This is a genomic window from Nonomuraea sp. NPDC052634 (assembly GCF_040678535.1).
Classification (GTDB): domain Bacteria; phylum Actinomycetota; class Actinomycetes; order Streptosporangiales; family Streptosporangiaceae; genus Nonomuraea; species Nonomuraea fastidiosa.
The window spans coordinates 471,468-526,041 of sequence record NZ_JBFATY010000005.1 but is presented as its reverse complement, the minus strand read 5'-3'; the positions used below and the strand labels follow the sequence as shown (position 1 = coordinate 526,041).

At 70.0% G+C, this 54,574-nt stretch carries 56 protein-coding genes, 2 tRNA genes, 1 other RNA gene and 1 pseudogene (1 of these 60 running past the window's edge); 36 read left to right on the top strand and 24 right to left on the bottom strand.

The genetic code is table 11. The features are described 5' to 3' along the window. A protein-coding gene (gene idi / locus AB0K67_RS24950) for an isopentenyl-diphosphate Delta-isomerase (protein ID WP_364064575.1) crosses the window boundary here: on the top strand, nucleotides 1–540 show its 3' portion. Its footprint begins 45 nt before the window's first position; 540 of the gene's 585 nt are visible here — the last part of the coding sequence; its start codon lies off the left edge, out of view; the stop codon is at nucleotides 538–540. 125 nt (nucleotides 541–665) lie between these two features. On the opposite strand, the gene AB0K67_RS24945 is transcribed toward idi, so the two are convergent. Both AB0K67_RS24945 and AB0K67_RS24940 read right to left on the bottom strand, forming a co-directional pair. Then, nucleotides 666–1,745, bottom strand: coding sequence for an inositol-3-phosphate synthase (locus tag AB0K67_RS24945; protein WP_364064572.1), 1,080 nt, complete (start codon nucleotides 1,743–1,745; stop codon nucleotides 666–668). A gap of 13 nt (nucleotides 1,746–1,758) precedes the next feature. Next, nucleotides 1,759–2,349 carry a PadR family transcriptional regulator gene (locus tag AB0K67_RS24940; protein ID WP_364064570.1) on the bottom strand — a complete coding sequence of 197 codons (591 nt, stop codon included), beginning with the start codon at nucleotides 2,347–2,349 and terminating at the stop codon, nucleotides 1,759–1,761. Between the two features lie 132 nt (nucleotides 2,350–2,481). Here AB0K67_RS24940 and AB0K67_RS24935 point away from each other — a divergent pair, with 132 nt between their 5' ends. The 4 genes from AB0K67_RS24935 (at nucleotide 2,482) to AB0K67_RS24920 (ending at nucleotide 8,141) form a co-directional block, all read left to right on the top strand. Further along, nucleotides 2,482–2,868 (top strand): DUF5318 family protein, encoded by a 387-nt coding sequence (locus tag AB0K67_RS24935; protein WP_364064568.1) that lies wholly within the window; start codon nucleotides 2,482–2,484, stop codon nucleotides 2,866–2,868. A 232-nt stretch (nucleotides 2,869–3,100) separates the two neighbouring features. Further along, on the top strand, nucleotides 3,101–5,743 hold the full coding sequence (locus AB0K67_RS24930; RefSeq protein WP_364064566.1) for a transglycosylase domain-containing protein: 2,643 nt from the start codon (nucleotides 3,101–3,103) through the stop codon (nucleotides 5,741–5,743). A gap of 8 nt (nucleotides 5,744–5,751) precedes the next feature. Then, nucleotides 5,752–7,080, top strand: coding sequence for a glycosyltransferase 87 family protein (locus AB0K67_RS24925; protein ID WP_364064563.1), 1,329 nt, complete (start codon nucleotides 5,752–5,754; stop codon nucleotides 7,078–7,080). Further along, entirely contained in the window at nucleotides 7,077–8,141 is a 1,065-nt protein-coding gene (locus tag AB0K67_RS24920; RefSeq protein ID WP_364064561.1) for a mannosyltransferase family protein, read from the top strand. Before AB0K67_RS24925 ends, AB0K67_RS24920 begins: the two co-directional genes overlap by 4 nt. 90 nt (nucleotides 8,142–8,231) lie before the next feature. Here AB0K67_RS24920 and AB0K67_RS24915 read toward each other — a convergent pair whose 3' ends face one another. Next, the gene (locus AB0K67_RS24915) at nucleotides 8,232–8,975 is read right to left on the bottom strand and encodes a deoxyribonuclease IV (protein WP_364064559.1); all 744 of its coding nucleotides are present in this window, start codon (nucleotides 8,973–8,975) and stop codon (nucleotides 8,232–8,234) included. 94 nt (nucleotides 8,976–9,069) lie between these two features. Between AB0K67_RS24915 and AB0K67_RS24910 the strand changes: the two genes are divergently transcribed. Continuing rightward, on the top strand, nucleotides 9,070–9,246 hold the full coding sequence (locus AB0K67_RS24910) for a hypothetical protein (protein ID WP_364064556.1): 177 nt from the start codon (nucleotides 9,070–9,072) through the stop codon (nucleotides 9,244–9,246). A gap of 101 nt (nucleotides 9,247–9,347) precedes the next feature. On the opposite strand, the gene AB0K67_RS24905 is transcribed toward AB0K67_RS24910, so the two are convergent. Continuing rightward, complete coding sequence (locus AB0K67_RS24905; protein WP_364064554.1) at nucleotides 9,348–9,665, bottom strand: hypothetical protein; 318 nt, start codon at nucleotides 9,663–9,665, stop codon at nucleotides 9,348–9,350. Nucleotides 9,666–9,856: 191 nt separating this feature from the next. Here AB0K67_RS24905 and rpsF point away from each other — a divergent pair, with 191 nt between their 5' ends. The 7 genes from rpsF to AB0K67_RS24870 all read left to right on the top strand — a co-directional run bounded on the left by rpsF (nucleotide 9,857) and on the right by AB0K67_RS24870 (nucleotide 14,431). Then, the gene (gene rpsF / locus AB0K67_RS24900; protein ID WP_364064552.1) at nucleotides 9,857–10,147 is read left to right on the top strand and encodes a 30S ribosomal protein S6; all 291 of its coding nucleotides are present in this window, start codon (nucleotides 9,857–9,859) and stop codon (nucleotides 10,145–10,147) included. Nucleotides 10,148–10,226: 79 nt separating this feature from the next. After that, on the top strand, nucleotides 10,227–10,766 hold the full coding sequence (locus AB0K67_RS24895) for a single-stranded DNA-binding protein (RefSeq protein WP_364064549.1): 540 nt from the start codon (nucleotides 10,227–10,229) through the stop codon (nucleotides 10,764–10,766). Between the two features lie 62 nt (nucleotides 10,767–10,828). Then, nucleotides 10,829–11,065, top strand: a complete 237-nt coding sequence (gene rpsR, locus AB0K67_RS24890) for a 30S ribosomal protein S18 (RefSeq protein WP_020543048.1) — start codon at nucleotides 10,829–10,831, stop codon at nucleotides 11,063–11,065. Nucleotides 11,066–11,080: 15 nt separating this feature from the next. Further along, nucleotides 11,081–11,527, top strand: coding sequence for a 50S ribosomal protein L9 (rplI, locus tag AB0K67_RS24885; RefSeq protein ID WP_364064547.1), 447 nt, complete (start codon nucleotides 11,081–11,083; stop codon nucleotides 11,525–11,527). Between the two features lie 467 nt (nucleotides 11,528–11,994). Beyond that, nucleotides 11,995–12,855: an ABC transporter substrate-binding protein gene (locus AB0K67_RS24880; RefSeq protein ID WP_364064544.1), complete on the top strand. Its 861-nt coding sequence runs from the start codon at nucleotides 11,995–11,997 to the stop codon at nucleotides 12,853–12,855. After that, nucleotides 12,852–13,691: an amino acid ABC transporter permease gene (locus AB0K67_RS24875; protein ID WP_364064541.1), complete on the top strand. Its 840-nt coding sequence runs from the start codon at nucleotides 12,852–12,854 to the stop codon at nucleotides 13,689–13,691. Before AB0K67_RS24880 ends, AB0K67_RS24875 begins: the two co-directional genes overlap by 4 nt. Then, nucleotides 13,688–14,431, top strand: a complete 744-nt coding sequence (locus AB0K67_RS24870) for an amino acid ABC transporter ATP-binding protein (RefSeq protein ID WP_364064538.1) — start codon at nucleotides 13,688–13,690, stop codon at nucleotides 14,429–14,431. Before AB0K67_RS24875 ends, AB0K67_RS24870 begins: the two co-directional genes overlap by 4 nt. Here the strand turns inward: AB0K67_RS24870 and AB0K67_RS24865 are convergent. Both AB0K67_RS24865 and AB0K67_RS24860 read right to left on the bottom strand, forming a co-directional pair. Then, on the bottom strand, nucleotides 14,428–15,906 hold the full coding sequence (locus AB0K67_RS24865; protein WP_364064535.1) for an amino acid permease: 1,479 nt from the start codon (nucleotides 15,904–15,906) through the stop codon (nucleotides 14,428–14,430). The genes AB0K67_RS24870 and AB0K67_RS24865 overlap by 4 nt on opposite strands. 67 nt (nucleotides 15,907–15,973) lie before the next feature. Then, on the bottom strand, nucleotides 15,974–17,275 hold the full coding sequence (locus AB0K67_RS24860) for an MATE family efflux transporter (RefSeq protein ID WP_364064532.1): 1,302 nt from the start codon (nucleotides 17,273–17,275) through the stop codon (nucleotides 15,974–15,976). 283 nt (nucleotides 17,276–17,558) lie between these two features. Between AB0K67_RS24860 and dnaB the strand changes: the two genes are divergently transcribed. Both dnaB and AB0K67_RS24850 read left to right on the top strand, forming a co-directional pair. After that, nucleotides 17,559–19,844, top strand: coding sequence for a replicative DNA helicase (dnaB, locus tag AB0K67_RS24855; protein WP_364064529.1), 2,286 nt, complete (start codon nucleotides 17,559–17,561; stop codon nucleotides 19,842–19,844). A 152-nt stretch (nucleotides 19,845–19,996) separates the two neighbouring features. Continuing rightward, nucleotides 19,997–20,446, top strand: a complete 450-nt coding sequence (locus AB0K67_RS24850) for a universal stress protein (RefSeq protein ID WP_364064526.1) — start codon at nucleotides 19,997–19,999, stop codon at nucleotides 20,444–20,446. A gap of 13 nt (nucleotides 20,447–20,459) precedes the next feature. On the opposite strand, the gene soxR is transcribed toward AB0K67_RS24850, so the two are convergent. Next, a complete protein-coding gene (soxR, locus tag AB0K67_RS24845; RefSeq protein ID WP_364064523.1) occupies nucleotides 20,460–20,960 on the bottom strand; it encodes a redox-sensitive transcriptional activator SoxR in 501 nt (166 codons plus the stop codon). Nucleotides 20,961–21,012: 52 nt separating this feature from the next. On the opposite strand from soxR, the pseudogene AB0K67_RS24840 reads away from it, so the two are divergent. Continuing rightward, nucleotides 21,013–21,852: pseudogene (locus AB0K67_RS24840) on the top strand (SMP-30/gluconolactonase/LRE family protein); the annotation flags it as partial. Between the two features lie 116 nt (nucleotides 21,853–21,968). On the opposite strand, the gene AB0K67_RS24835 reads toward AB0K67_RS24840, so the two are convergent. Together AB0K67_RS24835 and AB0K67_RS24830 are read right to left on the bottom strand one after the other, a co-directional pair. Further along, the gene (locus AB0K67_RS24835; protein WP_364064520.1) at nucleotides 21,969–22,697 is read right to left on the bottom strand and encodes an ABC transporter permease; all 729 of its coding nucleotides are present in this window, start codon (nucleotides 22,695–22,697) and stop codon (nucleotides 21,969–21,971) included. Next, nucleotides 22,694–23,599 (bottom strand): ABC transporter ATP-binding protein, encoded by a 906-nt coding sequence (locus tag AB0K67_RS24830; RefSeq protein WP_364064518.1) that lies wholly within the window; start codon nucleotides 23,597–23,599, stop codon nucleotides 22,694–22,696. The genes AB0K67_RS24835 and AB0K67_RS24830 overlap by 4 nt, the downstream gene beginning before the upstream one ends. Before the next feature lie 109 nt (nucleotides 23,600–23,708). On the opposite strand from AB0K67_RS24830, the gene AB0K67_RS24825 reads away from it, so the two are divergent. The 3 genes from AB0K67_RS24825 (at nucleotide 23,709) to dnaN (ending at nucleotide 27,307) form a co-directional block, all read left to right on the top strand. After that, complete coding sequence (locus AB0K67_RS24825; protein WP_364064515.1) at nucleotides 23,709–25,136, top strand: histidine kinase; 1,428 nt, start codon at nucleotides 23,709–23,711, stop codon at nucleotides 25,134–25,136. Continuing rightward, nucleotides 25,133–25,783 (top strand): response regulator transcription factor, encoded by a 651-nt coding sequence (locus AB0K67_RS24820; protein WP_364064512.1) that lies wholly within the window; start codon nucleotides 25,133–25,135, stop codon nucleotides 25,781–25,783. The genes AB0K67_RS24825 and AB0K67_RS24820 overlap by 4 nt, the downstream gene beginning before the upstream one ends. Before the next feature lie 423 nt (nucleotides 25,784–26,206). Further along, nucleotides 26,207–27,307: a DNA polymerase III subunit beta gene (dnaN, locus tag AB0K67_RS24815; RefSeq protein WP_364064509.1), complete on the top strand. Its 1,101-nt coding sequence runs from the start codon at nucleotides 26,207–26,209 to the stop codon at nucleotides 27,305–27,307. Here the strand turns inward: dnaN and AB0K67_RS24810 are convergent. The 7 genes from AB0K67_RS24810 to upp form a co-directional block, all read right to left on the bottom strand. Further along, complete coding sequence (locus AB0K67_RS24810) at nucleotides 27,285–27,782, bottom strand: MarR family winged helix-turn-helix transcriptional regulator (RefSeq protein ID WP_364064506.1); 498 nt, start codon at nucleotides 27,780–27,782, stop codon at nucleotides 27,285–27,287. The genes dnaN and AB0K67_RS24810 overlap by 23 nt on opposite strands. Before the next feature lie 39 nt (nucleotides 27,783–27,821). Continuing rightward, complete coding sequence (locus tag AB0K67_RS24805) at nucleotides 27,822–28,508, bottom strand: FadR/GntR family transcriptional regulator (protein ID WP_364064503.1); 687 nt, start codon at nucleotides 28,506–28,508, stop codon at nucleotides 27,822–27,824. Between the two features lie 100 nt (nucleotides 28,509–28,608). Continuing rightward, entirely contained in the window at nucleotides 28,609–29,952 is a 1,344-nt protein-coding gene (locus tag AB0K67_RS24800; RefSeq protein ID WP_364064501.1) for a helix-turn-helix transcriptional regulator, read from the bottom strand. Nucleotides 29,953–30,047: 95 nt separating this feature from the next. After that, entirely contained in the window at nucleotides 30,048–30,581 is a 534-nt protein-coding gene (locus AB0K67_RS24795) for a PH domain-containing protein (RefSeq protein WP_364064499.1), read from the bottom strand. Next, entirely contained in the window at nucleotides 30,578–30,736 is a 159-nt protein-coding gene (locus AB0K67_RS24790) for a hypothetical protein (protein ID WP_355417480.1), read from the bottom strand. Before AB0K67_RS24790 ends, AB0K67_RS24795 begins: the two co-directional genes overlap by 4 nt. A 97-nt stretch (nucleotides 30,737–30,833) precedes the next feature. Then, a complete protein-coding gene (locus AB0K67_RS24785) occupies nucleotides 30,834–31,058 on the bottom strand; it encodes a hypothetical protein (protein ID WP_364064496.1) in 225 nt (74 codons plus the stop codon). Nucleotides 31,059–31,406: 348 nt separating this feature from the next. Further along, nucleotides 31,407–32,045 (bottom strand): uracil phosphoribosyltransferase, encoded by a 639-nt coding sequence (gene upp / locus AB0K67_RS24780; RefSeq protein WP_364064493.1) that lies wholly within the window; start codon nucleotides 32,043–32,045, stop codon nucleotides 31,407–31,409. A gap of 544 nt (nucleotides 32,046–32,589) precedes the next feature. On the opposite strand from upp, the gene AB0K67_RS24775 reads away from it, so the two are divergent. The 4 genes from AB0K67_RS24775 (at nucleotide 32,590) to AB0K67_RS24760 (ending at nucleotide 34,145) form a co-directional block, all read left to right on the top strand. Then, nucleotides 32,590–33,099, top strand: a complete 510-nt coding sequence (locus AB0K67_RS24775) for a tRNA adenosine deaminase-associated protein (RefSeq protein WP_364064491.1) — start codon at nucleotides 32,590–32,592, stop codon at nucleotides 33,097–33,099. Between the two features lie 17 nt (nucleotides 33,100–33,116). Continuing rightward, on the top strand, nucleotides 33,117–33,593 hold the full coding sequence (locus tag AB0K67_RS24770; protein ID WP_364064488.1) for a tRNA adenosine deaminase-associated protein: 477 nt from the start codon (nucleotides 33,117–33,119) through the stop codon (nucleotides 33,591–33,593). Nucleotides 33,594–33,607: 14 nt separating this feature from the next. Then, the gene (gene tadA, locus AB0K67_RS24765; RefSeq protein WP_364064486.1) at nucleotides 33,608–34,045 is read left to right on the top strand and encodes a tRNA adenosine(34) deaminase TadA; all 438 of its coding nucleotides are present in this window, start codon (nucleotides 33,608–33,610) and stop codon (nucleotides 34,043–34,045) included. Between the two features lie 10 nt (nucleotides 34,046–34,055). Continuing rightward, nucleotides 34,056–34,145: transfer RNA gene (locus AB0K67_RS24760), tRNA-Ser, on the top strand. Nucleotides 34,146–34,371: 226 nt separating this feature from the next. On the opposite strand, the gene AB0K67_RS24755 is transcribed toward AB0K67_RS24760, so the two are convergent. From AB0K67_RS24755 to AB0K67_RS24745, 3 genes are all read right to left on the bottom strand, one after another. Further along, a complete protein-coding gene (locus AB0K67_RS24755; RefSeq protein WP_364064483.1) occupies nucleotides 34,372–34,668 on the bottom strand; it encodes a type II toxin-antitoxin system VapB family antitoxin in 297 nt (98 codons plus the stop codon). A 48-nt stretch (nucleotides 34,669–34,716) separates the two neighbouring features. Beyond that, on the bottom strand, nucleotides 34,717–35,559 hold the full coding sequence (locus tag AB0K67_RS24750; protein ID WP_364064480.1) for a neutral zinc metallopeptidase: 843 nt from the start codon (nucleotides 35,557–35,559) through the stop codon (nucleotides 34,717–34,719). Nucleotides 35,560–35,633: 74 nt separating this feature from the next. Further along, complete coding sequence (locus tag AB0K67_RS24745) at nucleotides 35,634–36,578, bottom strand: neutral zinc metallopeptidase (protein ID WP_364064478.1); 945 nt, start codon at nucleotides 36,576–36,578, stop codon at nucleotides 35,634–35,636. 98 nt (nucleotides 36,579–36,676) lie between these two features. Between AB0K67_RS24745 and AB0K67_RS24740 the strand changes: the two genes are divergently transcribed. Next, nucleotides 36,677–37,318: a LysE family translocator gene (locus AB0K67_RS24740; protein ID WP_364064475.1), complete on the top strand. Its 642-nt coding sequence runs from the start codon at nucleotides 36,677–36,679 to the stop codon at nucleotides 37,316–37,318. An 85-nt stretch (nucleotides 37,319–37,403) separates the two neighbouring features. Here AB0K67_RS24740 and AB0K67_RS24735 read toward each other — a convergent pair whose 3' ends face one another. Further along, a complete protein-coding gene (locus tag AB0K67_RS24735) occupies nucleotides 37,404–37,874 on the bottom strand; it encodes an HIT family protein (protein WP_364064472.1) in 471 nt (156 codons plus the stop codon). 373 nt (nucleotides 37,875–38,247) lie between these two features. On the opposite strand from AB0K67_RS24735, the gene AB0K67_RS24730 reads away from it, so the two are divergent. Further along, the gene (locus AB0K67_RS24730; protein WP_364064469.1) at nucleotides 38,248–38,676 is read left to right on the top strand and encodes a DUF6463 family protein; all 429 of its coding nucleotides are present in this window, start codon (nucleotides 38,248–38,250) and stop codon (nucleotides 38,674–38,676) included. A gap of 165 nt (nucleotides 38,677–38,841) precedes the next feature. Here AB0K67_RS24730 and AB0K67_RS24725 read toward each other — a convergent pair. Beyond that, nucleotides 38,842–38,929, bottom strand: a tRNA-Ser gene (locus tag AB0K67_RS24725). A 104-nt stretch (nucleotides 38,930–39,033) separates the two neighbouring features. Here AB0K67_RS24725 and ffs point away from each other — a divergent pair. Continuing rightward, nucleotides 39,034–39,129, top strand: an RNA gene (gene ffs, locus AB0K67_RS24720) — signal recognition particle sRNA small type. 31 nt (nucleotides 39,130–39,160) lie between these two features. Then, a complete protein-coding gene (locus tag AB0K67_RS24715; RefSeq protein WP_364064467.1) occupies nucleotides 39,161–41,791 on the top strand; it encodes a DNA polymerase III subunit gamma and tau in 2,631 nt (876 codons plus the stop codon). Between the two features lie 379 nt (nucleotides 41,792–42,170). On the opposite strand, the gene AB0K67_RS24710 is transcribed toward AB0K67_RS24715, so the two are convergent. Continuing rightward, the gene (locus tag AB0K67_RS24710; RefSeq protein ID WP_364064465.1) at nucleotides 42,171–43,610 is read right to left on the bottom strand and encodes a GAF domain-containing protein; all 1,440 of its coding nucleotides are present in this window, start codon (nucleotides 43,608–43,610) and stop codon (nucleotides 42,171–42,173) included. Between the two features lie 517 nt (nucleotides 43,611–44,127). Between AB0K67_RS24710 and AB0K67_RS24705 the strand changes: the two genes are divergently transcribed. The 5 genes from AB0K67_RS24705 to AB0K67_RS24685 all read left to right on the top strand — a co-directional run bounded on the left by AB0K67_RS24705 (nucleotide 44,128) and on the right by AB0K67_RS24685 (nucleotide 48,023). Then, nucleotides 44,128–44,478, top strand: a complete 351-nt coding sequence (locus AB0K67_RS24705) for a YbaB/EbfC family nucleoid-associated protein (protein ID WP_364064462.1) — start codon at nucleotides 44,128–44,130, stop codon at nucleotides 44,476–44,478. 2 nt (nucleotides 44,479–44,480) lie between these two features. Continuing rightward, nucleotides 44,481–45,080, top strand: a complete 600-nt coding sequence (recR, locus tag AB0K67_RS24700) for a recombination mediator RecR (protein ID WP_101787599.1) — start codon at nucleotides 44,481–44,483, stop codon at nucleotides 45,078–45,080. Further along, the gene (locus AB0K67_RS24695) at nucleotides 45,073–45,603 is read left to right on the top strand and encodes a DUF5063 domain-containing protein (protein WP_364064459.1); all 531 of its coding nucleotides are present in this window, start codon (nucleotides 45,073–45,075) and stop codon (nucleotides 45,601–45,603) included. The genes recR and AB0K67_RS24695 overlap by 8 nt, the downstream gene beginning before the upstream one ends. Nucleotides 45,604–45,687: 84 nt before the next feature. Then, nucleotides 45,688–46,962 carry an aspartate kinase gene (locus AB0K67_RS24690; protein WP_364064456.1) on the top strand — a complete coding sequence of 425 codons (1,275 nt, stop codon included), beginning with the start codon at nucleotides 45,688–45,690 and terminating at the stop codon, nucleotides 46,960–46,962. After that, on the top strand, nucleotides 46,959–48,023 hold the full coding sequence (locus AB0K67_RS24685; protein ID WP_364064453.1) for an aspartate-semialdehyde dehydrogenase: 1,065 nt from the start codon (nucleotides 46,959–46,961) through the stop codon (nucleotides 48,021–48,023). The genes AB0K67_RS24690 and AB0K67_RS24685 overlap by 4 nt, the downstream gene beginning before the upstream one ends. Nucleotides 48,024–48,273: 250 nt before the next feature. Here the strand turns inward: AB0K67_RS24685 and AB0K67_RS24680 are convergent, their stop codons facing one another. Further along, nucleotides 48,274–49,254: a hypothetical protein gene (locus AB0K67_RS24680; RefSeq protein ID WP_364064450.1), complete on the bottom strand. Its 981-nt coding sequence runs from the start codon at nucleotides 49,252–49,254 to the stop codon at nucleotides 48,274–48,276. A 174-nt stretch (nucleotides 49,255–49,428) separates the two neighbouring features. Here AB0K67_RS24680 and AB0K67_RS24675 point away from each other — a divergent pair, with 174 nt between their 5' ends. The 4 genes from AB0K67_RS24675 to AB0K67_RS24660 all read left to right on the top strand — a co-directional run bounded on the left by AB0K67_RS24675 (nucleotide 49,429) and on the right by AB0K67_RS24660 (nucleotide 52,988). Next, a complete protein-coding gene (locus AB0K67_RS24675) occupies nucleotides 49,429–50,097 on the top strand; it encodes a TetR family transcriptional regulator (protein ID WP_364064447.1) in 669 nt (222 codons plus the stop codon). Between the two features lie 56 nt (nucleotides 50,098–50,153). Continuing rightward, entirely contained in the window at nucleotides 50,154–51,110 is a 957-nt protein-coding gene (locus AB0K67_RS24670) for an LLM class F420-dependent oxidoreductase (protein ID WP_364064444.1), read from the top strand. A 4-nt stretch (nucleotides 51,111–51,114) separates the two neighbouring features. Next, nucleotides 51,115–52,533, top strand: a complete 1,419-nt coding sequence (locus tag AB0K67_RS24665; RefSeq protein ID WP_364064441.1) for an amidase — start codon at nucleotides 51,115–51,117, stop codon at nucleotides 52,531–52,533. 74 nt (nucleotides 52,534–52,607) lie between these two features. Next, nucleotides 52,608–52,988: a YkvA family protein gene (locus AB0K67_RS24660; protein ID WP_364064438.1), complete on the top strand. Its 381-nt coding sequence runs from the start codon at nucleotides 52,608–52,610 to the stop codon at nucleotides 52,986–52,988. A gap of 17 nt (nucleotides 52,989–53,005) precedes the next feature. Here AB0K67_RS24660 and AB0K67_RS24655 read toward each other — a convergent pair whose 3' ends face one another. Then, nucleotides 53,006–54,202: an amidohydrolase family protein gene (locus AB0K67_RS24655; protein WP_364064435.1), complete on the bottom strand. Its 1,197-nt coding sequence runs from the start codon at nucleotides 54,200–54,202 to the stop codon at nucleotides 53,006–53,008. Between the last annotated feature and the right edge of the window lie 372 nt (nucleotides 54,203–54,574).

The following is a 54,574-nucleotide window of genomic DNA, read 5'->3' as shown; positions in this document are numbered from 1 at the left end:
GCGCTGGGCACCGCGCCCAAGTCGTCGGTGCACGGCCGCGAGACCCCCCTGCATCTTGCCTTCTCCAGCTACGTCTTCGACTCGGACGGCCGGGTGCTGCTCACCAGGAGGGCCGATCACAAGCTGACCTGGCCCAGCGTCTGGACCAACAGCTGCTGCGGCCATCCCCTGCCGGGCGAGCCGCTCGACCGCGCGGTGGTGCGCCGGCTGTCGTACGAGCTGGGCCTGGTCGTCGAGAGCGCAGACCTCATGCTGCCCTCCTTCTCCTACCGGGCGGTGATGGCCAACGGCATCGTCGAGCACGAGCTCTGCCCGGTCTACCGGGTCACGGTCGACGCGCCCGTCACGCCGAACCCCGACGAGGTGGGGGAGACGTGCTGGATGCCGTGGAAGGAGTTCGCCGAGGGCGCCCAGAACGGCCTGCTGGCGATCTCGCCGTGGTGCAGGGAGCAGGTGCCGCTGCTGGTGGAGCTGGGCGCCGACCCGCTCGCCTGGCAGCCGGCCAGCCCTGAGGGCCTGCCGCCCGCCGCCAGGGGCTGAGCACGCGGCAGTCAAGCCGATCGGGCCTGAATGCCCGGGTGGCGCCGCGGGCCGGGGCCGTACATGGAGCGGCGCCGCGCCCCTCGATGTGAGGGGTCACGGCGCCGTCGGGAGCGTGTGACGGGTCAGCGCTCGACCTCGCCCCTGATGAACTTCTCGACGTACTCGCGGGCCTCGTCGTCGGAGTACTGCTGCGGCGGCGACTTCATGAAGTAGGAGGACGCCGACAGGATCGGACCGCCGATGCCCCGGTCGAGGGCGATCTTGGCGGCGCGCACGGCGTCGATGATGATGCCGGCGGAGTTCGGGGAGTCCCAGACCTCCAGCTTGTACTCCAGGTTGAGCGGCGTGTCGCCGAAGGAGCGGCCCTCCAGACGGACGTAGGCCCACTTGCGGTCGTCCAGCCACGGCACGTGGTCGGACGGGCCGATGTGGACGTCGGCCTTGGCCATCTCGTGCGGGATCTGCGAGGTGACCGACTGCGTCTTGGAGATCTTCTTCGACTGGAGGCGGGTGCGCTCCAGCATGTTCATGAAGTCCATGTTGCCGCCGAAGTTGAGCTGGTACGTGCGCAGCAGCTCGACCCCGCGGTCCTCGAAGAGCTTGGCCAGCACGCGGTGCGTGATGGTGGCGCCGACCTGCGACTTGATGTCGTCGCCGACGATCGGCACGCCCGCCTCGGTGAACTTCTCCGCCCACTCGGGGTCGGAGGCGATGAAGACCGGCAGCGCGTTGACGAAGGCCACCCCGGCGTCGATGGCGCACTGCGCGTAGAAGCGGTCGGCCTCCTCGGAGCCCACCGGCAGGTACGACACCAGCACGTCGACCTTGTTGTCGCGCAACACCTGGACCACGTCCACCGGGACCTCGTCGGACTCCTCGATGATCTCGCGGTAGTACTCGCCAAGGCCGTCGAAGGTGTGACCGCGCTGCACGGTGACCCCGGTCGGGGGCACGTCACAGATCTTGATCGTGTTGTTCTCGCTCGCGACGATCGCCTCGGACAGGTCGCGGCCGACCTTCTTGGCGTCCACGTCGAACGCGGCGACGAACTCGATGTCACCCACGTGGTAGTCGCCGAACTTCACGTGCATCAGGCCCGGGACTCGCGTGCCCGGATCCGCGTCCTTGTAGTAGTGAACGCCCTGGACCAGTGACGACGCGCAGTTGCCGACGCCGACAATGGCCACGCGAACCGAACCCATCGCACTCGCTCCCTTACTCATCAGTTGACGTGGTATCTCTCTCGGGCCCGCCTTCCGACGAGGCCCGACGCTCAGTTGCGATCAGCTCGTTCAGCCAGCGCACCTCGCGCTCGACGGACTCGAGTCCGTGGCGTTGCAGCTCGAGCGTGTAGCTGTCGAGTCGCTCCCTGGTGCGTGCCAGCGCGGTGCGCACCGCGTCGAGTCGCTCCAAAAGACGGCTGCGACGGCCTTCGAGAATGCGCAGGCGCACCTCGGCCTCCGTGTGCCGGAAGAACGCGAAGTGCACGCCGAAGCTCTCGTCCTCCCAGGCGGACGGCCCGGCTTGGGTGAGCAGCTCCTGCAGCCGTTCCTTGCCCTCGGCCGTCAGCTTGTAGACGATCTTCGATCTGCCGCCGACGATCGTGGAAGGAGCCGGCTGCTCCTCGGCGATGAGGCCCTGAGCGAGAAGCGATCGCAGACAGGGGTACAGCGACCCGTAGGAGAACGCACGGAACATCCCCAGCAGGGCGTTGAGCCGTTTGCGCAGCTCGTAGCCGTGGAGCGGCGTCTCGTGCAGCGACCCGAGCACGGCCAGTTCCAGCACCCTGCCCTGTCCGCTGGCCACTGGAACCGCCCCCTCTCGCGTCGATGTATCGAGCCGATACATCACGAGGATACGTCGCGGCGCTATATCGCGGCAATCGGCGAATCGCCAAGTCGTTGGGATCAAGCTCGGAAACGCCGTAGTGTGGCGCTCATGCGGTCGCAGAGAGGGGTGGTGGATTACGGCCTGGCGAAAAGGGCGGTGGTCCGCTCCCTTCGCGCCGGCCGGTCGTCGCGCCGCGACGTCTGTGACGCGCAGCCCTACCTCCTTCGCGCCGCCCGCCACTTCGGCGAGCCGACCGAACGCCCCTGCCCGGTCTGCGAGAGCAGGAACGTCACCGAGGTGACCTTCGTCTATGGCGATGCGCTCGGACGGCATGCCGGTCAGGCAAAGGTCGCGGCAGAACTCGCCGCAATGGCCCATGATTACGATGAGTTCCGGGCGTACGTTGTCGAGGTCTGCCAAGGTTGTTCCTGGAATCACCTGACGGTTTCGTACGTCCTCGGGAACGGACCGCCTGACCTCGTCGATCAAGCGTGAAACCCGAGGGCGGCGAGCAGCCTCACGCCCGACCGCCGTTTTGTTCCGAACAAGGTTGCGAGGACGTGTGAGTAACAGCATGAATGAGGGGACGGCACGCCCGGGAAGGCGCCGTCGCTCCAGCTCATCCCGTTCTGTGCCCCCGGGTTCTCCTCCGCAAACCGGCGAGCCGGGTTGGAGTGCTGCGCAGCAGCCGCGTCGTCCTGAAGCCGCCTATGAGCAGACCGGCGCCATGGCCGCGCCGTCGTTCGACGACGACCCTCCGCCACCCAGACGGGCGAGGGCCGATTACGCCCGTGAGCGTGGTGAGCGCCCCCAGCGGGGCGGATATGAACGGCGTGGCGACTATGCGCACGCGCGCGGCGACGAACGGCGTGGCGACTACGCGCACGCGCGCGGCGACGAACGGCGCGGCGACTACGCGCACGCGCGCGGCGACTTCGCGCAGGAGCGCGGCGACCGGCCGCCGGCGCGTTCCCGCGCCCGCCACGACACGCGCGCGGCGAGCCACGAGGAGACGATCGTCAGCGACGGCCCCCGGCGCTCGCGCCGCCGCGGCTCCTCCGGCCCGCCGTCGGAGCCGCCCGAGCCGCCGGTCAAAAGAGGCGGCGGCGGTCGCGGCGGCTGGCGCAGGTTCCTGCCGAGCTGGAAGATGGTCGTGGCCGGCGTCGTGGTGCTCGCGGCCGGCGTCTTCGGCATGATCATGGTGGCGTACGCCAACACGCCCGTGCCCGACGAGGCTCAGGCCCAGGCGATCGCCGAGCAGAGCACCATCTACTACCGCGACGGCAAGAGGCCGATCGCCACGCTCGGCTTCAAGCGTGAGAGCGTCCCGATCACCGAGATGGCCGACACCGTCAAGGACGCCGCCATCGCGATCGAGAACAAGACGTTCTGGGAAGACTCCGGCATCTCCATCACCGGCATGATCCGCTCGCTGTGGAGCACGGTCAGCGGCCAGCAGCTCCAGGGCGCCTCGACGATCACCCAGCAGATGGCCCGTAACTACTACGACGGCCTCAGCCAGGAAGTGTCGATCAAGCGTAAGGTCATGGAGATCATGGTCGCGGTCAAGCTCGACGAGGAGCTGACCAAGGAACAGATCCTCCAGAACTACCTCAACACCATCAACTTCGGCCGCGCCTACGGCGTCGAGGCCGCCGCGAAGGCGTACTTCCCCGGCAAGAACGTCCACGCCAAGAACCTCACCCCCGAGCAGGGCGCCTACCTCGCCGCGCGCATCCAGCGGCCGAGCTGGGACCACGACGCGCCCGCGCTCAAGGCGCGCTGGAAGACCGTCATCCAGTACATGGCGGAGCAGTGGCCCGAGAAGTACGGGAACCTGCCGAAGACCGCGAAGTTCCCCAAGACCCGGGCGAAGGTGTCCGACAACGAGATGGGCGGGCTCAGGGGCTACATGGTCGAGCAGGTGCTGAAGGAGCTCGAGGGCCGCGGCCTGACCCGCGACAAGGTCAGGAGCGGTGGCTTCAAGATCATCTCCACCTTCGACAGAAAGCTCATGCTGCATGCGAAGACCGCGGTCAAGGAGACGATGAAGGCCTACAACATGTCCACGGAGTTCCACGCCGGCCTGGCCGCGGTGAACCCGAAGAACGGACGCGTGCTGGCCTTCTACGGTGGCGACGACTTCGTCACCGACCCGTGGAACGAGCCCTTCCAGTCGACCAAGCAGGCCGCGTCGGCGTTCAAGCCGTACGTGCTGGCGGCCTGGCTGCAGGCGGGCTACTCGCTCAAGAGCTACGTGCCGGGCAACGAGACGGTGCCCAAGGAACTGCCGGGCCAGCAAGTGGGCGGCTTCAGGAACAGCCACAACGTGGGCACCGCCGTCGATGTGATCAAGGCCACGGCGCAGTCGGTGAACACGGCGTACGTGTCGATGGCCTACGCGCTGCCCAACAAGCTCGACGACGTCAAGAACCTCGTCAAGGAAGCCGGCTTCAACGAAAAGCGCATGGATCAGGACGTCGAGGAGCACCAGTACCAGTTCGCCATCGGCAGCGCTCTGGTGACGCCGGTGGAGCAGGCGGCCGGCTACTCCATCTTCGCCAACGGCGGCAAGTACACCCCCTACCACGTGGTGCAGCAGGTCAAGGACCGCGACGGCAAGGTCGTCTACCCTGAGATGGCCCCGAGCAAGCGGGTCATCGACGAGGACGTCGCCGCGGACGCGACGGTCGCCATGCAGGAGGTGCTCAAGTCCGGCACCGCCGCCGGCAAGGGCCTCGGCGCCCGCCCGGCGGCCGGCAAGACCGGCACCAACAACGACGAGAAGGAAGCCTGGTTCGTCGGCTACACGCCGCAGATCTCCACGGCGGTCGGCTTCTACCGCGAGCAGTGCGTGACGAAGACCGGCAAGGTCGTCCCGCCCGAGCACTCCAACTGCCCGATCTACCGCAAGGGCAGCAAGAAGTACGGCCCGAACAACCCGTACACCAGGGTCAAGGAGGTCTCCCTGGGCTTCGAAGGCGCGGGCCCGCCCACGATCGTCTGGCAGAAGTTCATGCAGCTCGCCCACGAGGGCCTGCCGATCGAGAAGTTCCCCGAGCGGGCCGAGGTCGGCACGCCGGAGAACATCGTGCCGAGCCCGACGCCCACGCCGACCCCGACGCCCGAGGCCGACGACGAGCCGCTCGACACCGGCGACCCGTTCGGCGACCAGAACCAGGACTGCCTGGTCAACTGCGACGTCGACGAGGGCCCGACCCTCCCCGAGGGCGACGTCGACACCGGGATGGACGACAGCGACCAGCTCGGCCTGCCCGACAGCGACGTGGACACCGCAGGGGGCGGGGCGGTGCCGCACGCCAGGCCGAGCGGCGCCCGGCCCGCACCCGCCAGGCACGAGGACCAGTGACGCGGCCGGTGACGCAGCCAGCGACCGAGGCACGCGCCCCGTGGGTGGCGCGTGCCGTGCCGTACCTGCCCCTGGGGCTCATCGCGGCCCTGGGGGCGAGCCTCGCGTACGTGGTGCGCCTGCCGTGCCGTACGGGCGGCTGGAACGACCAGGTCACCACGTACACGAACTTCTGCTACACCGACATCTACCCCCTGTACTTCGACCGCGCCCTCGACAGGGAGAACCCCTACTTCGCCGCGGTGCCGTTCGACAAGCAGGTCGAATACCCGGTGGTGCTGGGCGAGGTCATGCAGGTCATGAGCTGGATCGCCCGCGCGCTGTCCCCCGACACGGTCACCCAGGCGGTGCGCTTCTACGACCTGACCGTGATCCTGCTCGGCCTCTGCCTGGTGGGCGGGGTGCTGCTCATGGCGGCGGTGGCCGGCCCGCTCAGGCGCTGGGACCCCCTCTGGTACGCGATCTCCCCGGCCGTGGTGCTGGCCGCGTACATCAACTGGGACCTGGTCGCCGGCGTGCTGTCCATGGGCATGCTGCTGGCGTGGAAGCGCGAGCGGCAGGTGCTCGCCGGCGTGCTGCTCGGGCTCGCGATCGCGACGAAGTTCTATCCGCTGATGTTCGTCGGCGCGCTGTTCCTGCTGGCGTGGCGCTCCGGCCGATGGCGGCCGTTCCTGGAGACGCTGGGCGCGGCGGCGGCGGCCTGGCTCCTCGTCAACCTGCCCTTCATGATCTTCGCGTGGGACGGCTGGCGCCGCTTCTACGTCTTCTCCCAGGAGCGCGGGGTCGACTGGGGCTCGCCGTGGCTGTTCTTCCAGACCAAGGGCTGGCCGATCCTCGGCGATACCGACGTGAGCACGCTCGGCATGCTCTCCCTGGCCATTCTGTGCCTGGGCATCGCGGTGCTGACGCTGGCCGCGCCGCGCCGGCCCCGGCTGGCTCAGATCTGCTTCCTCGCGCTGGCCGCGTTCATGATGACCAACAAGGTCTGGTCGCCGCAGTTCGTGCTGTGGCTGGTGCCGTTCGCGGTGCTGGCCAGGCCCAACTGGAAGCCGCTCGCGCTGTGGCAGCTCGCCGAGGTGTGGTACTTCGTGGCGATCTGGCTCTACCTGCTCTCGCAGCCGCCGCTGGGGCGTGAGGACCTGGGCATCGGCGACGACACGTACTTCACCGCCGTGTGGGGGCGGATCATCACCATCGCCATCATGATGGCGTTCGTCGTGCGCGACATTCTCAAGCCCGACAAGGACGTGGTGCGCGCGGCGGGAGCCGACGACCAGACGGGCGGCGTGTTCGACGGCGCCCCTGACCGGTTCACCTTGGCGTCCCTGGTCAGATGATCACGCGGTCTGCCGCACGGGACGCGCTGCTGCTCTGGTTCGGCTCGCGTGCCGGGCTGCTGGTGGCCACCCTGCTCGGCACCACCCTGGCCGGATACGCCGACAAGTGGCGCAAGTGGGACACCACGCTGTTCGTCACCATCGCCGAGTACGGCTACGACGGCGAGCCCGGCAGGCCGCCCGACGACGGCCTGCCCGCGTTCTTCCCCGGGCTGCCGATGGCGCTGCGGCTGGTGCACCTCGTCGTGCCCGACTGGGCGGCGGCCGGGCTGCTGGTCTCGCTGGTCTCCGGCGCGGTCGCCATGGTGGCGCTGGCCCGGCTCGCCGAGGTCGAGGGCGCCCCTGGGTGGATGGCGGTGCTGGGACTGCTGGCCTTCCCCATGGCGGTGTTCCTGGCCGCCGGCTACAGCGAGTCGCTCTTCCTGGCCTTCGCGATCCCGGCCTGGCTGGCCGCCCGCCAGGGCCGCTGGCCGGCGGCGGCACTGCTGGCGGCGGGCGCGTCGTGCGTGCGCATCACCGGGTTGTTCCTCGCCGTGGCGCTCGTCGTGGAGTACGTGGTGCGCAGGGAGCCGGTGCGCCGGGCCGCCTGGCTGGCGGTGCCGTTCCTGCCGCTGGCGGCGTACTCGTTCTACCAGTACCGCAGGACCGGCGACTGGCTGGCGTGGAAGCACGCGCAGGAGGCCGGCTGGGGGCGCGACTTCGCCTGGCCGTGGGAGGCGTGGCGGACGACCTGGCGCTCGGCGATGGGCTCCGACGACTTCGCGGTGGCGTTCCGCATGGAGATCGCCGGAGCCGTGGTGGTCGTGGCCGCGCTCATCTGGCTGCTCGTGCTGCGCAGGTGGAGCGAGGCGGTGTACGCGGGCGGGCAGGCGGCGGCGCTGATGACGTCGGCGTACTACCTGTCGATCCCGCGCTCGCTGCTGCTGTGGTTCCCGCTGTGGGTGCTGCTCGCCCGGGTGTCGGCCCGCCGCCCCTGGCTGATGGCGCTCTACGTGTTGATCTCTGGGCCGTTGATGCTGGTCAACACGGCCAGATTCCTCAGCGGCGCGTGGGCGGGCTGATCTTCTTACCCACTTTCTTCTCTGGGTAATCCAGGGAAGTTATCCACAGCCTGTGTGTATTCGCTGAAGGTTTTTCCTCAGGAACGTTCGCTAGAGGTTCTTCCTCAGGAACGCGATGTCCTCGGCCTGGCCCTCGCGCGGCGTCTCCACCACGATCGGCGCGCCCGCCGCCCGGCACACCGCCAGGATCAGCTCGGGGTCGATCTTGCCCTGGCCGATGTTGGCGTGGCGGTCCGCGCCGGAGCCGAAGTCGTCGCGCGAGTCGTTGCAGTGGACGAGGTCGATGCGGCCGGTGATGGCCTTGACCCGCTCGACCACGTCGACCAGCTCCTCGCCGCCCGCGTGCGCGTGGCAGGTGTCGAGGCAGAAGCCCACGTCGAACCCGTCGAGCGCGTCCCACAGCCGCGCGATGCGCTCCAGCTTGCGCGCCATCGCGTTGCCGCCGCCCGCGGTGTTCTCGATCAGCACGGGGATCGGGCACTCCATGCGCTCGAACACCTTGCGCCAGTTGTCGAAGCCCGCCTGCGGGTCGTCGTTCTTGTTGACGTGGCCGCCGTGCACGACCAGGCCCTTGGCGCCGAGGCTCGCCGCCGCCTTGAGGTGCTGCTCCAGCAGCTTGCGGCTGGGGATCCTGATGCGGTTGTTGGTCGTCGCCACGTTGATCAGGTACGGGGCGTGGATGTAGATGTCGACGCCCTCGACCGGCTTGGCGGGCAGCACCGGCTTGTCGTAGCCCTGCGGGTCGCCGAGGAAGAACTGCACCACCTCGGCCCCCACCTCGGCGCCCCTGGCGGCGGGATCGTCCTGATCGACGTGAGCTCCGATTCGCACCATGCGGTAAGGCTATCCGCCGCCCGAGCGGGAGGCGGCCGGGTTTGGCCGGTGTGCCCCAGGGCAGCCGGGAGGCCCCCGACACGAGGAGTCCCCCATGAGCCGCTGGCGCTTACGCGCGCTGATCGTCGCCGTCTACGTCGTCGTCGGCCTTTACGTCGCCTGGGTCCACGACTACATTACGCCGGGACTGCTGAGGGACGTCGCCGAGGCGCTGCTCGCGGTCTTCCTGTGGTTCCTGGTGCTCCTCGGCATCGACCTGCACATCGGTTGATCTCGGCCGTTTCCCTACAGAGCAGATCGTTTCTCTACAGAGCAGATACGGAACGGCCCCGGAGCGCGTACGCCCGGGGCCGTCCGCTCGTGCGCGCGGGGTCAGGGGTTCGGGAGGAAGCCGCCGTGAGCGATGCCGAGCGCGGCTCCCACGAACGACCCGACGAGACCCACCACGTTGAGCGAGCGCTGCGGCGTGGTCGCCGAGATGTACTGCGAGTACAGGCCCACGCCGAAACCGAGCGTGCCGAACCACGACGAGATCACGTGCGCCGAGGGCCAGAACGTCGCGACGAATGCCACCACGCCGCACACGAGCGTGATGATCGCGAAGGTGTTCTCGGCGCGATGCGGACGTCCGTCGGTGTTGAGCGTGAACCTGAAGCGCTCCCTGTCGGAGGGCTGAAGCACTTGTGGCACAGCCACCACCCCCTTGGTTTCCATAGGGCCTTCCCATCGAGCAGCGGCTGGTAACCTGGGGCACGCTGCGCTGCGACGGGTGACTCGTCGCCCCGGGGTGCCGAAAGGGGCCCGCCGGGCTCAGGCGTCAGCGTCCTCCTGTCACGGCAGAGCGTCGTGACCGCAAAAGTCCAGAGGAGGTAGGAGTCCGCATGCGTCGTTACGAAGTAATGGTCATCCTGGACCCTTCGCTCGATGAGCGCACCGTCGCTCCGTCCCTCGACCAGTTCCTCTCCGTGGTCCGCAACGACGGCGGCACCGTGGAGAAGGTCGACGTGTGGGGTCGCCGCCGGCTCGCGTACGACATCGACAAGAAGTCCGAGGGCATTTACGCCGTCATCGACCTGTCCGCGAACCCCGCGACGGTCAAGGAGCTCGACCGCCAGCTCAACCTCAACGAGGGTGTCCTGCGCACCAAGGTCCTGCGTCCGGACGTGCACTAACCTCCGGTTTTTTGTCGGGGAAGCCCCGTACTCTGAGCCGTAACCCAAGCGAAGGCGTGCAGGAAGGCGAGCGCTAGCCATGGCAGCAGGCGACACCGTAATCACCATCGTCGGCAACCTCGTCGACGACCCGGAGCTGCGCTTCACCCCGACGGGGCAAGCGGTGGCTCGATTCCGCATCGCGTCCACTCCGCGGTACATGGATCGGCAGACCAACGAGTGGAAGGATGGCGAAAGCCTCTTTCTGACCTGCAACGTCTGGCGGCAGGCGGCGGAGAACGTCGCCGAGAGCCTTCAGCGCGGCATGCGGGTCATCGTGCAGGGGCGGCTCAAGCAACGGTCCTACGAGACCAAGGAAGGCGAGAAGCGCACGGTCTACGAGGTCGAGGTCGACGAGGTCGGCCCGTCCCTGCGTAACGCGACCGCCAAGGTCAACCGCACCTCCCGTCAGGGCGGCGGCGGCTTCGGCGGCGGTCCGGTCGATGACCCCTGGGCCTCCGCGACGCCCGCCCCGCCTCAGGGCGGCGGCTACCAGGGCGGTGGCGGCGGCTTCGGCGGCCCGCAGGGCGGCGGTGGCTTCGGCGGCGGCAACGACTTCAGCGACGAACCGCCTTTCTAAACCTGTCCACAAGCCCGAGTCCATTCCCGCTTTGACGGCGGGGCTCTGAAAGGAGCACCACGATGGCTAAGCCGGCACTGCGCAAGCCGAAGAAGAAGGTTTGCCTGTTCTGCCACGACAAGATCTCCTACGTCGACTACAAGGACACGGCCCTGCTGCGGAAGTTCATCTCCGACCGCGGCAAGATCCGTGCGCGCCGGGTGACGGGCAACTGCACCCAGCACCAGCGCGACGTGGCGACGGCGATCAAGAATGCCCGTGAGGTGGCCCTGCTGCCTTACACGAGCACGGCGCGCTAAGGGAGGTTCGTCGACATGAAGCTCATCCTCACCAACGAGGTCTCCGGCCTCGGCACCCCCGGCGACGTCGTGGAGGTCAAGGACGGCTACGGCCGTAACTACCTCATCCCGCGCGGCTACGCCATGCGCTGGACGCGCGGCGCCGAGAAGCAGATCGAGGCCATCCGCAAGGCGCGCGACGCGCGCGAGATCCGCGACCTCGGCACCGCCAAGGAGGTCGCCGGCCAGCTCGGCGCGCTGCGCGTGCGCCTGGCCACCCGTGCCGGCGAGTCGGGCCGGCTGTTCGGCTCGGTCACCTCGGGCGACATCGTCGAGGCCGTCAAGGCCGCCGGCGGTCCCGAGCTCGACCGCCGCCGCATCGAGATCCCCAACCCGATCAAGAGCGTCGGCTCCCACCGGGTGACGGTCAAGCTCCACCCGGAGGTCTCCGCGTCGGTCGACGTCGAGGTCGTCGCGGGCTGACCTTCAGCAAGCAGCGGGCCCCCTTCTCAGGGGGCCCTTCTGTTTTCCCACCCTTCTTCGTACGAACGGCTCCCGCCCCGCACCACTCGCCCCGCGCCACTCGCCCCGCGCCACTCGCCCCCGCGCCACTCGCCCCCGCGCCACTCGCCCCCGCACCACTCGCCCCCGCGCCACTCGGCCCCGCGCCGGTCTTACCGCGCCGCTCGATCTCCGCGCGCTGGCCCGGCCGCTTTGAGGCCCGGCCCACGCCACCTCGCGCCACCTCACGTCACCCGCGATCCTGCGTGTCACGTTCGCGATGCCGTGCGTCACCCCCGATGCCGCGGGGTCCGGTCTTGTGCCGGTCGGCTGCGAGGCGGTGGGGTGCCGGGATTGGGGTGGTGGGCGGCACCCTGGGGGCGGATTTCCGATACGAGCAGCGTAGAATCGCCTCGATCTTTCGCACGTTCCCCCTGGAGGCAGAGGCCATGGCCCGTCCCTCGATGCTGCTCGCACTCGGAGCACTGGCGGCGGCGACCGTCGCGTGCGCCCCGGTCGACGACACGGCGAGCGTCGCGGCCCCCACCACCTCCACCGCGTGCACCAAGGACCAGCTCGCGCTGAAGACGCCGGGCAAGCTCACCATCGGCACCGACAAGCCCGCCTATGAGCCGTGGTTCAAGGACGACGACCCGAGCAACGGGCAGGGCTTCGAGAGCGCGGTCGCGTTCGCGGTGGCGGGGGAGCTGGGCTTCGACCGCGACGAGGTGCAGTGGACGACGGTCAAGTTCGACAACGCGTACGCGCCGGGCGAGAAGACCTTCGACTTCGACATCAACCAGGTCTCGATCACCCCGGAGCGGGCCCAGGCGGTCGACTTCAGTAAGGGCTACTACACGGTCAAGCAGGCCGTGGTGGCGGCCGAGGACGGCAAGTTCGCCAAGGCGAAGAGCCTGGCCGAGCTGAAGGACGCGAAGATCGGCGTACAGGTCGGGACGACCTCGTTCAACGCGGTCAAGAACGTCATCAAGCCGTCCGCGGACCCGAACGTCTACAACGACCAGATCGACGTCGTGAACGCGCTGAAGAACAAGCAGGTGGACGCGGTCGTGGTGGACCTGCCGACGGCGTTCTACGTCACCGCCGCGCAGGTGGAGAACTCCACGATCGTCGGCCAGTTCGGCTCGTCGGGCGACACGCCTGAGGAGTTCGGCCTGGTCATGGCCAAGGGCAGCGCGCTCAAGCCGTGCGTGGACAAGGCCATCGACGCGCTGAAGTCCAAGGGCGACCTGGCCAAGATCGAGGAGCAGTGGCTGGGCTCGGCGGCGGGCGCGCCCGAGCTGAAATGAGCGAGTGGGTCAAGTCTGAGCGGCAGGTCGAGCGGGAGCGTGTCCGCAGGTCGCACGGCCGCCGCTCGGCCTCGATCGCGACGGCGTCGACGGTCGTCTTCCTGGTGCTGGTGGTCTGGGGCGTCACCAGCTCGCCCGGCTGGCCGGCCGTGCGCAGGACGTTCTTCGACGGTGAGCAGTTCGTCGCGGCGATACCCGACGTGCTGAGCGGGTTCGTGCTCAACATCAAGATCTTCCTGATCGCCGAGGTGCTGGTCCTGGTGATCGGGCTCCTGGTCGCGCTGGCCAGGGGCATCACCGCGCCCGCGTTCTTCCCGATCAGGATGCTGGCCACGCTCTACACCGACGTGTTCAGGGGCGTGCCGACGATCCTCGTCATCTACCTGATCGGGTTCGGACTGCCGGCGCTGCGGCTGCAGGGCATCCCGACGGACCTCGCGACGCTGGGCATCATCGCGCTGACGCTCTCGTACGGCGCGTACGTGGCCGAGGTGTTCAGGGCGGGCATCGAGTCGGTGCACCCGAGCCAGATCGCGGCGGCGCGCTCGCTGGGGCTGAGCCACGCCAAGACGATGAGGTTCGTGGTCGTGCCGCAGGCCACCCGCCGGGTCATCCCGCCGCTGCTCAACGACTTCGCCTCGTTGCAGAAGGACTCGGCGCTGGTGGCCACGATCGGGCCGCTGGAGGCGCTCAGGCAGGCGCAGATCCACAGCGCCCAGAGCTTCAACTACACGCCCTACCTGGTGGCGGCCCTGCTGTTCATCCTGCTCACGATCCCCATGGCCAGGTTCACCGACCATCTGGCCGCACGCACCCGCAGGAGGCGCGGCGCATGAGCGTCCTGACGATCGAGGGCGTGTGGAAGCACTTCCGCGGCAACAGCGTGCTGCGTGGCATCGACCTGGAGGTGGCGCCGCACGAGGTGGTGAGCCTCATCGGCGCGTCCGGTTCCGGCAAGTCCACGCTGCTGCGCTGCATCAACCTGCTGGAGACGGTGGACGACGGCGCCATCTACCTCGACGGCGACGAGATCACCGACCCCCGGGTGGACGCCGACCAGGTGCGCAAGCGGCTCGGCATGGTGTTCCAGGCGTTCAACCTGTTCCCGCACATGACCGTGCTCGACAACGTCACGCTCGCGCCCCGGCAGGTGCACGGCGTGGCCAAGGCGCAGGCCGAGGAGCAGGCGCATGAGCTGCTGAAACGCTTCGGGCTGGCCGACAAGGCCCGCGCCTACCCCGACCAGCTCTCCGGCGGCCAGCAGCAGCGTGTGGCCATCATCAGGGCGCTGGCCACGCAGCCCAGGCTGATGCTGCTCGACGAGGTCACCTCGGCGCTCGACCCGCAGCTCGTGGTCGAGGTGCTGGGGATCATCAGGGAGCTCAAGGAGTCGGGCATGACGATGATCCTCACGACGCACGAGATGTCGTTCTGCCGGGACATCTCCGACACCGTGTGCTTCCTGGACGGCGGCGTGCTCCTGGAGAAGGGCCCGCCGGAGAAGATCTTCAGCGAGCCCGAGCATCCGCGGACGCGCGAGTTCCTGCGCAGCGTGCTGGAGTCGGGCCGGTTCTAGCGGCGGTGGCGGCCGCCGTGGGCGGGCCTCAACGGCTCGGTGCGCGGGCGGGCGAGGAGGCTGTTGCGGCGGCCGTACACGAGGTAGACGAGCAGGCCGAAGGCCATCCACAGCACGAACCACGCCCAGGTGAGCAGGCGCAGGTTGACCATCAGCCAGAGCGTGGCGAACAGCGACAGCGCGGGCAGCAGCGGCGCGAGCGGCACCCGGAAGCCGCGCTCCAGGTCCGGCATGCGGCGGCGCATCACGATCACGCCGGCCGCCACGAACGCGAACGCGAACAGCGTCCCCATCACCACGAGCTCGCGCAGCGGCACCACGGGGACGAACTCCGCCAGCACGATCGCGATGAGCCCGATGACCAGCGTCACCCGTGACGGCGTGTGGTAGCGGCGGCTGACCTTGGCCAGCCCGCGCGGGATCAGCCCGTCGCGCGCCATCGAGAACAGCACCCGCGTCTGTCCCACGATCAGCACGAGGATCACGGTGGTGAGCCCGAGCACCGCTCCCGCGTCGATGACGTGGGCCATCCAGCCGAGCCCCGCCGCCTGGAACGCGCTGGCCAGCGGCGCCTCCTCGGAGATCTTGGTGTACGGCACCATGCCGACCATGACCAGGCCGACCGCGATGTAGATGACGGTGGTGATGACCAGGCTGCGGATCATGCCTTTGGGCACGGCCTCGCGCGGGTTCACGGTCTCCTCGGCCGAGGTGGCGACGATGTCGAACCCGACGTACGCGAACGCGATCGCCGAGGCCGCGGCGAAGATGCCGAACCAGCCGAACGCCTGCCCCTCCCCGATGAGGGTCTCCAGCACGGTGGCGGGCGGGGTGTCGAGGGTCTTGGGCGGTACGACGAAGCCGCCGAAGTTGGCCGGGTCGATGTGCGGCAGGCCGACGGCGATGACCGCGCCGATGGCCAGCAGCTTCGCCGCCACCATGATCCACAGTGCCCGCAGCCCCACCCGCGCCCCCAGCGCCACAATGCCGGTGAGCAGCACGAGGATGACGAACACGAGGATGTCCTGGACCAGCTCGGCGTTCGGGACGCGGATGCCGAAGTTGCCGATCGCGCCGACCGCGATCGCGCCCCACGCCCTGGCCACCAGCGCGGCGGCGAGCTGTAGCTCCAGGATCAGCGCCCAGCCGATGATCCACGCCCAGACCTCGCCGAAGATGACGTACGTGAACGTGTAGGCGCTGCCCGACGTCGGCATCGTCGAGGCCAGCTCCGCGTAGCACAGGCAGGCCAGCATGCAGGCGATGCCGGCGATCATGAAGGACAGGATCACGCCGGGGCCCGCCGTGGTCGCGGCCTGCTCACCGGCGATGCTGAAGATGCCCGCGCCGATCATCACGCCGAGTCCGAGCACGACCAGGTCGGCCGGCCGGTACACCTCGGCAAGGCTGTGCCGGGCGCCCGTACGCAGTCCGGTGGCCTCAGAAGGCGGCAGTCTTCGCAGAATCGTGGACAAAGCACACCCCGCTCAGGGAATGCGCCTACTCTGCTCCACCCCTTCGGTAACAGCAAGCACAATCCGGTTACGCGCCGGTTACCAGCCAGGCGGTGCCGGCCGCGCGGCGTACGAGGGTGACCAGGCGTGCCACCATCCACACGCCGAGCGCACACCACAGTGCGACCACGCCGATCCCCGAGGCCAGCAGGGCGGCCGGCAGGTACGCCAGCGTCGTCCACACCCCGGCCCACGCCAGGTAGCGCTGGTCGCCCGCGCCTATGAGCACGCCGTCGAGCACGAACACGATCCCGCAGATCGGCTGGAAGAGCGCCACCGGCCACAGCAGGTCGAGCAGCAGCCCGGCCACCGCGGGCTCGGCGTCGAACAGCCCCGGCACCAGCGGTCTTGCCGCGATCACCAGCAGGCCGAGCAGCGCGCCCGACCACAGGCCCCACTGGACCATGCGGCGAGTGGCGTCCCTGGTGGCCGGCACGTCGCCGGCGCCCAGCGAGCGTCCGGTGATGGCCTGCCCGGCGATCGCGATGGCGTCGAGGGCGAACGCGAGCAGCGTCCAGACCTGTGTGGCCAGCGCGTACGCGGCCAGCTCGGCCTCGCCCATCCTGGTGGCGATCGCGGTGGCGGCGAGCAGCACGATGCGCAGGCATACGGTACGGATGAACAGGGCGACGCCCGCCGTGCCCGCCTGCCTGATCCCCTGGAATGACGGGGTGAGCGGGGTGTGGTGCCGCAGCGCGCCGCGCGCGACGACGACGAGGTAGACGGCCGCGCCCCCGCTCTGCGCGATCACCGTGCCCCACGCCGACCCCGCGATGCCCCAGCCGAGCCCCAGCACGAACCAGGCGTTCAGCGCGGCGTTCGCGGCGAACGACCCCACGGCCACCACCAGCGGCGTCACCGTGTCCTGCAGGCCGCGCAGCACGCCGGTGCCGGCAAGCACGACCAGCATCGCGGGCGTGCCGAGCAGGCTGATCCGCAGGTACGTCACCGCCTGCGCGGCCTGCGTACCGCTCGCGCCGAACCAGCTCACGATCTCCGGCGCGAGCGGCCAGCACGCCGCGATCAGCGCCACGCCGAGGCCGATGGCCAGCCAGATGCCGTCCACACCGCTGCGCATGGCCCGCGCGTGCTCGCCCGCGCCGGTCTGCCGCGCCACCTGCGCGGTCGTGCCGTAGGCGAGGAAGACGCACAGGTTCACCAGCGTCGTCAGTACGGTGCCCGCCACGCCCAGAGCGCCGACCGCCGTGGTGCCCAGGCCGTGGCCGACGATGGCATAGTCGGCGAGCAGGAAGAGCGGTTCGGCGACGAGCGCGCCGAACGCGGGCACGGCGAGTCGGAGAATCTCCCGGTCTCTGGATGTAATGGGCATTTGTCCATTATGGACATTACACGGCGTGTGAGGCCAACTTTCTTTTCTCCACAGCCAGTGGACACCGTTCGCCCTGCTCAGAGGGGCTTCGGTGGATATCTGAAACAGTTATCCCCAGCCCCGTCCACAGGCCGTTCACATCCTCAGGCCAGTCGTACACAGGTTGACCACAGGGTTGTCCACAGGCCACGTTGCCGAGCGACCCGGACTCCGCGAAACTGTCACACCGGTCGACTACAAGTGGGGGTGGTGCGACCACCTGCGAGTTGCACGAGGGGGCGCGGTGAGCATTGACGACGAGGCCGTCGGCGGTCCTGGATTCGAGCGCACACCTCCTCACAACATCGAGGCGGAGCAGTCGGTCCTGGGCGGCATGCTGCTGTCGAAGGACGCCATCGCCGACGTCGTGGAGATCCTGCGCTCCGACGACTTCTATCGTCCGGCTCATCAGATCATCTACGACGTCATCACCGAGCTGTACGGCCGGGGCGAGCCCGCCGACGCCGTCACCGTCTTCGACGAGCTGCAAAAGCGCGGCGAGATGGCCCGAGTGGGCGGCGCGGCCTACCTTCACACGCTGACCGCCGTCGTCCCCACGGCCGCCAACGCCGGCTACTACGCCAAGATCGTCCGGGAGCAGGCCGTCCTACGCCGCCTCATCGAGGCCGGCACCCGCATCGTCTCCTACGGCTACGGCGGCCAGAACGAAGAGGTCGACGACCTCGTCGACCGTGCCCAGGCGGAGATCTACAAGGTCACCGAGCGGCGCACCTCCGAGGACTACGCGCCGCTGTCGGAGATCATGCCCGGCGCGCTCGACGAGCTGGAGGCCATCGGCAGCCGCGGCGGCCAGATGGTCGGTGTCCCCACCGGCTTCGCCGACCTCGACCAGCTCACCAACGGCCTGCACCCCGGCCAGATGATCGTCGTCGCCGCGCGGCCCGCCATCGGCAAGGCCCTCGCGCTCGACACGCCGCTGCCCACCCCGTCGGGCTGGACGACGATGGGCGAGGTCCAGGTGGGCGACCTGCTCATCGGCGCCGACGGGCGGCCCACCACGGTCGTCGCGGCCACCGAGGTGCTGCACGGGCGGCCCTGTTACGAGGTGGAGTTCAGCGACGGCACGGTGATCGTGGCCGACGCGCTCCACCAGTGGCTCACCGCCGATGACGGGGGGCCGGCTCGGGTCCGTACGACGGAGGAGATCGCCGCCACCGTGCACACCGGCCACTCCGTCGCCAACACCCGCCCCCTGGAGCTGCCGGATCGCGACCTGCCGACGCCCCCGTACGAGCTGGGCACCCACCTCGCCACGGCCTTCGGCGCCTCCGGCGCGAAGATCGCTCCGGGCGCCTCCGGCGTGGAGGCCGCTCTGGATGCCTCCGGCGCGGAGACCGCTCCGGGCGTTTTCGGCGCCTGTGACACGTTTGGCGCGTGTGGCGCGGACGGCGGTTCGCTGGGCGCGCAGGCCCAGGCGGAGCCGTGCGGGCGCATTCCCGGGGCGTACCTGCGGGCGTCGGAGGAGCAGCGCAGGGCGCTCCTGGCGGGCCTGCTCGACGCCGCCGCCACCATCGACGACACCGGCACGATCCGGCTCACCCTCGCCGACGCCGACCTGGCCGGTGACGTCCGCGAGCTGATCCACGGCCTGGGCTACTCGGTGTCCGCAGACGAGGCAGGCACCGGCCACACGATCACGTTCACGCCGCCTGACAAGGTGTTCCGGCGCAGCGACGCCAACGTCCACATCGACACCGCCGCCGATACCCTCCACCGCACGATCACCGGCGTCCGCCCGGTGCCGTCGGTGCCGGTGCGGTGCGTGGAGGTCGACAACGCCGACCACCTCTATCTCGCCGGCCGTACGCTGATCCCCACCCACAACTCCACGCTCGGCCTCGACTTCGCCAGGTCCGCGGCGATCAAGCACGGCATGACCACGGTCATCTTCTCGCTGGAGATGTCCCGCAACGAGATCGTCATGCGCCTGCTCTCCGCCGAGGCCCGCGTCGCGCTCCACCACATGCGCTCCGGCATGATGGGCGACGAAGACTGGACCCGCCTGGCCCGCAGGATGAGCGAGGTGGCCGAGGCGCCGCTGTTCATCGACGACTCGCCCAACATGTCGATGATGGAGATCCGCGCCAAGTGCCGCCGCCTCAAGCAGCGCAACGACCTGCGGTTCGTGGTCATCGACTACCTCCAGCTGATGAGCTCGCCGAAGAAGGTCGAAAGCCGCCAGAACGAGGTCTCCGAGATCTCGCGTGCCATCAAGCTGCTGGCCAAGGAGCTGGAGGTGCCGGTCATCGCGATCTCCCAGCTCAACCGAGGCCCCGAGCAGCGCACCGACAAGCGCCCACAGGTGAGCGACCTTCGCGAATCGGGATCGATCGAACAGGACGCCGACATGGTCATCCTGTTGCACCGGGAGGACGCGTACGAGCCGGAGTCGCCGCGGGCGGGTGAGGCGGACCTGATCGTGGCCAAGCACCGTAACGGTCCCACGGCCACGGTGACGGTCGCCTTCCAGGGCCACTACAGCCGATTCGTGGACATGGCCCAGCACTGACGCCCGCGCTTCGAGCGCGGCGAAGGGGGCGCACACGCGAGCGGCCCGCTTCTTACGCCGGGCGTTCTGTGACGGAACAGACAATCCGCTCAGGAATGGCCGGTGATCGCTTCGGTGCTCTACGAGATGACCGAAGCGAAGGGAAGCAAGCCATGACCATCCTTGTCGCCTACGACGGCTCGGCCGACGCCCGCGCCGCGATCGAGTTCGCCGCCAAGCACCTCACCGCCGAGCCCACGGTCATCGTCACCGTCTGGGAGCCGCTGCTCGTTCAGCTCAAGAAGTTTCCGCTGGCCGTGAGCTCCATCGACACCAGCACCGAGGACGAGGCGCACGCCCAGGCGGAGCACCACGCCAAGGAGGGCGCCGAGCTGGCCATCGCGTCCGGGCTCACCGACGTCACCTACCGGGCGGTGGCCGACCACGACTCCATCTGGAAGACGATCGTGGACGTGGCCGACGAGATCGACGCCTCGCTGATCGTCACCGGCTCGCGCGGTCTGGCCGGTGTGCGGTCGGTGCTGCTGGGCAGCGTCTCCAACCACGTGCTGCATCACGCGCACCGGCCGACCCTCATCGTTCCGCCCGCCAAGAAGGCGTAGCCGGAGCCAAGGCTCAGGACGCCGTGTCGCAGCAGGGCCGGCGCTGGGGCGGTGGGCAGATCCGGGTGTCGATGCGCCGCGCGCCGGGCCCCTCGTCGCCCAGCCGGTCGTACGGGTTGGCGACCGGGCACCGGTCGAGCGACAGGCAGCCGCACCCGATGCAGTCGGTGAGGTCGTCGCGCAGCCGCTGGAGCTGCTCGATGCGGTCGTCCAGCTCGCTGCGCCAGGCGGCCGACAGCCTGGCCCAGTCCTCGCGGGTGGGGGTGCGTTCGTCGGGAAGCTCGCTGAGCGCGTCCTTGATGACCTTGAGCGGGATGCCGATGCGCTGCGCCAGCCTGATGAACGCGACCCTGCGCAGGGTGTCGCGCGTGTAACGTCGCTGGTTGCCGGCGGTGCGGCGGCTGCTGATGAGGCCCTTGCTCTCGTAGAAGTGCAGGGCGGAGACCGCGACGCCGCTACGTTCGGCGAGCTGCCCGACGGTCAGCTCCTTGGTGTTCCAGGCGACCTTCGACATACCTCGACATTACTTCAGGGACTGCGGGCCGGACCCCCGTAGGGTGGTCGCCATGACGGACACGATCCCCACTGAGTTCGAGGTGCTCGACGAGCGCATGGCCGCGGTCGGCGGCGACACGACTATCGAGATCCTGTACAGGGGCACCCGCTGGGGCGAGGGGCCGGTCTACTTCCCGGCCGGCCGGTTCCTGGTCTGGAGCGACATCCCCAACGACCGCATGCTGCGCTGGGACGAGATGACCGGCGCGGTGGGCCCGTTCCGGCGGCCGTCCCATTACGTCAACGGCAACACGCTCGACCGCGAGGGCCGGCTCATCTCCTGCGAGCAGGGCCCGCGCAGGGTCACCCGCACCGAGCACGACGGCTCCGTCACGGTGATCGCCGACCGGTGGCAGGGCAAGCGCTTCAACAGCCCCAACGACGTCGTCGTACGCTCCGACGGCTCCATCTGGTTCACCGACCCCCCGTACGGCATCCTCAGCGACTACGAGGGCGTGGCCGCCGAGCCGGAGATCGACGGCTGCCACGTCTACCGGGCCGACCCGGTGACGGGCGAGGTGCGGATCGTGGCCGACGACTTCGACCGGCCCAACGGGCTCGCGTTCTCGCCGGACGAGCGGCTGCTGTACGTGGCCGACACCAGGCGCAGGCACATCCGCGTGTTCGAGGTGCGGGACGACGGCACGCTCGGCGGCGGCAAGGAGTTCGCCGCGGGAGGCGAGCAGGACTCGTACGACGGCATGCGGCTCGACAACAAGGGCCGCGTGTGGACGGCGGCCGGCAAGGCGGTGCTCTGCTACGACCCCGACGGCACCCTGCTCGGCCGGTTGAAGCTGCCCGAGCCGGCCGCGAACCTGGTGTTCGGCGGGCTCAAGCGCAACCACCTGTTCATCGCGGCGGCGACCTCGCTGTACTCGCTGCTGACCAACGTCACGGGAGCGCGCCCGGTGTGGGCCACCGGACGCTGCCCCGCCCCGCCGCGCCCCTGCTCCGGCGGGTGCGCGGCTCACTCCCATCGGAACAGCCGTACGGCCAGGCCCCCGAAGACGATCAGCCCCGCGGCCACCACCACCAGGTGGAGGAGCTGCGGCGCCTGTCCCGCCCAGGAGTCCCTGAGCGCCTGGGCGAACGGCCCGGCAACCGAGTAGTCGCTGATCATGCGCAGCACGTCCGGCATGACGTCGCGCGGCACCCACATCCCGGCGATGAACATCAGCGGGAACATCACGGCCGACCCGATGCCGGGCGCGACCTTGGCGTTCGGCGCGAGCGAGGCGATGACCAGCCCCATGGCGAGCAGCGCGGCGGTGCCGAGCAGGAACACCAGCACGAACCACCCCATCTGGCGCGGCGCCGCCGAGCCGAACACCAGCGCCCCCGTGAGGATCAGCAGTGTCGTGGTGACGATCCCGATCCCGAGGTTGATCAGCAGCTGTACGCCGAGCAGCCGCCCAGGCCCGACCGGCGTGGTGGACATCCGCCTGAGCACGCCCTGCTCCCGGTAGGTGACCAGGGTCGCGGGCAGCGCGCTGCACGACAGCGTGAGCAGCGACAGCAGCGTCATCATGCTCGGCCACTGGGCGTCCACGAACCGCTCGCCGCCCGCGTCCGCCCGGGTGAAGTCGGGGATGCTGAGCCCCAGCACGACCAGCAGCGCGAGCGGCAGCAGGACCGTGAACAGCAGCAGCGGCCACTCGCGCAGGTGCAGCTTGGTCTCCGTGACGAGCAGCTTCATGACAGCTTCCTTCCGGTCAGCGCGAGGAACGCGTCGTCCAGCGTGGCCTGCTCGATCCGCAGGTCTCCCGGGACGACCTGGTGGTGCGCCAGGGCGAGGGTGACGGCGGGCGCGAGGTTGCCCGAGCCGGTGACGACGACCTGCTCGCCGCTCCTCGACACCTCGCGCACCTCGGGCAGCGCCAGCAGCAGCGCGTCGTCGACCGGCGCGGACGGCCGGAACCGCAGCCGCTGCTCGCCGCCCACCTGCGCGATGAGCCCCGCTGGGGTGTCGGTGGCGACGACCCGGCCCGCGTCGATGAGCGCGATGCGGTCGCAGAGCCGTTCGGCCTCCTCCATGAAGTGCGTGACCAGCACGATCGTCACGCCGGACGTGCGTACCTGCTCGATCAGCTCCCAGGTGTCCCTGCGGGCCTGCGGGTCGAGCCCGGTCGTCAGCTCGTCCAGCACGGCCACGCGCGGCCGGCCCACCAGGGCCAGCGCCACCGAGAGCCGCTGCCGCTGACCGCCGGACAGCTTCTTGAACGCGGTGTCGCGCTTGGGACCGAGGCCGACCCGCTCAAGCAGCTCACGCCAGTCGGCCGGGTCGGGGTAGAAGGAGGCGTACAGGTCGAGCGCCTCCCACACCTTGATCTTCTCCGGCAGCGCGGCGCTCTGGATCTGCATGCCCAGCACGCGGCGCAGCTCGTCGCGGTCGGTCGCCGGGTCGAGCCCGGCCACGCGTACGGTGCCGCCGTCGCGCTCGCGCAGCCCGGCGACGCACTCGACGGTCGTGGTCTTGCCGGCGCCGTTGGGGCCGAGGATGCCGAAGATCTCGCCCTCGGCCACCTCGAACGACACGTCGGCTACCGCGAGGTGGTTGGGGTACTGCTTGCGCAGGTTCCTGACCTCGATGACTTTCATGCCATCGACGCTAGGAACGCGACCTCACGCGCGGAATCTCGCTAGATGCCCGGCAAGGGTGTACCTAGGTGCAGTGTGGCGACCCCGCCCGCTGTCGCAGACTGATGTCATGCTCAACAGGTACGGCCACGTCGCCGCGCTGCTGGCGCTCGGTGCCGTGCAGGTGCCCATGATCGTGGCGAGCGGCGTGCTGCTGCTGTTGTCGTTCGCGCTCGGCATGGTCTTCCTGTTCCCGCCGCAGGTGATGATGGTCAGGCGGATGGCCGAGCTGCACCGGCGGCTGGTCACTCGGCATGCCGGCATCGCCGTCGAGTCGCCCTACCTGCCGCCGCCCCCGCCTCCGGTGCCGCAGGCCGACGGCATGTACCGCTCCGATCGCACGCTCTACAAGACCCCTCGCGTGCCCGCGTGGAACAACCGGTGGCGGTGGCTGGTCAGCGACCCCGGCACGTGGCGCGACCAGAGCTGGCTGCTGCTCGACCCGCTGGTCAAGGTGCTGCTGCTGCCGGCGCTGCTGCTGGTTCCCGGTCGCGGCCTGCGTCTGTACGCCCGCTGGTGCCGGCTGCTGCTCGGCGCCACCGCCGCCAGCCGCCTGGCGGCCCAGGTCGGCCACCTCAGGCGCACCCGCAATCTGGCCGCCGACTCGCAGGCGGCCGAGATGCGCAGGATCGAGCGCGACCTGCACGACGGCACGCAGGCCAGGCTGGTCGCCATCGGCATGACGCTGGGCGCGGTCGAGCAGCTCGTGGACACCGACCCGGCCGCGGCCAAGGCGCTGCTCGCCAAGGCCAGGGAGGCGTCGTCGGAGACGCTCACCGAGCTGCGCCGGGTCATCCGCGGCATCCACCCGCCGGTGCTGGCCGAGCGCGGCCTGGCCGACGCCGTACGCGCGCTCGCCATGGACAGCCCGCTGCACGTCACCGTCGACGTGGACCTGCCGAAGCGGGCCGAGCCGCCGGTGGAGGCGGCGGTCTACTTCGCGATCAGCGAGCTGCTGTCCAACGCCGCCCGGCACGGCGGCGCGCAGGAGGCCACCGTGGACATCAGCGCCCACGGCCCCCACCTGCGCGTCACGGTCATGGACGACGGCATGGGCGGCGCGGACCCGTCCAAGGGCAGCGGCCTGGCCGGCATCGAGCGGCGGCTGGCGGCGTTCGACGGCGTGCTCGCCGTGCACAGCCCGCCCGGCGGCCCGACCACGGTCACCATGGACCTGCCCCACGTGCTGCCGGAGCCCGAGAGCGCGACCCGCAAGATGCCCAGGTGGAAGATGATCGTCGTCGGGCTCCTCTGGGCCACGGCCTGGTGCCCCACCTTCCCGCAGGGCGTGGTGGCCGCCATCTTCAAGATCTTCGACATCGATGAGAAGGCGTGGTTCCTCGCCCTTTACCTGCCGCCGCAGTGGCAATGGCCGACGATCATCGGCATGATCGTGCTAGGTGTCGTCATGCACGTCATGGCCATTCGCATCCCCGCCGCTCACGACAACCAGCGCTTCCTGCTTTACTCCAAGCCGCTCAATCCCTGGATTCCATGAACCGCGTTCTCGTCGCAGAAGACCTCTACCTGCTGAGGGACGGCCTCGTCCACCTGCTCCAGGCCCACGGCTTCACCGTCGTCGCCGCTGTCGAGAGCGGGCCAGAGCTGCTCAAGGGCCTGCTCGAACTGCGTCCAGACGTCTCCATCGTCGACGTACGGCTGCCGCCCACCCACACCGACGAGGGCCTGCAGGCCGCGCTCGCGGCCCGGCGGCAGGTGCCCGGCCTGCCCATCCTCGTGCTGTCCCAGCACGTCGAGCAGCTCTACGCCCGCGAGCTCCTCGCCGACGGCTCCGGTGGGATCGGCTATCTGCTGAAGGATCGCGTCTTCAACGCCGAGCAGTTCATCGACGCCGTACGCCGGGTCGCCGCCGGCGGCACCGCCATGGACCCCGAGGTGATCGCCAAGCTGCTGGCCAAGAACTCCAAGCGGCAGCCGCTCGACCACCTCACGCCGCGCGAGCGCGAAGTGCTGGAGGCCATGGCCGAAGGACGCTCCAATGCGGCGATCTCCCAGCGGCTCTACCTGAGCGAGAGCGCCGTGGCCAAGCACACGGCCTCCATCTTCGCCAAGCTCGGCCTGGCCCCGTCGGACGACGACAACCGCCGCGTGCTCGCCGTACTGGCCTACCTCAACAGCCGCTGACCACCCTGCCTGCACGCCTTCCACCGCCGCCGATCCCGTCGCACCGAGTCGCCGGCGGGACGAGCCGGCGCGCCTCCCGCCTCCTTCGACCTCAGCCCGCACGGACCTGCAGGTCCTCGCTGTGCTCGTGTGCTTCGGGGGCCTTTCGGGCCGGGCGCACCTCTACTTCCCTTTGGTCCTCGGCCGTGGGGGAGCTGTAGGCCGTCGCTGTGCTCGTGTGCCTCGGGGGCCGCTTCGGACCGGGGCGGAGTTGTCGGTTGCAGGGGGCCGCCACCCCCACTTCCCCTCTGGTCCTCAGCCCTTAGGACCTGCAGGTCGTCGCCACGCTCGCGTATCTCAGGGGCTACTCAGACCCGGGCGGAGTTGTCGGTGGCACCGGCTATTTTCATAGGGCAGGTGGCGGCGAAGAAGAGGTGGTATGAGGTGAAAATCCGGGTTAACCGCGATGTTCTGGCAGATGCTGTGGCATGGGCGGCCCGCATTCTTCCGAGCCGCCCCGTGGTGCCCGTCCTGTCCGGGCTGCTGCTGGAGGCGACGGACGACCTCCTGACGCTGTCCGCGTTCGACTACGACGTCTCGGCGCGCGCCGAGGTCGACGCCCACGTGTCCGAGGCGGGCCGGGTGCTCATCCCCGGCAAGCTGCTGGCCGAAATCACCCGCAGCCTGCCCGCCGACGACGTCGAGCTGGTCACCGAGGGCACGGAGGCGGTGCTGACCTGCGGCAGCGCGGAGTTCGGCCTCATCACGATGCCGGTCGAAGACTTCCCGTCGCTGCCCGCCATGCCGCCGGCCATCGGCGCGATCGGCGGTGGCGTGTTCGCCTCCGCGGTCGGCCAGGTGGCTCCGGCCGCGAGCCGCGACGACACGCTGCCCATGCTCACCGGCATCAGGGTCGATATCGAGGGTGAGTCGGTGACCATGGCGGCGACCGACCGTTACCGCATCGCCGCCCGCGACTTCACCTGGCGTCCCGCAGCCCCCGGCGTCGCGGTGTCGGCGATGGTGCCCGCCCGGGTGCTGGTCGAGGTGGCCAAGTCGCTGCGCGGCGGCGAGGTCTCCGTGGCGATGGGCGACGGGGTGGCCGGGTTCGAGAGCGTCGGGCGCAGGACCACCGTGCGGCTGCTCGACGAGCAGTTCATCGACTACCGCTCCCGGCTGACCACCGACTGGTCGATCAGGGCCGACGTCCCGGTGGCGACGTTCGTCAACGCGGTCAAGCGGGTGGCGCTGGTGGCCGAGCGCAACACCGCGGTGCGGCTGTCGTTCAGCCAGGGGCAGGTGCTGGTCCAGGCGAGCGGCGGCGACATCGGGCGCGGCGCCGAGGTGGTGCCGTGCGAGCTGCGCGGCGACGACATCCAGATCGCGTTCCAGTCGCAGTTCCTGCTCGACGGGCTCACCGGCATCGAGACCGAGCTGGCCCGCATCAACCTCGAATCGCCCACCAGGCCCGCGCTGATCCAGGACGTGCCGGGCGACGCCAACCCGGCGTTCCGCTACCTCGTCATGTCCCTGCGTCAGGTGTGAGAGCGGCCTGTGTCCCCGCGTCGGCCATGGTCGCCGTCTGACGTGCGGCGACCAGCCGGAAGACGCGCTTGAACTCCGCGTACGCCTCCTCGCCCACGGCCCGCGCGTGTGCCGCCTCCATGGCGGCGAGGATGGCGTCCGAGCGGGCGATGAGGTCGCGCCCCTTGCCGGTGGGCACGATCAGCTTGGCACGCCGGTCGGCGGGGTCGCGTCGCCGTTCCACGTAACCGAGCTCGACCAGCTCGTCCACGAGCGTGCCGATGACCTGCTTGTGCCGGCCCGAGCGGGCGGCCAGGTCCGTCGCCCGGGTGCCGGAGTCGTCGAGATAGGCCAGCACGGCGCCGTGGCGGGGCCGCAGCTTGTCATGCCCCTGCACGGCCAGCTCGGCGAACAGGGCGCGCTGCAGCGCGAACAGCGTGCGCCCGGCCAGCATCCCGAGATCGGGATCCTCGTGCGCACGCCGGCTTCTGTCCATGTGCGCCATCGCCCGGCAGCTTCCGCCCGTGCGAACGGCTCAGGACTCGGATTCGGACTCGGTGAGCGCGATGAGGATGTGCTCCATGCAGGCGTGCCCGGCCCGCTCGGCCGCCGTCGCGTCGCCGGCCGCGATGGCCCTGGCGATGGCGTCGTGCGGGATGTAGCTCTTGTTCAGCGACGTGCCCGCGGCCGTGATGCTGGCCCGCAGTGCCGCCGAGAAGTCCTCGTACAGGTCGATGAGAACGAGGTTGTGCGTGGCGTGCGCGACCGCCATGTGGAAGGCCAGGTCGGCCTCGACGAAGAAGTCGGGGTCGTCGAGCTGCCAGGCCCGCTCCCGCTCGGCCAGCGCCTCCTCGATGCGCCGGATGTCCTCATCCGTGCGCCGGGTGGCGGCCAGGCGGGCCGACTCGACCTCGAGCGCACGGCGTACCTCGAGGATCTCCAGCTGCTCGGCCTGGCGCAGCCGCCGCAGCATCGCGCCGGACAGCTCGCTCGTCGCGCGCACGTAAGTGCCGTCGCCCTGACGGCACTCGAGCAGCCCGGCGTGTGTGAGGGCGCGTACGGCCTCCCGGACGGTGTTGCGGCCCACCCCGAGTTGCTCGGCGAGCGCGGTCTCGGTCGGGATCTTGCCGTTCATCGGCCACGACCCTGAGGTGATCTGCTCTTTCAGCTGCTCGATCACCTGATCGACGAGCGAAGCCCGCTGCGCCGTACGCAGACTCACAGTCCGCCTCCTCCGGGGAAACCAATCATCCTATGAGTCAATGACTGGTAGACCCTCATTATTCCAGACTCACTAGGCCAATCTGGAAGCTCCCGGAGGTTCAGCGAGAAACTGTGGCGTCAATCGTCACCCCTGCCATGGCGGAGCGAACTCCGGCAGCTTCAAGGGCTTTACGATATGCGGCCGTCTGCAGTGCCTTGGACTCGCCCCTGCCATAAAGGTCGCCCAGCTCACGCCAGCACCGTGCGGCCTGGCGATCCGAGCCGAACACCGGCCGGTTGAGCGTGTCGAGCAGCTCGTGCGCGGTGCTCAGATGCGCGGTCGCGTCGCCGTCCTGCTCGAACGCCACGGTGGCCAGCACCAGGTGCGCCTCGGCCGCGGTGGTGCCCGAGCCGTCGTGCTCGAGCCCGGACGCCTTGACGGCCAGCTCGCCCGCGCCCATGAAGTCGCCGGCGCGCAGCTTCACCCGCGCGTGGACGATCAGGCTCTCGCCGTATTCGCGTACGGTGGACGGGAACACCGAGAACGCCCTGACGGCCTCGCCGGCCAGCCGCTCGGCCTCCTCGATCGGGCCCGCGCCCATCCTGGCCCAGTGCATCGCCGTGCGGGCCAGCAGCAGCGCGATGCGGTTCTCCCTGCCCGCCATGATCGCGTCGTCGGCGAGGCTGACGGCGAGCGCCGAGTCCTCACCGGCCGCCGCGGCCGCGCTGGCGTGCCACAACGCCTTGATCTCGGCGGAACGGTCCACAACCTCTGGGACACCCGCGGTGTCGAGCACCCGCTTGACGTACGCGAGCGCGGGGGAGTCGGTCTCGCTCTCGCCGCGCGCCTCGATCAGCGCGGCGGCCAGCTCGACGGCCACCTCGCCCTGCGTGATCTGCAGCCGCTCGGCCTGCCCCAGCGCCACGGCCGCCAGGTCGCGCGCCCGCAGCCGGTCGCCGGCCTGCTGGTAGCAGCGGCTCAGCGCGATGGTGATCGGCAGGTCCGCCAGCCGCTCGGGGTGCGCCGCCGCCTCCCTGCGCAGCCGTTCGAACGCCTCAACAGCCTGACCCAGACGGCCCTGCGCCTCGAGAGCGCGCGCCCGGCCGAACCGCGCCTGCGCGGTCAGCATGGCGTTCTCCTCGTCCGCGGCCTTCACGATGTCCGTGAAGCGGTCCGCCGCGGTGGCCGGGTCGCCATGCTGCAGCTCGAGCTCGGCATGACGGAGCCCGAGCTCGGTGTCGATGCGCTGGCGGGGCTCGATCCCGTGCAGGAGGAACTCCGTCGTGCATCCCAGCCGCTCGGCCAGGAGCCGGGCAACCACAGGAGTCGGCGTACGCTTACCCGACTCAATGAGCGAGACATAACTGTCCGACAGGTCGGGTCCGGCCAGCTGGGCCTGAGACATCCGCCTGTTCAGCCGCAATCCGCGGACGCGGTCACCGATGGTTCCCTGACTCGGCATCTCATCTCTCAAGGCGGGGAAGGGTCAACAACACGCAATGATTGCATGAAGTAGCTGAATCTGGTATCCCCGCGTGAAATTTTGCCACGTCGAGATTAATCGTCCCCGTCGTCCTTGCCGGGGAAAAGCATCTGGCAGACCTCAAGGTAGAGAGTCTCCGGATACGGAATGTATTCGACCGTTGACAGAGCCTGGTCCTGACCAGCGGATTCGAGGATGAACTCACCGTAACCGAGCATGCGCCCCAGTAGAGATCTTTGGAAGCTCATGTCGGTGACCTTGCCCAAAGGCATCATCGCGACCTTGCGCGTGATCAGCCCGGTGGTGAGCAGCATTCGTTTGGACGTCACCACAAAGTAATCGACCGACCACTCGGCGACTTTCCAAACGAAGCGGATCAGCAGCAACAGCCATAGCCACCACACGACGACCAGCGCCGTGCCGCCCGCCTCGCCGCCGCCGAAGAACCGGCTGAGGAGCCCGGCGACGATGAGGCCGCCGAGCACCTCGGCGACCGGGCGCAGCAGAATGGCGGGATGCCGCCGCACCATGATGACCGATTGTTCCTGGGGGAGGAGGTAGCGGTTGACCGACGATGGAGCAGAGTCCCCGTGGGTCACAAGTCTCATGAGAGGCTGTTCACGAATTGGGCCAGCGAGTCGGCCGCGTTGAACACCGTGTCGAACGCTCCCTTCACCGCATCCGCGGCGTCAGCTGGTCGCGCGAACAGGTAGTACGCGACAAATGCGATACCACCGTATGTGAGGACCTTTTTGACCTGCACCGTCGCCTCCGTGCCACTTACCCACTCCACCCGCCCTCTACATTACCCACCCGGGTGCCCGGGTAAAGGTGACTTGGCGGGTTGATTTTGATCTTGCTTAGCCGCGCTCGCTGGCCACCAGGGCCAGCACGTGTAGGTGTTTGCGTGCGATGCGCTCCACGAGGCTCGGATGTGCGTAGCCGGTGACCTCCAGCGCGCCGTAGTGCGCCGCTTCCACGCAGCGCGTTACGGTGGTCGCGGAGTGTATGCCGGCGAACTCGTCGCACAACATCGACTCCACGTCGGCGTACGGAGTCGGGTCCGCCTCGGTGTGATCGCTCATCGTGCCCCCACGCGCATGCGGAAGTTGCCTTCCGGTTCTCTTCGTACCCACACAACCACAGTATGTAACGAAGTGATGACGTGTCGTGACGGGTCATGGACTTTTCCGAGGAGAACTTTCCCGCCCCGGCACGTCGAGGGGCGGCCGGGACGGGCCGCCGGACCGGAAGCGCGCGAACGGAGACGGGGCATCGCGAGGCCGACGGATACTCCGTCGGAGCCCGGAGCCCGGAGCCCGGAGCCCGGAGCCCGGAGCCCGGAGCCCGGAGCCCGGAGCCCGGAGCCCGGAGCCCGGAGCCCGGAGCCCGGGAGCCGTCATGGTGTGGGGCCCGGGCTTGGGCGCCGATCGTCAGACGACGCCGTAGAGGCGGTCGCCGGCGTCACCGAGCCCCGGCACGATGTACCCGTTCTCGTTGAGCCGTTCGTCCAGCGCCGCCGTGACCACGCGGATCGGCTTGCCGGAGTTGGCGAACACCTTGTCCATGTACGCCAGCCCCTCGGGCGCCGCCAGCAGGCAGATCGCGGTGACGTCGACCGCGCCCCTGTCGAACAGGAACTGCACCGCCGCCGCCAGCGTGCCGCCGGTGGCCAGCATCGGGTCGACGACGTAGCACTGCCGCCCCGACAGGTCGTCGGGCAGCCGCGTCGCGTACGTCTCCGCCTGCAGCGTCGACTCGTTGCGGATCATGCCGAGGAACCCGACCTCGGCCGTGGGCAGCAGCCTCGTCATGCCGTCGAGCATGCCGAGCCCGGCCCGCAGAATGGGCACGACCAGCGGGTACGGCTTCGCCATCCGCACCCCCTTGGCCTGGGCCACCGGAGTCTGCACGGTGACCTCGCTGACCCGAACGTCGCGGGTGGCCTCGTAAGCGAGCAGCGTCACCAGCTCGTCCGCGAGCCTGCGGAAAGTGGGCGAGTCGGTGCGGACATCACGCAGCGTGGTGAGCTTGTGGGCCACGAGCGGATGATCGACGACGAGGGTCTCCATGGCACCCAACGGTATCTCCTGGACAACCCTGCTATCGACCCCTCGCCCGGCCCTGGAAGATCACGTCACGGGTGGTGTACGAGCTGCGCGGGCGTCGCCCTCCGTCCCTCTTCCATTGAAGACGGGTCGGTCTGAAGACGGGTGGGGCGCGTCAGAGCCCGGCGCCGGGGGCGCGGGCGTCGCTCCCCGTCACCAGGGGTCAGGGCGGTCGTGGTCGGGTAGCCGTGAGCGGTCGCCGGACTGTACGGGCGTCGCCCTCGTACTTCTTCCTCAAGGACCAGGACCGTCGCGCCCGGGTGAGGGGCGAGCGGGGCGGCAGGGGGTCCGGATGCCGCTGCCTCCCCGAAGGCCGGGGCTGCCTTCCGGCGAAGGCCGGGGCTCCCCTTCCGAAGGCCGGGGTGCGAACGGGACATTGGGGACGCGCGGGGATCACATCTTTGGTTTTGATCACAATTTGGTCGGAGAGCCACACGCCCGGTGGCCGGGTCTGGAACGATTGGGTCCCGGTGATATCTGTCGTGTCAGAGGTCGGGTGGGGATGGCGATGACAGACGAAGACGCTCTCGACTTCGCCATCGTGGTTTACCGCGAGGACGACTGCTGGCAGGCCGAGCTCCTGCCGGTCTCGCTCACGTCCGATCTGAAGGGGCTCATCCACGCCCTGAAGCAGCAGCCGAGCGAGAGCGGCACGATCGGGCTTGTCGCCGTGGGCGACGAGTTCTTCGTGGCGCTGCGGGTGCTGGGCGACCGGGTGGACGTGTTCCTGTCCGACATCGCCGCCTCGTGGGACTTCCCCCTGGCCCGTCAGGTTCTCGACTACCTCGACATCCCCGTGCCGGACGAGGAGGAGCTGGACGAGATCCTGCAGGATGAGGAGACCGTGCTCCCCGCCGGAGATCTGTCGATCTTCGCCGATCTCGGGTTGGACGAGATGGAGCTGGGCATCCTCTCCGGCGACATTGACCTGCTTCCCGAAGATGTGCTGTCCAGCATCGCCGCGCGGCTCGGGTTCTCTGAGCCGTTCGAGCGTGCCATCGAATCGGTCTTCGGCTGACTCCCTGGAGCGCGGACATGGCGTCCAACACCTTTTCTGCGGCCTTCGTCAGGACCTCCGACGGCTGGAGCGGTGCCGAGGTCGATCTCGGGGACGTCGAGATCGTCGACGACTTCGGTGACGCCGTCACGGAGGCGCTGGGTCTCACCGGCGACGAGCTCGCCCTGCTGTGCGTCGAGGTCGAGGACGAATGGTTCGCCATCGCCCGCTATCAGGGCATCGAGGAGCCCCGGGTGTTCCTCTCCGACGTGCACTCGATCGTCTCCGACCGCCTCGGCGAGCTGTTCGCCGAGTTCGCGGGGGTGGCGCCCGACAAGGAGGGCAACGGGCTCGGCGTGCGCCCTGCCGGCGACTTCGAGCTGCTCAGCGACCTCGGCGTGAGCGCCGACGAGCTGCTCGAGCTGAGCATGGAGGAGGGCATGCTGCCTGCCGACATCCTGTCGGTGATCGCCGAGCGGCTGTCCTTCGCCGACGAGCTCGACCGGTTGCGGTGACGTACGAGGACGCGATGCGTCTGGCCCTGGCGGAGGCGGATGCGGCCGCCGCCAGGGGTGAGATCCCGGTCGGCGCCGTCGTGCTCGACGAGCGCGGCGAGGTGCTGGCCGCGGCGGGCAACGACCGCGAGTCCACCGCCGACCCCACGGCGCACGCCGAGGTGCTCGCGCTGCGCAAGGCCGCCGCGCTGCGCGGTGAGTGGCGGCTGGGCGGCTGCACGCTCGTGGTGACGCTGGAGCCGTGCACGATGTGCGCGGGCGCCGCCGTGCTGGCCCGGGTGGATCGGATCGTGTACGGCGCCACGGACGAGAAGGGCGGCGCGGTGGGATCGCTCTGGGACGTCGTCCGCGACCGCCGGCTCAACCATCGGCCCGAGGTCGTCATGGGAGTACTCGCAGCTGAGTGCGGTGCGGCGCTAAAGCGGTTCTTCGCCACTCGCAGGATCCGGTAAGGTTATGCGCGGTGGTGTCGCCTAGTGGCCGAGGGCGCACGCCTCGAAAGCGTGTGATGGGGCAACTCATCCGTGGGTTCAAATCCCACCACCACCGCCATCGCCGAAGGGCCTCCGAGATCTCGGGGGCCCTTTCGCATGTTCGCCGGCGTTCGCCCATCCGCCTGCGTTCGCTCGTTCGCCTGCGTTCGCTTGTCGGAGCTCGCGCCGCCCGGCGACAACCGTAACCGTATTCACCGGCGGTTCATCGCGGAATAATGATGTTGGCCGGAAAAACAAAGAGGGGGCCGCGCGAATCTCGCGGCTCCCCTCTTTGAAATCCTTTCTCAGTTGGGCAGCTCAAGGACCCTGGCGTGCAGGATCGATCGTTGGTGCAGTGCCGCCCGCAACGCTCGGTGCAGGCCGTCCTCCAGATAGAGCTCGCCCTGCCACTGCACCACGTGCGGGAAGAGGTCCCCGTAGAACGTGGAGTCGGCCGCGAGTAGCGAGTGCAGGTCCAGCATGGCCTTCGTGGTGATCAACGAGTCGAGCCGGACCTGCCGTGGAGGGATCTGGGCCCAATCGCGGTTGGTCAGACCGTGGTTGGGATAAGGGCGTCCGTCGCCGACTTGCTTGAAGATCACCCCCCCGATTTTAGGAGAGATTCCGATTCCTCGCGTTGTCCGGCCACATCACCCCAGCGTTCCGAGGGCGCAGTCGGCCGGTGATCCGTTTTCGTATCCGCGCGTGAACGCGGCGACGCGCTGCCGCGAGCTGCCGTGCGTGAACGATTCGGGATCGATTCTTCCGGTGGTGCGTTGCTGGATCCTGTCGTCGCCGACCGCGGCCGCGGCGTCGAGCGCTTCGGCGATCTCGGCGGAGGTGAAGGGCTGCTCGTAGAAGCCGGTTTCGATCGCGTTGCGCGCCCAGACGCCGGCGTAGCAGTCGGCCTGGAGCTCGACGGCGACGGAGCTGCCGGCGTCGAGGGCGCCGAGAAGTTTCTGTACGTGGTGTCCGTACTCGTGGGCGATCACGTACGCCTGGGCGAAAGGCCCGCCTTTGGCGCCGAACTGCGAGCGGAGCTGGTCGAAGAAGCCGAGGTCGAGGTAGACGCGCTGGTCGCCGGGGCAGTAGAAGGGGCCGACGGACGAGCTGGCCGAGCCGCAGGCGGTTCTCAACCGCCCCGAGTACAGCACGGTCTTCGCCGGTCGATATCCCGAAATCTCCCTCTTCCAGTAGTCCTGGATGCTATTGACCACGCCCACCACCCGGCACTTCTCCGACTGGTCGGCGTCCCTGCCCGTCTGGCACTGCGCCGTCAGGTTGGCGGGAGGCCGCCCGTGGCCGGGCTCGGGTGTGTCGCCGACGTTGTTCAGCACTAACACCAGCACCAGGACGATCAGGCCGACGATGCCGCCGCCCCCGAAGATGATGCCGCCGGGGAAACCGGAGAACCCGGAGAAGCCGCCACCGCCGACGTCCCCGTAGTCCTCCACCTGCGACGCGTCGAGATCCGCCTGGTCTCTGAAGTCCATGCTGACATCCCTTCTCGGGGTATTGCCCGCATGACAGATTGCCCCGAACCGTGACAGACGTATCGCAGTGGGGGTCAGATACGCCCGGAGAAGGTGTCGCAGCGGTTGGGGTCGCCGGTCTCGTACCCGGTGCTGAACCAGCGCTCGCGCTGCTCCGACGTGCCGTGCGTGAAGGCGTCGGGCGTCACCCGGCCCTGGGAGCGCCGCTGAATGCTGTCGTCGCCGACGGCCGCCGCCGCGCTGAGCGCCTGCTGGATGTCGCTCTGGGAGAACGGCTGCTCGTAGAAGCCGGTCTTGACCGCGTTGCGCGCCCAGACGCCGGCGTAGCAGTCGGCCTGGAGCTCAAGGCGCACCGACGGGCTGTCGGCGCCCGGGCGGTTGTCGCGGCCCACCTTGTCCATGGTGCCGAGGAGGTTCTGTACGTGGTGTCCGTACTCGTGGGCGATCACGTACGCCTGGGCGAAAGGCCCGCCCTCGGCGCCGAAGTCGCGCTGGAGCGTGTCGAAGAAGGTCAGGTCCAGGTAGACCCTGCGGTCGGCCGGGCAGTAGAACGGCCCCACGGCGGAGTCGGCCGCGCCGCAGCCCGTCCGGACCGCTCTGGTGAACAGCACGGTCTTGGCCGGCCGGTATCCCGAGATCTGCCCCTTCCAGTAGTCCTGGATGCTGTTGACCGTTCCGACCACCCGGCAGTCCTCCGACTGGTCGGCGTCGGCGCCGGTCCTGCAGCGTTCGGCCAGGTTGCCGGTCGCGGGCGCGCTGGGCTGCCGGCCGCCGCCCTGGACACCCGGATCGCCCTGCTCGCCCGGGTCTCCGGTGAAGGGCGTCGGGATGAGGCCGAACAGGAACATCGCGGCCACCGCCAGGATCAGCAGCAGGCAGCCGCCGCCCTTGCCGCCGATCGGCAACATGCAGCCGCCCGGCATCCCGCCGAGCCCGCCGCCTCTGCCGGGGCGCCGGCCCGACGCTCGTGCGTCCTCGACCTGGGACGGGTCGAGCGGTTTGTCGTCGTCGAACTGCATCGAAGCCTCCGACCGCAGTTCTCCCCCGTAGCGTGACGATTACGCTACGCTACGAAAATTCCTGGGACTTCCGTGATATGTCCGGGTAATCTGCCTTTATGACGGCTGGGTTGATCGGCATCGCGCTGGTCTCGCTGGGCATGGTGCTCACGCCGGGGCCCAACATGATCTATCTGGTGTCACGTTCGCTCACCCAAGGTCGCCGATCAGGGCTGATCTCGCTGACCGGGGTGTTCCTCGGGTTCACGACGTACCTCATCGCCACCTGCCTGGGGCTGACGGCCATCTTCGCGTACGTGCCCGCCGCGTACACCGCGCTCAAGATCGCCGGGGCGGCGTACCTGCTCTGGCTGGCCTGGAACGCCATCAAGCCGGGCGGCGTCTCCGCCTTCGAGCCGCGCGAGCTGCCCGCCGAAAGCTCCGGCAGGCTGTTCTCGATGGGCCTGCTGACCTGCCTGCTCAACCCCAAGATCGCCATCCTGTACATGTCGCTGCTGCCGCAGTTCGTCGACCCGTCGATGGGCCACGTCCTGCTGCAGAGCCTCGCGCTCGGCTCGGTACAGGTCGCCATCGGCACCCTGGTCAACGGCCTGATCGTCATCTCCGCCGGCAGCCTCGCCGCCTTCCTGGCCCGCCGCCCGGTCTGGCTCCGCATCCAGCGCTACCTCACCGGCACGGTGCTCGGCGTCTTCGCCGTCTCCATGGCCACCGACCGCTCCAAGGCCCTCGTGACCCCCTGACCCCGGCTCAGGCGTCGAGTGGCGGGGGCCTGGCCGATGCCGAGCGGCCACGTTCGCAAGCGCACGTCGGAACCGCTACGACGGGTCAGGCACTCGATGGCGGGCTCGCCCTCAGCCGCGTCTCCTCACGGATCTCGCGGAGGTGCGTGCCACGGCGTTGACGGTGAGGACGGACAGGGCTTTCACACGTCGAGTACGGCGCGCAGCCGGTCGGCGTAGGCGCGGCGGCGTTCGGCGGGGAGCCACTCGGGCTGCGGCGGCGTGCGGTAGAGGTCGTCGCCGGGTAGCGGGGGAACAGGTGCTGGTGGAAGTGCCAGACGCTCTGGCCGCCCGCGGGCTCGTTGTGCCGGCGGGTGAAGACGCCCGCGCACTCGTACGCGGTGCGCATGGCACGGGCGAGCAGCGGGGTCGCGTCGAAGATCGCATGGCCGTCGGCGCTGGGGAGGTCGTAGATGTTCTCGCGGTGGGCGACCGGAATGATCAGCAGGTGTCCCGGGTTGCGCGGCCACCACTGGGGACGGACCATCGCGTACACCCGCTCGTCGCGATAGACCACGTCGGGCTCGCGGTCCGGGGTGAGCGGCAGAACGGGCAGTGGTAATCGGCGGGTGCGTGGTCGTGCACGGGGGTGCCTCCGGGGATCAGGCGGGTGGGGCCAGGCCGATGATGTGCGCCGCGAGCTCGCGGGCCTGCCGCTCCTCGTGTTCGCGTCCGTGAAACGGGTTCGGCGAGGAGGTGGCTGCGGCTCCCGAGGTAGGGGGAGCGAGGAAGTGGGCCGGATCGTGACGTCCTCGCGCCCCCTGGAGTAGCGAGCGAGGGGCTGGGCGCGATCGGGACGCTCTCGCCGGCGGGCCGTTCCCCGGGGTGGGGGAGCGACTTCCCCCTGCGGAGGGAACCCGGCCGGGCCGCGGCCGGAGAAGCTGGCAATCATGAGAACGACATCCGAAGCCCACGTACCAGCACTGTCCGCGCCCCCGAGCCGGCTCACCATCTGGGCCGGCCGCACCATGATCCTGATCGCGCTGCTGCACACCGCCGTATTCGTCCCTCTCGCCCCCTGGGCGAGCTGGCTCGCCGGAGACCTCCGCGGCCCTGCCGCGGACAGCGCATCGGTGGCGACCTTCTGGGCGCTGCCCGGCGGCTTCGTCGTGGTGCTGGCGCTGCTGGGGCTCCTGGTAGCGCGGGCGGGGCGGCAAGGACAGCGCATGCCCGCGTACGTCGGCTGGGTGATCCTCGCCTGGGGAGCGATGGCCGTCAGCCTGATCGGGCCGAGCGGTTTCCTCTTCATCGTCGTCCCGGCCGGGCTGCTCATCGCCGCGGACATCACCGCCAGGCGCCACCCCCGCACGTCCTCCTGAGCGCGTCCGGCCTACCGAACATGGCGATCAGGAAGGTCGACGGCGCGCTTCGCCGACGGGCGAGGAGGGAGACGCACCCGACGGGCGAGGGGGGGAGACGGACCCTCCGGGAAGACCCAAACGCCGGAGGGGGTGCGCCGTGATCACGGCGCACCCCCTCTGTGCTGGCGGAGGATGGGGGATTTGAACCCCCGATAGGTTGCCCTATACACGCTTTCCAAGCGTGCGCCCTCGGCCACTAGGCGAATCCTCCGCCGACGAGCTTACCGGACTTCCGAGGGTGCCAAGACCACCTTTTTCGGCGGGACGGGTTCCCGCAGGGTGGAGCGAGCACTGCGGCATCCGGCTAGACTGTTCACGGACCCCTCGCGCGGCGTCATCCTGTGAACCTCCCCAGGGCCGGAAGGCAGCAAGGATAAGCGGGCTCTGGCGGGTGTGCGGGGGGTCTCTTCGTTGAGAGCCCCCTCGAAGGCGGGATGGTCGCATGAGCCTTGCGCTTTACCGCAAGTACCGACCCGGGACCTTCGCCGAGGTCAAGGGTCAGGAGCACGTCACTGACCCGCTGCGGCAGGCGTTGCGTACCGGCCGCATCAACCACGCTTATCTCTTCAGCGGCCCCCGAGGGTGCGGCAAGACCTCCAGCGCGCGCATTCTGGCGCGTTCGCTCAACTGCGAGCAGGGCCCGACCCCCGATCCGTGCGGCGAGTGCGAATCGTGCGTCGCGCTCGCTCCCACCGGCCCAGGCCACCTCGACGTCATCGAGATCGACGCCGCCTCGCACGGTGGCGTCGACGACGCGCGCGACCTGCGCGAGCGGGCCTTCTTCGCCCCCGTCTCCGCGCGCTACAAGATCTACATCATCGACGAGGCGCACATGGTGACCCGCGAGGGTTTCAACGCGCTGCTCAAGCTCGTCGAGGAGCCCCCGCCCCACCTGAAGTTCATCTTCGCGACGACGGAGCCGGAAAAGGTCATCGGCACCATCAAGTCGCGTACGCACCACTACCCGTTCAGGCTCATGCCGCCCGCGACGCTCAGGGGGCTGCTGGAGGAGATCCTCACCTCCGAGAACGTCCCCTTCGAGCCCGCCGCGCTGCCCCTCGTCGTGCGCGCGGGTGCGGGCTCCGCGCGTGACTCCCTGTCGATCCTCGACCAGCTCCTCGCCGGGGCCGACGACGACGGCATCACGTACGCCAAGGCCGTCTCCCTGCTCGGCTACACCGACGGCGACCTGCTCGACGAGGTCGTCAACGCGTTCGCGGCCCGCGACGGCGGCCGGGTCTTCCACACGGTCAACCGGGTCATCGAGGGCGGCCACGACCCCCGCCGCTTCGCCTCCGACCTGCTCGAACGCTTCCGCGACCTGGTGATCCTGGCGAACGTCCCGGAGGCGGCCACCAGCGGCCTGCTCGACCGTCCCGCCGACGAGCTCGAACGCCTGGTCCAGCAGGCCAACTCCATGGGCCCCGCCGAGCTGACCCGGGCCGCCGAGGTCTTCAACGCGGGGCTCACCGAGATGCGCGGTGCCACCTCGCCGCGCCTGCTGCTCGAACTCATGTGCGCGCGTGTGCTGCTGCCCGGGGCCGACCAGGGCGAGGCGGCGCTGCTCGCGCGTATCGAGCGGCTTGAGCGTGGCGGCGCCGTCGCCCAGATGGCGGCCCGCGCCGCCGCCCCGGCCGCGCCACCCGCTCCCGCCGTTCCCGCTGCTCAGCCTGTTTCCGGTACGTCCGGCGCCGCCGGGGCGGGTGCCCCGGCTCAGGCGACCGGTGGGGGTGCGCCGACTGGGGGGATGACGTCAAGCGGCCCGGCGGCCGGTGGCTCAGCGGCCGGGGGCACGACGGGCACGCCCGCTGGTCCCGCACAGGCCCCTGCCGCCTCCTCCAACGACGACTGGCCCGAGCCCGTCCGCCCCGGATCGGGCGCGGCGCCCGCTGCGGCCGCTCCGTCGAGTGCCGCCGCCTCCGGGCCTTCCGCCGGTACGCGTCCGGCCGCCGGCGCTCCCGCCCCGGCTCCCGGTGGTGGCGGTGGGGCCGGGGCCATTCAGTCGCAGTGGCCCGCCGTACTGGCCGCGCTCAAGCAGCGCAGCATCGTCGTCTGGGCCAACGTGAGCACCAACGCCCAGGTGGTCGGCGTGGAGGGCAACCTCGTCACGCTCGGCTTCACCCAGGTCGGCGCGATGAAGAACTTCACCGGCGGCGGCAAGGACGCCGTGGTGGCCGCCGCGCTGGGCGACGTGCTCGGCGGCACGTGGCGGGTCGAGGCGGTGGTCGGGGGCTCCTCGGCGCCGCAGCCGCCCCGTGGCCCCGCCCGTCCGCCGTCGCACGGCGGTCCTCAGGGCGGTCCCCAGGGGAGCGGCGGCGTGCCCGCGCCTGGCGGCGCTCCGAACTCCCCCGGCGGCGGCCCGGTGTCCGGAAACGGCTCCGGTGGTCCGGCGTCCGGCAATGGGTCCGGTGGTCCGGCGTCCGGGAACGGGTCCGGCGGTCCGGCCGACGGCGGGCACGGGCCGGGCGCGCAGGGGCGTGGCGGCGTACAGGACGTTCAAGGGGCGGCCGGTTCGCCGGGGTCCGCGGGCGCGGCTCAGGGGGCGCAGGGCCCCTCGGGTTCCCGGGGACGTACGGCCTCGCATGGTTCCTCCGCCCACGAGGACCGGGGCGGACAGGACTCCGACCAGCCTCCGGCCGGCCCGGCAGGGGACGCGGCGGCCCGTCCGGGGGGTGCGGCAGCTCGTCCGGCGGGGGGTGCCGCCCGTCCGACCACGGACGAGTCCTGGCCCGACGCCCCCGACGACGACTCGGACTTCGGCCCGCCGCCGGGGCCTGACCTGGCGCAGACCGTACCGGCCGGGCAGCGCGCCTCCACGGGCCCGGGCAGCGGGCTGGCCGCCGCCCGCTCGGCCGCCCAGGCCGCGGCCAAGGCGGGCCCCCGCGTCCCGTCCGCGAGGGGCGGCGCGTCCGCCTGGCCCGACACGATCCCCGGCCGCGACCCCAAGCCCGCCGACTCCGACGACGTCGACCCGCTGAACGACGCCGACGCCGACGTGTCCGCCATCTCCGGCATGGCTCTGCTGGAACGCGAGCTGGGCGCCAAGGTGATCGGCGAGATCGACCACGCCTGACCTGGCCCGCCCGGCTCGCACGGGTGGCGCGATCGGTCGCACGGGCGGCGCGAGCGGCCGGATCTCACGCCGGCGGGCACGCCTTCCTTCGGTCAAGCGCGCGTGTGCTCCTGCCTCCCAGACGGTGACGCGGGCGGCTCTTCGGGACTGATGCGGTCAGCTCTCTGTTGGGGCACACCTGCGGGGGTCATGCATGCCGGGGCGGCTTCCTGGCCGGCGACGGTAAGCGGTCGAGGGGGATACAACTCGGCTGCTGGAGGTCTGCGATCGCGAGGGGCGGAGCGCCTTCGGAGGCGCGCGGGCGGTGGCACTGTGGCTGTTGGGGCTGCGCAAGCCGGGAACGGGTGAGCGGACGGCTCGGTGGAGGCCGTCACCGGGGTCAGCCGAGGAGGCGGGAGCGGGCGGCGGCGCTGCGGGGGTCGGTGGACGGAAGGGCGGCGAGGCGTTCGAGGACCTCGTAGTCGCCGCGGCCGTTGCACGTCTGCGCGTACGCCCAAAGATCATCAGGCGTGCCGTGACGCAGCAGGCAGGCGCGGACCTGCGCTTCGAGTTCGTCGCGTTCGCGGCGGATCTCGGGCGACTCGGAGCGGGGCAGCAGCGGGCCGGGGTAGGAGCGGGCGAGGGTGGCGGGGTCGCCGGCGGGCAGGAGGCGGCGCAGGGCGAGGAAGTCGGCGTCGATGGGGCAGGTCAGCCGGTACGGCTTGGCCGCGATGGCGTTGCCGAGCTGGGAGCGCAGCCGGTGGATCTCGGCCCGGATGGTGACGGGGTTGCCGTAGTCGCCGTACAGGTGGAAGGAGAGCTGCTCGGCGGTGAGGCCGTGGGGGTGGAGCGCGAGGAGGGTGAGGATCTCGGCGTGCCGCAGTGACAGGGGGCGCTCGCGGTCGCCGTAGACGGCGGTGGGCGGGCGTTCGCCGAGGAAGGACAGCCTGAGGAGAGGCGGGGCGGCGGGCGGCGACGGGCGCAGGAGGTAGCCGTCCGAGAAGGGTTCGAGTAGGGCGACGCGGCCGTCGCGCAGGATCATGCGCCGGCCGGCGAAGTGGGCGGGGCGTCCGTCGAGGTGGACGCGTTCGCCGAGGGAGCCCGCGGGGTCGCCGGAGATGACGCGGCCGGTGGCGGAGAGCAGGACGCCGGGCTTGCCGCGCAGGGACTCGTAGCGGCGGCGCAGGCGCTCGTCGCGTTCGTGCATGCGCAGGGCGAGCTGGGTCTCGGCGAGCTTGGCGGTGGTGGCGACGAGGGCGACGGTGGCGGGGTGGAGGCTGCGGGCGGTGCCGCTGACGTCGACGCAGCCGATGATGCGGCCGGAGTCGGGGTCGGTGATGGGGGCGGCGCTGCAGGACCAGACGTGCAGCACGCGCATGAGGTGCTCTTCCGAGAAGACGTGCACGGGCCGCCCGGTGGCGAGCGCGGTGCCGATGCCGTTGGTGCCGACGCGCTGCTCGCTCCACTGGTGGCCGTCGGCGAGCCCGATGCCGTCGGCGCGGGACATGGTGGTGTGGTTGCCCTCGCGCCACAGGACCCGCCCGTCACCGTCGGTGACGATCATGACGTGGCCGCTCTCCTCGGCGAGGCCCGACAGGGTCTGGGCGAGCAGCGGGAGCAGGGGCTGGAGCGGATGGTCGTCGCGGACGTCCCTGATGCGGGAGGGGTCGATGACGAGAGGGGCGCTGGTGCCCTCCAGGCCGATGCCGGCGTCGAGGGAGCGCATCCACGAGGCCTTGATGAGGTGGCGGGGCGCCTGGGGACAGCTCTCGCCCGCCGCGACGGCCTCGTGCGCCCCCCGCAGCAGGCGGGAGTACGCGTCGAGATGGGGGTAACTCATCGGTCACTCCAAGTAGTCAGAAAGAGCATCCGCCTTGGGGCGGGCGAGCGCAAGTCGTTCAGGGGGGATTGCGGAGAGTGATTGAACGAGCGCAACGTGTGTGCAACGTTGTGCTCGTTAGCGTCCTTGCCCAACGCGTCGGCGTGGTGCGGCCGCTCCGTCGGCGTGGTGGCCGGGTCTCGGACGCTGGAGGGGGGCCGAGATCCGGCCAGAACACGCCGACATACGAAGGAGCGGCCATAACACGCCGGCGCCCGAAGAAGGGGGCCATAACGCGCCGGCGTCCGGCCAACGGCCGGAAACGCGACGGAAACGGGGGACGAGGGCAGTACGAGGGCCAGGTCAGAACGGTGCTCGCGCAGCGCAAAAGCCCGCCATGGGCGGCATCGGGGGAAGAGATGGTCGTCCCGTGCGGATAACCGGCGACGAAACTAGGGGACACCCCAGTACATGACGCCGCTCAAACACCGTAGGCTCGTGGCAGTTACGAACGCGGAGCCACGAGGAGCGCACGACGGTGAACCCAGGGGATGTCAACCTGCAGCAGCTGCTGGAGCAGGCCCAGCTCATGCAGCAGCAGCTCGTGAGCGCCCAGCAGGAGCTCAACGACGCGCAGATCGAGGGCTCATCAGGCGGCGGCATGGTCAAAGCCGTCGTCAACGGCTCGGGCGAGCTGCTGGAACTCAAGATCGACCCGAGCGTGATCGACGCGGGCGATCCGCAGGACACCGCGGACACGATCGCCGACCTGGTGATCGCCGCCGTCCGCGACGCCGTACGCGCGGCCGCCGACCTGCAGCAGGAGAAGCTCGGCCCGCTGGCCCAAGGTCTGGGTGGCGGCGGTCTCGGACAGCTGCCAGGGTTCTAGGCATGTACGAAGGGGTCGTCCAGAACCTGATCGACGAGCTGGGGCTGCTGCCCGGCGTCGGTCCCAAGAGCGCGCAGCGGATCGCGTTCCACCTGCTGGCGGCCGATCCAGCCGACGTCAAACGGCTGGCGCACGCGTTGCTGGAGGTCAAGGAGAAGGTGCGCTTCTGCCGGGTCTGCGGGAACGTGGCCTCGGAGGAGGAGTGCCGCATCTGCCGCGACGCCCGGCGCGACACGCACGTCATCTGCGTGGTCGAGGAGCCGAAGGACGTCGTGGCCATCGAGAAGACGCGCGAGTTCCGGGGCACCTACCACGTGCTGGGCGGTGCGATCAGCCCCATCGACGGGGTCGGCCCCGACGACCTGCGCATCCGCGAGCTCATGACGCGCCTGGCCGACGGCCGGGTGACCGAGCTCATCCTCGCCACCGACCCCAATCTGGAGGGCGAGGCGACGGCTACCTACCTCGCCCGTCTGGTCAAGCCGATGGGCGTCAAAGTGACACGACTGGCCAGCGGTCTGCCTGTGGGCGGTGATCTCGAATACGCCGACGAGGTCACTTTGGGCCGCGCGTTCGAAGGACGGAGGCTGCTGGATGTCTGACCAGTGGAGTGACCTGGCCGACGAGATCTCCGCGCACGCGCAGAACTACGTGGACGGCCTGACCAGGGTGGCGGGCGGCGAGGGCGGCGACGCCATCTGGTCGATCCTGCTGGTGGAGGTCGCCCAGGTGAGCCTGGCGGGCGCCAAGCTGGGGGCCAACCGCGACGTGATCCTGTCGGGCAACTATGAGCCGCCGATGAGCGAGGACCCCGACATCGACGGCGTGCGCACGGCCCTGGCGGAGCGGCTTGAGGCGGTCGACGACTACGTGGAGGTGTTCGACCCGTACAAGGACACCACCGTCACGCCGTACCGGCTCTCCGACGACCTGACCGCCGTCGCGGCCGACCTCATTCACGGGCTGCGCCACTACCACGCCGGCCGCAAGCACGAGGCGCTGTGGTGGTGGCAGTTCTCCTACTTCAACACGTGGGGCAACCACGCGGGCGCGGCGATGCGGGCATTGCAGGCCCTTGCCGCGCATTCCCGGCTCGACGTGGCAGAGGAGAAGACTTCGGTCTGATCATCCACATACTGGTACGACCCAGTCGGTCCACGAGACGCCCCCGATAGACTGGCAGCTCACAGTCCAAACCGGGAGACTCTCGTGGCGCTCGTTGTGCAAAAGTACGGTGGTTCGTCCGTCGCCGACGCGTCCTGCATCAAGCGGGTCGCGCAGCGGATCGTCGCGACGAAAAAAGCCGGCAACGACGTGGTCGTGATCGTCTCCGCCATGGGCGACACGACGGACGAGCTGCTCGACCTGGCCGAGCAGGTGTCGCCGCTGCCTCCGGCACGCGAGCTCGACATGCTGCTGACCTCGGGCGAGCGCATCTCGATGGCGCTGCTGGCGATGGCGATCGCCAACCTCGGCCACGAGGCTCGCTCGTTCACCGGCTCGCAGGCAGGCGTGATCACCGACTCCACGCACGGCAAGGCGCGCATCATCGACGTGACGCCGAGCCGCATCAGGGAGGCGATCGACCAGGGCCACATCGCGATCGTGGCCGGGTTCCAGGGCGTCTCGCAGGACACCAAGGACATCACCACGCTCGGCAGAGGCGGCTCCGACACCACGGCCGTTGCGCTGGCGGCGGCGCTCGAAGCCGACGTCTGCGAGATCTACACCGACGTCGACGGTGTCTTCACCGCCGACCCGCGCATCGTCCCCGCGGCGCGCAAGATCCCCAAGATCTCGTACGACGAGATGATGGAGATGGCGGCCTGCGGCGCGAAGATCCTGCACCTGCGATGCGTCGAGTACGCTCGCCGCTTCAACCTGCCGATCCACGTACGCAGCTCGTTCAGCACCAAGGAAGGCACGTGGGTCGTAGCCGACCCTTACAACGAAGGAACCGAGATGGAGCAGCCGATCATCTCCGGCGTGGCGCACGACCGGAGCGAGGCCAAGATCACTGTTGTCGGCGTGCCCGACAAGGTCGGTGAGGCTGCCACGATCTTCAAAACGCTGGCCGACGCCGAGATCAACATCGACATGATCGTGCAGAACGTCTCGGCCGCGGCCACGGGCCGCACCGACATCTCCTTCACGCTCCCCACGGCCGACAGCCAGACGGCCCTCGCGGCGCTGAAGAAGATCCAGCCCCAGATCGGTTTCGAGTCGTTGCTGTTCGACGACCAGATCGGGAAGGTGTCGCTGGTCGGCGCGGGCATGCGCTCGCACCCCGGCGTCACCGCGACGTTCTTCGCCGCCCTCGCCGACGCGGGGGTCAACATCGAGATGATCTCCACCTCGGAGATCCGCATCTCAGTGGTCGTCGGGCAGGACGGTGTCGACGCGGCCGTGGCGGCCGCGCACCGCGCCTTCGACCTCGACGCCGACCAGGTCGAAGCCGTGGTGTACGGAGGTACAGGACGATGAGCAAGAGGCCCAATCTCGCACTGATCGGCGCGACCGGCGCCGTGGGCACCGTCATGCGCGACATCGTGTCGACGCGTGAGGACATCTGGGGCGAGATCCGTCTCGTCGCCTCGGCCCGCTCGGCGGGCAAGGTGCTGAAGGTGCGCGGCGAGGACGTCGTGGTGCAGGCGCTCGCGCCCGAGGTGTTCGACGGCATCGACATCGCCATCTTCGACGTCCCCGACGAGGTGTCGGCCGTGTGGGTGCCGATCGCGGCCGAGCGCGGCGCGATCGCCATCGACAAGTCGGGCACGTTCCGCATGGAGCCCGACGTGCCGCTGGTGGTGCCCGAGGTCAACCCGCAGGACGCGCGGCAGCGTCCGCGGAACATCATCTCGACCCCCAACTGCACGACGCTGTCGATGATGGCCGCCATGGGCGCGCTGCACGCCGAGTTCACGCTCAAGGAGCTGGTCGTCGCCTCCTACCAGGCGGTGTCCGGGGCCGGCGTGGCCGGTTCCGCGCGGCTGTACGACGAGGTCGAGGCGCTGGCCGGCGACCGTACGATCGGGCAGGCCGCGGGCGACGTGCGCAAGGCCCTGGCCAACAAGCTGCCGGCCGAGTCGCCGTTCCCCGCGCCCATCGCGTTCAACGTGGTGCCGTGGGCCGGCTCCGACAAGGGCGACGGCTGGGCCTCCGAGGAGCTGAAGCTCCGCAACGAGTCCCGCAAGATCCTCGGCATCCCCGACCTGAAGGTCTCCGCGACCTGCGTCCGCGTCCCGGTGGTCACGACGCACTCGCTGGCCGTGCACGCGCGCTTCGAGCGCGAGATCACGGTCGCCGATGCGCGTCGCGTCCTGGAGGCGGCGCCGACGGTGGTCGTCATGGACGATCCGGCCAACGGCGTCTTCCCGACGCCCGTCGACGTGGTGGGCACCGACCCCACCTACGTCGGCCGCATCCGCCAGGCGATCGACTTCCCCAACACGCTCGACCTGTTCGTCTGCGGTGACAACCTGCGCAAGGGCGCGGCGCTCAACGCGGCGGAGATCGCCGAGCTGGTGGCGGCCGAGCTGACCTGACACGTCGGATGACGTGACCCGGTGTGGCGCCGTACGTTCGCGTGCGGCGTCACATCTTTTTGTGCGCGGTGTTCCCCGGCTTCGTCGCCGGGGCCGGGGTGCGGGTGACCCTGCCGGTCGCGGCCTGCCGAGGCGTGGCGCGCTGTCAGTGGTGCTGCCAACCGCTCCTTCTGTCGGCCGGTCGGCTCCGTCCGCCGTGGTTCTGCCGGCCGGGGGCTCGCGTACGCGGCCCTGGACGGCCGTGGCCCTGTCACCGGAAGAGGATGTCCCAGTGGTCGCCCTCGTCGGCGAAGACCGCGCCGTCGCCCTTGTAGAGCCGCGCTCCGTCGCTGCGGATGCCGGCCTTGTCGTAGTGCCGGTGAATGTGCCGGTCGATGCAGGAGTTGTGTGCGATGTCGAGCTTGTAGCCGTTGCCGTGGCTGTAGACGCCGGGCGCGTGGCCGTGCTCGGTGCCGCCGGTCACCAGGATCGGGCAGCCGCTCTTCTGCTTCAGCTCGATGATCTTGGCGATGGTGCCGGTCCTGATGCGGTCGAGCGACGTGCAGTGACGCAGGTGCTTGCTGGTGCAGTGGCCGGTGGACTTGGTCCGCAGCCCGGCGTACCTGAGCCAGCTCGCGGCGGTGGTGTGCGACATGGTCACCGCCGCCCTCCTGGGCAGGACCCGCGCCAGGTCGACCTGAGCGTGCCTGTGAGCGGCGTGCGCGCGCGTCCTGGGCATCTCGGCCACCCGGGAGCGTACGCGCTCCTTCTTCGCTTTCCTGGCCCCGGGACGCGCCTTCGTCTTGGCCTTGGGCGCGGCCGGCTCCGCCTTGGTCCGCGCCGGCTGGGCCTTGGTCTGTGCCGGGCGGGTCGTGACCGCGTCCACCGCGGCCGGCCGTCCCTGGATCACGGCGTCGGAGGCGGCGTCGGGGGCGGCGTCGGAGGCGGCGTCGGAGGAGGACCCCCAGAAGTCGTCCTGCGCGCTGTCGTCCCACGACGGCCACTCGCCGGCCTCACTGAGCCGGGCGCGGGCCTCGATGAGCCGCTTGTGCGCCCACCTGGCGGCGACGCGCGGACCGATCTCGTACGCGTCCGCGAGCGTCAGCAGCGCCGGGCCGTGCTCCCATCCGCCGGGCCCGTACAGGCTGCCCGGTGCCGGCACCCATTCGGGGCGGGTGGCGGCCGAGGCAGCGGAGGCCAGCGCGATTATGGTGATCTGAATGCCGAGGAGCGCGACTATCAGGAGCCGCACTGTTCCACGTATCCACATGTCGATGCCTTTTCGCGGAAATAGCCCTTCCGCCTGAAACGACAATCCCACCATTCACTGGAGATAACTCATGCCGCGGACGCAACTTTGCCTTGTGGCGGCGATCACCGTGCGGCTCCATGACCTAACCGCGTACGACGACGTAAAGTGACGAACGTGTCCGAAGCCCGAAACAGAGGAGCGGAGAGCACTCGAGAGGTCATCGTCGAGACGGCCTTGCGACTGTTCAGGGAGCGCGGCTTCGAAGCGACCACCATGCGGGCCATCGCGGCCGAAGCCGGTGTGTCCGTGGGCAACGCTTACTACTACTTCGACAGCAAGGAAGCGTTGATCCAGGCTTATTACGACCGCGCGCAGGCCGAGCACGAAGCCGCGTGCAGGGAGTTCCTGGCCACAGAGGAGTCGTTCGCGGCCAGGTTGAGCGGAGTGTTGCGGGAGTGGGTGCGGGTTTCCGAGCCGTACCACGAGTTCGCCGTGAAGTTCTTCAAGCACGCGGCCGAGCCGACCAATCCGCTCAGCCCGTTCAGCAAGCAGTCGTCGCCTGCGCGTGAGGCGTCGATCGCCATTTACCGGGAGGTCGTCGAGGGTTCGCGCGACAAGATGAACGCGGAGTTGCGCGAGGAGCTGCCCGAGCTGCTCTGGCTGCTGTCGATGGGCATGGTGCTGTTCTGGGTGCACGACACCTCGCCGGGATGTGCGCGCACGTACCGGCTCATCGAGGTGACGGTGCCGCTGGTGGACCGGCTGGTCGGGCTGTCGCACCTGCCGGGGCTGCGGGGGATCACCAAGGACTTCATCGCGGCGGTGCACGAACTCCGGGCCTAGGGCTACATACCGAGCGGTTGGTATGGTCCTCCTGTCAGCCGAATGGGAGGCCGTGCATGACGCAGAACTGGGGCATGACGATCCCCTTCTACGACCGCTCGCTGTCCAGGGCGCAGGACCTCGTCGCCGAGCTGCCCGCGCTCGGCTACACCGACGTGTGGTCGGCGGAGGTCAACGGCGCCGACGGGTTCGTGCCGCTGGCGCTGGCCGCGCAGTGGGCGCCGCAGGTGCGGCTGGGCAGCGCCATCGTGCCCGTCTCGACGCGCGGCCCAGGGCTGCTCGCCATGTCCGCGGCCACGCTGGCCGACCTCGCGCCGGGACGGTTCGTGCTGGGCATCGGGGCGTCGTCGCCGGCGATCGTCGAGCGGTGGAACGCCGGCACGTTCACCAAGCCGTACGGGCGCACCCGCGACACGCTGCGCTTTTTGAAGAAGGCGCTGGCGGGGGAGAAGGTTTCGGAGAGCTACGAGACGTTCGAGGTGAAGGGCTTCAAGCTGGAACGCGCGCCCAAGACGCCCCCGAAGATCGTGCTGGCCGCGCTGCGCCCCCGCATGCTGCACCTGGCCGCCGAGGAGGCCGACGGCGCCATCACCAACTGGCTCTCGCCCGATGACGTGCGCAAGGTCCGCGCCGAGATCGGCGCGGGCACCGAGCTGATCGCCCGCCTGTTCGTCTGCGTGGACGACGACGCCGAGCGGGTCCGCCAGACCGCCAAGCGGATGCTCGCGGGTTACCTGACCGTCCCCGTGTACGCCGCCTTCCACGACTGGCTGGGCCGCGGCGAGGCGCTGCGGCCGATGCACGAGGCGTGGGCAGCGGGCGACCGGCAGGCCGCGCTCAAGGCCATCCCCGACGAGGTGGTGGACGATCTCATCGTGCACGGTGACGCCGCCACCTGCCGGGCCCGCATCAAGGAGTACGTGGCGAACGGCCTCGACACGCCGGTACTCGCGCCCCTGCCCGGCCCGATGCCCATCGACCAGGCGGTGCGCGAGCTGGCGCCGGAGGCGTAGCCGGATGAAGGAGTTACTGCGACTGGACGCGGTCGGCCAGGCCCAGGCGGTCAGGGACGGCCAGGTGTCGGCGCGGGAGCTCGTCGAGGCCGCGATCGCGCGCATCGAGGAGGCCGACGGCGAGCTGAACGCGGTCATCCACCGCCGCTTCGAGCGCGCGCTCGCCGAGATCGACGCCATCCCGGCGGACGCGCCCTTCCGCGGGGTGCCGATCCTGCTGAAGGACCTGGGCTGGCGGGAGGCGGGCGAGCCGTACAGCGCGGGCTCGAACGTGCGCGACGAGGCCGAGGACGCCCCCGACGCGTACGGGGTGGTGCGGCTGCGCGAGGCCGGGTTCGTGCTGCTCGGGCGGACGAACACGCCCGAGTTCGGCACCACGATCACGACGGAGCCGGTGGCGTTCGGGCCGACGCGCAACCCGTACGACGCGGCGTACTCGGCGGGCGGGTCGAGCGGCGGTTCCGCGGCGGCGGTGGCGGCCGGGATGGTCGCTCTGGCCACGGCGAGCGACGGCGGCGGGTCGATCAGGGTGCCCGCCTCGATGTGCGGACTGGTGGGCCTCAAGCCGTCGCGTGGGCGGGTCAGCCACGGGCCCGCGCTCGGCGAGAGCTGGAACGGGTTCGCCTGCCCCGGCTTCGTCACCAGGACCGTACGCGACACCGCGGCGGCGCTCGACGTCGTCTCCGGCATGGAGCCGGGCGACCCGTACGACGCCCCGCCGCTGCCCGGCAGGCTCGCCGACGAGGTGGGCCGCGACCCCGGGCGGCTGCGCGTCGGCTTCCTCACCGCGCACCCGCGCGGCGACGTACCCGAGGATCCCGAGCTGACGGCGGCGGTCACAGGGGCCGCAGCGCTGCTGGAGACACTCGGCCACGACGTCACGGAGGGCGGTCCCGCCGCCCTCGCCGATCCCGAGTTCCCCCGGCACTTCGCCGCGATCGTCTCCGACAACGTGGCCGCGCTCGTCGCCGGGCTCGGCGCGTGGCGGGGCAGGCCGGTCGAGCCGGACGAGCTGGAACCGCGCAACGCCGCCATGGTCGCGGCCGCCCGCGAGCGCAGCGCCGCCGATCACCTGCTGTCCGCGCAGTGGATGGACCGCTTCCGCCGCCGGATGGCCTCCTGGTGGAGCTCCGGATACGACCTGCTGCTCATGCCGTCGATGGGGACGGCGCCGTTCAGGCTGGGCTGGATCCCGCCCGACGACTTCACCACCGCGTCAAGCCGCACCCTGTCCGTCGTCGCCTACACCGGGCCGATGAACGCGACCGGCCAGCCGGCGATCTCGCTGCCCCTGCACAGGACCGCGTCGGGGCTGCCGGTGGGCGTCCAGCTCGTGGCCGCCGCCGGCCGCGAGGACCTCCTCGTACGGGTGGCCGCCCAGATCGAGCAGGCCAGGCCGTTCGAGCACCCCTGCCTGCCCTGAGCCGTGAGGGGGTCAGGAACCCCTGGCCGTTCCGACGCGTTATGTCGTGAGAAGCCGGGGGTAGGGGGTTGCACATGATGGCGAAGGCAGCACGGGCGGCTGCGGCGTGGCGGACCTACCGCGAGGTGACCAGGCCGGGCACGCCGCCACTGATGACCAGGGTCCGGGCGATCCCGCGGATGCTCGGCGCGGTCATGCGGGGGCGCTACGCCGGCCTGGGCAAGGGCAAGCTCGCCCTGATGGGGCTCGGCGTGGTCTACCTCATCTCGCCGGTCGACGTCATCCCCGACTTCCTCATGCTGATCGGGGTGGCCGACGACTTCGGCGTGTTCCTGTGGCTGATGGCCTCGCTGCTCGGCGAGAGCGGACGCTACGTCGAGCACGAGCGCGCCGTCATCCAGGGGCAGGTCGAGGAGGACCTCATCCAGGGCCGGATGGCGGACGACGTCATCTGAGGCCGGGTCGAGGAGGCTTAGATCTCCTCCATCCGCAGCCACGCACGCGACGGCAGCGGGTGGCCGAACAACCGGGCGGCGTTGCCGTAGGCGACCCTGGCGATGTCGGCCGGTGGGAGCGTTCCGAGATTGCGGGCCACCGACTTCTGCGTGTCCGGCCACGTGGAGTCGGAGTGGGGATAGCCGCTCTCCTGGAGCACGTGGTCGAGCCCGACCGCGAGGCGAACACCCGACAGCGCGTGGTCGTCGAGCGTGCCGAAGAAGAAGTTGCGGCGCAGCACCTCGCTGGGCTTGAGCCCGCCGTCCCATGACGTCTCGCCCGCCACCGGGTGGTCGAGGGCGTAGTCGGCGCGCTCGGCCAGCATCGGCAGCCAGCCCACGCCGCCTTCGACGATGAGGATGCGCAGCGCGGGGAAGCGCAGCGGCAGACCGGACCAGAGCCAGTCGGCGCAGGCGAACATCGCGCTCGTCGGCATGAGCGTGGTGATGGCCTCGATGGGCGTGTCGGGCGACGGCACAGGCGACCAGGAGGAGTCTCCGGCGTGCAGGCAGACGACGGTGCCGGTCTCCTCGCACGCGGCGAAGAACGGGTCCCAGTGGCCGGTGTGGATCGACGGCAGCCGCAGCCTGGTGGGGAACTCGGGGAACACCACCGCCTTGAAGCCCCTGGCCGCGTTGGCCCTGATCTCCTTGGCCGCGATGTCGGGGTCGGGCAGCCACGGGAGCTGCAGGCCGATGATGCGCTCGGGGTAGGTGCCGGCCCAGACCTCGATGTGCCAATCGTTCCACGCCCTGACCAGGGCGAGGCCGAGCTCCTGGTCACGGGTCCTGGCGAACGGCATGCCGGCCTGCTGGGCGAGCATGCCGGGGAAACACAGCGCCGCCCAGATGCCGGCGGTGTCCATGTCCTTGATGCGGGCCTCGATGTCGTGGCAGCCGGGGCGCATGTTCTCGAACCGCACCGGGTCGAGCGTCCACTGCTCGCGCGGCAGGCCGGCGCCCACGTCGATGCCGGCGCACGGGTAGGTGGCGCCGCCGTAGCGCCACACTTGGTGACCGGACTCCGTCTCCACGACCTTGGGCGCGACTTCGGCGTATTTCTCCGGCAGGCGCCCTTCGAACAGGTCGGGCGGCTCGATCAGGTGATCGTCTGCGGAGATGATCACGTAGTCGCGCCGCCTGGGGTCAGGGTCGGGGAGCAGCGGCGTAGTCACGCACGTAACCGTACGACGGCGGCATAACGTCGAACAAGCTGCGACGTATCCGTTGGGTCTCTGCGCACAATTGCCGGCCCGGGAGCGCCGGGACGGGGATGGCGGGCGATCCCCCGCCGACCAGGCCCGTCCGGCGTGGCGAGCAGGCACCGCACGTCTCTACCCAGGCATTTTCTGCGTAGTCAGGACGTGAGTTCGGAAATCTGCCGCCGTCTTGACGGGAAAGCTGGAGCACCGGCGTGACGTATCTCTCTATGGCAAGAAATTTCGGGACTGCTCCGCTAGTTGGCGCCGGTCTTCGTCTCAGGGGCCGCCGCTTGTCCGGCCGGCTCGTCCGGCCGCTTCCCGGATGACTCGCCGGACGGCTCGTTC

Coding starts and splice junctions, on each gene's coding strand:
- AB0K67_RS24945 (WP_364064572.1), bottom strand. CDS start 1,745: ATGGGTTCGGTTCGCGTGGCCATTGTCGGCGTCGGCAACTGCGCGTCG.
- AB0K67_RS24935 (WP_364064568.1), top strand. CDS start 2,482: ATGCGGTCGCAGAGAGGGGTGGTGGATTACGGCCTGGCGAAAAGGGCG.
- AB0K67_RS24930 (WP_364064566.1), top strand. CDS start 3,101: ATGGCCGCGCCGTCGTTCGACGACGACCCTCCGCCACCCAGACGGGCG.
- AB0K67_RS24920 (WP_364064561.1), top strand. CDS start 7,077: ATGATCACGCGGTCTGCCGCACGGGACGCGCTGCTGCTCTGGTTCGGC.
- AB0K67_RS24915 (WP_364064559.1), bottom strand. CDS start 8,975: ATGGTGCGAATCGGAGCTCACGTCGATCAGGACGATCCCGCCGCCAGG.
- AB0K67_RS24910 (WP_364064556.1), top strand. CDS start 9,070: ATGAGCCGCTGGCGCTTACGCGCGCTGATCGTCGCCGTCTACGTCGTC.
- rpsF (WP_364064552.1), top strand. CDS start 9,857: ATGCGTCGTTACGAAGTAATGGTCATCCTGGACCCTTCGCTCGATGAG.
- AB0K67_RS24895 (WP_364064549.1), top strand. CDS start 10,227: ATGGCAGCAGGCGACACCGTAATCACCATCGTCGGCAACCTCGTCGAC.
- rpsR (WP_020543048.1), top strand. CDS start 10,829: ATGGCTAAGCCGGCACTGCGCAAGCCGAAGAAGAAGGTTTGCCTGTTC.
- rplI (WP_364064547.1), top strand. CDS start 11,081: ATGAAGCTCATCCTCACCAACGAGGTCTCCGGCCTCGGCACCCCCGGC.
- AB0K67_RS24880 (WP_364064544.1), top strand. CDS start 11,995: ATGGCCCGTCCCTCGATGCTGCTCGCACTCGGAGCACTGGCGGCGGCG.
- AB0K67_RS24875 (WP_364064541.1), top strand. CDS start 12,852: ATGAGCGAGTGGGTCAAGTCTGAGCGGCAGGTCGAGCGGGAGCGTGTC.
- AB0K67_RS24870 (WP_364064538.1), top strand. CDS start 13,688: ATGAGCGTCCTGACGATCGAGGGCGTGTGGAAGCACTTCCGCGGCAAC.
- AB0K67_RS24860 (WP_364064532.1), bottom strand. CDS start 17,275: ATGCCCATTACATCCAGAGACCGGGAGATTCTCCGACTCGCCGTGCCC.
- AB0K67_RS24850 (WP_364064526.1), top strand. CDS start 19,997: ATGACCATCCTTGTCGCCTACGACGGCTCGGCCGACGCCCGCGCCGCG.
- soxR (WP_364064523.1), bottom strand. CDS start 20,960: ATGTCGAAGGTCGCCTGGAACACCAAGGAGCTGACCGTCGGGCAGCTC.
- AB0K67_RS24835 (WP_364064520.1), bottom strand. CDS start 22,697: ATGAAGCTGCTCGTCACGGAGACCAAGCTGCACCTGCGCGAGTGGCCG.
- AB0K67_RS24830 (WP_364064518.1), bottom strand. CDS start 23,599: ATGAAAGTCATCGAGGTCAGGAACCTGCGCAAGCAGTACCCCAACCAC.
- AB0K67_RS24825 (WP_364064515.1), top strand. CDS start 23,709: ATGCTCAACAGGTACGGCCACGTCGCCGCGCTGCTGGCGCTCGGTGCC.
- AB0K67_RS24820 (WP_364064512.1), top strand. CDS start 25,133: ATGAACCGCGTTCTCGTCGCAGAAGACCTCTACCTGCTGAGGGACGGC.
- AB0K67_RS24810 (WP_364064506.1), bottom strand. CDS start 27,782: ATGGACAGAAGCCGGCGTGCGCACGAGGATCCCGATCTCGGGATGCTG.
- AB0K67_RS24800 (WP_364064501.1), bottom strand. CDS start 29,952: ATGCCGAGTCAGGGAACCATCGGTGACCGCGTCCGCGGATTGCGGCTG.
- AB0K67_RS24795 (WP_364064499.1), bottom strand. CDS start 30,581: ATGAGACTTGTGACCCACGGGGACTCTGCTCCATCGTCGGTCAACCGC.
- AB0K67_RS24785 (WP_364064496.1), bottom strand. CDS start 31,058: ATGAGCGATCACACCGAGGCGGACCCGACTCCGTACGCCGACGTGGAG.
- upp (WP_364064493.1), bottom strand. CDS start 32,045: ATGGAGACCCTCGTCGTCGATCATCCGCTCGTGGCCCACAAGCTCACC.
- AB0K67_RS24775 (WP_364064491.1), top strand. CDS start 32,590: ATGACAGACGAAGACGCTCTCGACTTCGCCATCGTGGTTTACCGCGAG.
- AB0K67_RS24770 (WP_364064488.1), top strand. CDS start 33,117: ATGGCGTCCAACACCTTTTCTGCGGCCTTCGTCAGGACCTCCGACGGC.
- tadA (WP_364064486.1), top strand. CDS start 33,608: ATGCGTCTGGCCCTGGCGGAGGCGGATGCGGCCGCCGCCAGGGGTGAG.
- AB0K67_RS24750 (WP_364064480.1), bottom strand. CDS start 35,559: ATGGACTTCAGAGACCAGGCGGATCTCGACGCGTCGCAGGTGGAGGAC.
- AB0K67_RS24745 (WP_364064478.1), bottom strand. CDS start 36,578: ATGCAGTTCGACGACGACAAACCGCTCGACCCGTCCCAGGTCGAGGAC.
- AB0K67_RS24740 (WP_364064475.1), top strand. CDS start 36,677: ATGACGGCTGGGTTGATCGGCATCGCGCTGGTCTCGCTGGGCATGGTG.
- AB0K67_RS24730 (WP_364064469.1), top strand. CDS start 38,248: ATGAGAACGACATCCGAAGCCCACGTACCAGCACTGTCCGCGCCCCCG.
- AB0K67_RS24715 (WP_364064467.1), top strand. CDS start 39,161: ATGAGCCTTGCGCTTTACCGCAAGTACCGACCCGGGACCTTCGCCGAG.
- AB0K67_RS24710 (WP_364064465.1), bottom strand. CDS start 43,610: ATGAGTTACCCCCATCTCGACGCGTACTCCCGCCTGCTGCGGGGGGCG.
- recR (WP_101787599.1), top strand. CDS start 44,481: ATGTACGAAGGGGTCGTCCAGAACCTGATCGACGAGCTGGGGCTGCTG.
- AB0K67_RS24695 (WP_364064459.1), top strand. CDS start 45,073: ATGTCTGACCAGTGGAGTGACCTGGCCGACGAGATCTCCGCGCACGCG.
- AB0K67_RS24685 (WP_364064453.1), top strand. CDS start 46,959: ATGAGCAAGAGGCCCAATCTCGCACTGATCGGCGCGACCGGCGCCGTG.
- AB0K67_RS24670 (WP_364064444.1), top strand. CDS start 50,154: ATGACGCAGAACTGGGGCATGACGATCCCCTTCTACGACCGCTCGCTG.
- AB0K67_RS24665 (WP_364064441.1), top strand. CDS start 51,115: ATGAAGGAGTTACTGCGACTGGACGCGGTCGGCCAGGCCCAGGCGGTC.
- AB0K67_RS24660 (WP_364064438.1), top strand. CDS start 52,608: ATGATGGCGAAGGCAGCACGGGCGGCTGCGGCGTGGCGGACCTACCGC.